The 57092-nt window shown below is 57.0% G+C and carries 60 protein-coding genes, 1 tRNA gene and 4 pseudogenes (1 of these 65 running past the window's edge); 62 read left to right on the top strand and 3 right to left on the bottom strand.

The features are described 5' to 3' along the window. From ACO6BQ_RS01740 to ACO6BQ_RS01555, 38 genes and pseudogenes are all read left to right on the top strand, one after another. Positions 1-58: the 3' portion of a hypothetical protein gene (locus ACO6BQ_RS01740; protein WP_489119121.1), read on the top strand. It extends 743 nt beyond the left edge of the window; only the last 58 of its 801 coding nucleotides appear in the window; its start codon lies off the left edge, out of view; it ends in the stop codon at positions 56-58. Between the two features lie 35 nt (positions 59-93). After that, positions 94-170, top strand: a tRNA-Pro gene (locus ACO6BQ_RS01735). Between the two features lie 64 nt (positions 171-234). Then, entirely contained in the window at positions 235-867 is a 633-nt protein-coding gene (locus ACO6BQ_RS01730) for an NfeD family protein (protein WP_489119117.1), read from the top strand. Between the two features lie 33 nt (positions 868-900). Then, entirely contained in the window at positions 901-1899 is a 999-nt protein-coding gene (floA, locus tag ACO6BQ_RS01725) for a flotillin-like protein FloA (RefSeq protein ID WP_006692823.1), read from the top strand. Between the two features lie 10 nt (positions 1900-1909). Next, positions 1910-2368 carry a hypothetical protein gene (locus ACO6BQ_RS01720; RefSeq protein ID WP_489119113.1) on the top strand — a complete coding sequence of 153 codons (459 nt, stop codon included), beginning with the start codon at positions 1910-1912 and terminating at the stop codon, positions 2366-2368. A gap of 335 nt (positions 2369-2703) precedes the next feature. Further along, positions 2704-4221: a ribonuclease Y gene (gene rny, locus ACO6BQ_RS01715; RefSeq protein WP_489119110.1), complete on the top strand. Its 1518-nt coding sequence runs from the start codon at positions 2704-2706 to the stop codon at positions 4219-4221. Positions 4222-4340: 119 nt separating this feature from the next. Then, the gene (locus tag ACO6BQ_RS01710) at positions 4341-6116 is read left to right on the top strand and encodes a sensor domain-containing diguanylate cyclase (protein WP_489119107.1); all 1776 of its coding nucleotides are present in this window, start codon (positions 4341-4343) and stop codon (positions 6114-6116) included. A 20-nt stretch (positions 6117-6136) separates the two neighbouring features. Beyond that, on the top strand, positions 6137-6691 hold the full coding sequence (locus ACO6BQ_RS01705; protein WP_489119104.1) for a hypothetical protein: 555 nt from the start codon (positions 6137-6139) through the stop codon (positions 6689-6691). 20 nt (positions 6692-6711) lie between these two features. Continuing rightward, the gene (locus ACO6BQ_RS01700; RefSeq protein ID WP_489119101.1) at positions 6712-7494 is read left to right on the top strand and encodes a TIGR00282 family metallophosphoesterase; all 783 of its coding nucleotides are present in this window, start codon (positions 6712-6714) and stop codon (positions 7492-7494) included. Positions 7495-7508: 14 nt separating this feature from the next. After that, positions 7509-8342, top strand: a complete 834-nt coding sequence (locus ACO6BQ_RS01695) for a PHP domain-containing protein (RefSeq protein WP_489119098.1) — start codon at positions 7509-7511, stop codon at positions 8340-8342. A 21-nt stretch (positions 8343-8363) separates the two neighbouring features. Beyond that, positions 8364-9215 (top strand): Asp23/Gls24 family envelope stress response protein, encoded by an 852-nt coding sequence (locus tag ACO6BQ_RS01690; protein WP_489119095.1) that lies wholly within the window; start codon positions 8364-8366, stop codon positions 9213-9215. Between the two features lie 199 nt (positions 9216-9414). Then, the gene (gene flgB, locus ACO6BQ_RS01685; protein ID WP_489119092.1) at positions 9415-9837 is read left to right on the top strand and encodes a flagellar basal body rod protein FlgB; all 423 of its coding nucleotides are present in this window, start codon (positions 9415-9417) and stop codon (positions 9835-9837) included. An 18-nt stretch (positions 9838-9855) separates the two neighbouring features. Next, a complete protein-coding gene (gene flgC / locus ACO6BQ_RS01680) occupies positions 9856-10311 on the top strand; it encodes a flagellar basal body rod protein FlgC (RefSeq protein ID WP_489119090.1) in 456 nt (151 codons plus the stop codon). Positions 10312-10345: 34 nt separating this feature from the next. Next, positions 10346-10648 carry a flagellar hook-basal body complex protein FliE gene (gene fliE / locus ACO6BQ_RS01675; protein ID WP_489119088.1) on the top strand — a complete coding sequence of 101 codons (303 nt, stop codon included), beginning with the start codon at positions 10346-10348 and terminating at the stop codon, positions 10646-10648. Between the two features lie 72 nt (positions 10649-10720). Next, entirely contained in the window at positions 10721-12301 is a 1581-nt protein-coding gene (gene fliF, locus ACO6BQ_RS01670) for a flagellar basal-body MS-ring/collar protein FliF (RefSeq protein WP_489119086.1), read from the top strand. Positions 12302-12303: 2 nt separating this feature from the next. Next, positions 12304-13323, top strand: coding sequence for a flagellar motor switch protein FliG (fliG, locus tag ACO6BQ_RS01665; protein ID WP_489119081.1), 1020 nt, complete (start codon positions 12304-12306; stop codon positions 13321-13323). Then, complete coding sequence (locus tag ACO6BQ_RS01660; RefSeq protein ID WP_489119078.1) at positions 13316-14107, top strand: FliH/SctL family protein; 792 nt, start codon at positions 13316-13318, stop codon at positions 14105-14107. The genes fliG and ACO6BQ_RS01660 overlap by 8 nt, the downstream gene beginning before the upstream one ends. After that, positions 14104-15495: a flagellar protein export ATPase FliI gene (gene fliI / locus ACO6BQ_RS01655; RefSeq protein ID WP_489119076.1), complete on the top strand. Its 1392-nt coding sequence runs from the start codon at positions 14104-14106 to the stop codon at positions 15493-15495. The genes ACO6BQ_RS01660 and fliI overlap by 4 nt, the downstream gene beginning before the upstream one ends. After that, positions 15492-15959, top strand: a complete 468-nt coding sequence (fliJ, locus tag ACO6BQ_RS01650; RefSeq protein ID WP_489119074.1) for a flagellar export protein FliJ — start codon at positions 15492-15494, stop codon at positions 15957-15959. The genes fliI and fliJ overlap by 4 nt, the downstream gene beginning before the upstream one ends. Beyond that, positions 15956-16555, top strand: a complete 600-nt coding sequence (locus tag ACO6BQ_RS01645) for a lytic transglycosylase domain-containing protein (RefSeq protein WP_489119068.1) — start codon at positions 15956-15958, stop codon at positions 16553-16555. The genes fliJ and ACO6BQ_RS01645 overlap by 4 nt, the downstream gene beginning before the upstream one ends. Before the next feature lie 50 nt (positions 16556-16605). Next, a complete protein-coding gene (locus ACO6BQ_RS01640) occupies positions 16606-17202 on the top strand; it encodes a MotE family protein (protein WP_489119065.1) in 597 nt (198 codons plus the stop codon). 88 nt (positions 17203-17290) lie between these two features. Then, on the top strand, positions 17291-18442 hold the full coding sequence (locus ACO6BQ_RS01635) for an N-acetylmuramoyl-L-alanine amidase (protein ID WP_489119062.1): 1152 nt from the start codon (positions 17291-17293) through the stop codon (positions 18440-18442). Between the two features lie 20 nt (positions 18443-18462). Continuing rightward, a complete protein-coding gene (locus ACO6BQ_RS01630; protein WP_489119058.1) occupies positions 18463-19833 on the top strand; it encodes an MATE family efflux transporter in 1371 nt (456 codons plus the stop codon). Positions 19834-20028: 195 nt separating this feature from the next. Then, on the top strand, positions 20029-21315 hold the full coding sequence (locus tag ACO6BQ_RS01625) for an NAD(P)/FAD-dependent oxidoreductase (RefSeq protein ID WP_489119055.1): 1287 nt from the start codon (positions 20029-20031) through the stop codon (positions 21313-21315). A 152-nt stretch (positions 21316-21467) separates the two neighbouring features. Next, positions 21468-21668: a 50S ribosomal protein L31 gene (gene rpmE, locus ACO6BQ_RS01620; RefSeq protein ID WP_009657055.1), complete on the top strand. Its 201-nt coding sequence runs from the start codon at positions 21468-21470 to the stop codon at positions 21666-21668. A 304-nt stretch (positions 21669-21972) separates the two neighbouring features. Beyond that, the gene (locus ACO6BQ_RS01615) at positions 21973-22887 is read left to right on the top strand and encodes a DUF1385 domain-containing protein (RefSeq protein ID WP_489119052.1); all 915 of its coding nucleotides are present in this window, start codon (positions 21973-21975) and stop codon (positions 22885-22887) included. Continuing rightward, positions 22881-23945, top strand: coding sequence for a peptide chain release factor 1 (gene prfA, locus ACO6BQ_RS01610; protein ID WP_489119048.1), 1065 nt, complete (start codon positions 22881-22883; stop codon positions 23943-23945). The genes ACO6BQ_RS01615 and prfA overlap by 7 nt, the downstream gene beginning before the upstream one ends. Next, positions 23945-24823, top strand: coding sequence for a peptide chain release factor N(5)-glutamine methyltransferase (gene prmC, locus ACO6BQ_RS01605; RefSeq protein WP_489119044.1), 879 nt, complete (start codon positions 23945-23947; stop codon positions 24821-24823). The genes prfA and prmC overlap by 1 nt, the downstream gene beginning before the upstream one ends. A 10-nt stretch (positions 24824-24833) precedes the next feature. Continuing rightward, a complete protein-coding gene (locus tag ACO6BQ_RS01600) occupies positions 24834-25886 on the top strand; it encodes an L-threonylcarbamoyladenylate synthase (protein WP_489119040.1) in 1053 nt (350 codons plus the stop codon). Between the two features lie 682 nt (positions 25887-26568). Then, positions 26569-27225 carry a ComF family protein gene (locus tag ACO6BQ_RS01595; protein WP_489119036.1) on the top strand — a complete coding sequence of 219 codons (657 nt, stop codon included), beginning with the start codon at positions 26569-26571 and terminating at the stop codon, positions 27223-27225. 162 nt (positions 27226-27387) lie between these two features. Beyond that, entirely contained in the window at positions 27388-29070 is a 1683-nt protein-coding gene (gene ilvB, locus ACO6BQ_RS01590; RefSeq protein WP_489119119.1) for a biosynthetic-type acetolactate synthase large subunit, read from the top strand. A gap of 1 nt (position 29071) precedes the next feature. Next, the gene (gene ilvN / locus ACO6BQ_RS01585) at positions 29072-29572 is read left to right on the top strand and encodes an acetolactate synthase small subunit (RefSeq protein ID WP_069181017.1); all 501 of its coding nucleotides are present in this window, start codon (positions 29072-29074) and stop codon (positions 29570-29572) included. Between the two features lie 28 nt (positions 29573-29600). Then, positions 29601-30521, top strand: a pseudogene (locus tag ACO6BQ_RS01580) (sugar ABC transporter substrate-binding protein). Positions 30522-30534: 13 nt separating this feature from the next. Further along, positions 30535-32238: pseudogene (locus ACO6BQ_RS01575) on the top strand (methyl-accepting chemotaxis protein). A gap of 187 nt (positions 32239-32425) precedes the next feature. Further along, on the top strand, positions 32426-32707 hold the full coding sequence (gene groES, locus ACO6BQ_RS01570; RefSeq protein ID WP_489119030.1) for a co-chaperone GroES: 282 nt from the start codon (positions 32426-32428) through the stop codon (positions 32705-32707). Positions 32708-32730: 23 nt separating this feature from the next. Continuing rightward, positions 32731-34359 (top strand): chaperonin GroEL, encoded by a 1629-nt coding sequence (gene groL / locus ACO6BQ_RS01565; protein WP_489119028.1) that lies wholly within the window; start codon positions 32731-32733, stop codon positions 34357-34359. Positions 34360-34474: 115 nt separating this feature from the next. Next, the gene (locus tag ACO6BQ_RS01560; RefSeq protein WP_489119026.1) at positions 34475-34948 is read left to right on the top strand and encodes a cupin domain-containing protein; all 474 of its coding nucleotides are present in this window, start codon (positions 34475-34477) and stop codon (positions 34946-34948) included. Between the two features lie 171 nt (positions 34949-35119). Beyond that, entirely contained in the window at positions 35120-36442 is a 1323-nt protein-coding gene (locus ACO6BQ_RS01555; RefSeq protein ID WP_489119023.1) for an NAD(P)H-dependent oxidoreductase, read from the top strand. Between the two features lie 39 nt (positions 36443-36481). Here the strand turns inward: ACO6BQ_RS01555 and ACO6BQ_RS01550 are convergent. Next, positions 36482-36606, bottom strand: a pseudogene (locus ACO6BQ_RS01550) (secretion protein HlyD). 247 nt (positions 36607-36853) lie between these two features. Here ACO6BQ_RS01550 and ACO6BQ_RS01545 point away from each other — a divergent pair. Genes ACO6BQ_RS01545 through ACO6BQ_RS01520 form a run of 6 tightly spaced genes read left to right on the top strand, consistent with a single transcriptional unit; the run spans position 36854 to position 41084 of the window. Next, the gene (locus ACO6BQ_RS01545) at positions 36854-37792 is read left to right on the top strand and encodes a sugar-binding transcriptional regulator (protein ID WP_489119021.1); all 939 of its coding nucleotides are present in this window, start codon (positions 36854-36856) and stop codon (positions 37790-37792) included. Between the two features lie 14 nt (positions 37793-37806). After that, a complete protein-coding gene (locus ACO6BQ_RS01540; RefSeq protein WP_489119018.1) occupies positions 37807-38199 on the top strand; it encodes a transcriptional regulator GutM in 393 nt (130 codons plus the stop codon). A gap of 41 nt (positions 38200-38240) precedes the next feature. After that, a complete protein-coding gene (srlA, locus tag ACO6BQ_RS01535) occupies positions 38241-38795 on the top strand; it encodes a PTS glucitol/sorbitol transporter subunit IIC (protein WP_489119016.1) in 555 nt (184 codons plus the stop codon). 24 nt (positions 38796-38819) lie between these two features. Beyond that, entirely contained in the window at positions 38820-39818 is a 999-nt protein-coding gene (srlE, locus tag ACO6BQ_RS01530) for a PTS glucitol/sorbitol transporter subunit IIB (RefSeq protein ID WP_489119013.1), read from the top strand. 39 nt (positions 39819-39857) lie between these two features. Continuing rightward, complete coding sequence (locus ACO6BQ_RS01525; protein ID WP_006692785.1) at positions 39858-40667, top strand: SDR family oxidoreductase; 810 nt, start codon at positions 39858-39860, stop codon at positions 40665-40667. A gap of 45 nt (positions 40668-40712) precedes the next feature. After that, a complete protein-coding gene (locus ACO6BQ_RS01520) occupies positions 40713-41084 on the top strand; it encodes a PTS glucitol/sorbitol transporter subunit IIA (protein WP_489119007.1) in 372 nt (123 codons plus the stop codon). A gap of 119 nt (positions 41085-41203) precedes the next feature. Here the strand turns inward: ACO6BQ_RS01520 and ACO6BQ_RS01515 are convergent, their stop codons facing one another. Continuing rightward, on the bottom strand, positions 41204-41725 hold the full coding sequence (locus ACO6BQ_RS01515; RefSeq protein WP_489119004.1) for a YjbQ family protein: 522 nt from the start codon (positions 41723-41725) through the stop codon (positions 41204-41206). A gap of 18 nt (positions 41726-41743) precedes the next feature. Beyond that, on the bottom strand, positions 41744-42451 hold the full coding sequence (locus ACO6BQ_RS01510; protein WP_489118999.1) for a triose-phosphate isomerase: 708 nt from the start codon (positions 42449-42451) through the stop codon (positions 41744-41746). A gap of 148 nt (positions 42452-42599) precedes the next feature. On the opposite strand from ACO6BQ_RS01510, the gene ACO6BQ_RS01505 reads away from it, so the two are divergent. The 18 genes and pseudogenes from ACO6BQ_RS01505 (at position 42600) to ACO6BQ_RS01420 (ending at position 57002) form a co-directional block, all read left to right on the top strand. After that, on the top strand, positions 42600-43325 hold the full coding sequence (locus ACO6BQ_RS01505; RefSeq protein ID WP_489118995.1) for a GntR family transcriptional regulator: 726 nt from the start codon (positions 42600-42602) through the stop codon (positions 43323-43325). Between the two features lie 92 nt (positions 43326-43417). Beyond that, positions 43418-44254 (top strand): class II fructose-bisphosphate aldolase, encoded by an 837-nt coding sequence (locus ACO6BQ_RS01500; protein ID WP_489118991.1) that lies wholly within the window; start codon positions 43418-43420, stop codon positions 44252-44254. 197 nt (positions 44255-44451) lie between these two features. Beyond that, the gene (locus ACO6BQ_RS01495; RefSeq protein ID WP_489118988.1) at positions 44452-44853 is read left to right on the top strand and encodes a transcriptional regulator GutM; all 402 of its coding nucleotides are present in this window, start codon (positions 44452-44454) and stop codon (positions 44851-44853) included. Between the two features lie 67 nt (positions 44854-44920). Then, the gene (gene srlE, locus ACO6BQ_RS01490) at positions 44921-45916 is read left to right on the top strand and encodes a PTS glucitol/sorbitol transporter subunit IIB (protein WP_489118984.1); all 996 of its coding nucleotides are present in this window, start codon (positions 44921-44923) and stop codon (positions 45914-45916) included. Positions 45917-45935: 19 nt separating this feature from the next. Then, positions 45936-46463: a PTS glucitol/sorbitol transporter subunit IIC gene (gene srlA, locus ACO6BQ_RS01485; protein WP_489118981.1), complete on the top strand. Its 528-nt coding sequence runs from the start codon at positions 45936-45938 to the stop codon at positions 46461-46463. Positions 46464-46524: 61 nt separating this feature from the next. Further along, the gene (locus ACO6BQ_RS01480) at positions 46525-46896 is read left to right on the top strand and encodes a PTS glucitol/sorbitol transporter subunit IIA (RefSeq protein WP_489118978.1); all 372 of its coding nucleotides are present in this window, start codon (positions 46525-46527) and stop codon (positions 46894-46896) included. A gap of 125 nt (positions 46897-47021) precedes the next feature. After that, complete coding sequence (locus tag ACO6BQ_RS01475) at positions 47022-47981, top strand: sugar-binding transcriptional regulator (RefSeq protein WP_489118977.1); 960 nt, start codon at positions 47022-47024, stop codon at positions 47979-47981. Between the two features lie 89 nt (positions 47982-48070). Continuing rightward, a complete protein-coding gene (locus ACO6BQ_RS01470; RefSeq protein WP_489118973.1) occupies positions 48071-49105 on the top strand; it encodes an IS30 family transposase in 1035 nt (344 codons plus the stop codon). 160 nt (positions 49106-49265) lie between these two features. Beyond that, positions 49266-49637: a PTS glucitol/sorbitol transporter subunit IIA gene (locus ACO6BQ_RS01465; protein WP_489118970.1), complete on the top strand. Its 372-nt coding sequence runs from the start codon at positions 49266-49268 to the stop codon at positions 49635-49637. Positions 49638-49953: 316 nt separating this feature from the next. After that, positions 49954-51540 (top strand): ArnT family glycosyltransferase, encoded by a 1587-nt coding sequence (locus tag ACO6BQ_RS01460; protein WP_489118966.1) that lies wholly within the window; start codon positions 49954-49956, stop codon positions 51538-51540. Further along, complete coding sequence (locus ACO6BQ_RS01455; protein ID WP_489118964.1) at positions 51537-52505, top strand: glycosyltransferase family 2 protein; 969 nt, start codon at positions 51537-51539, stop codon at positions 52503-52505. The genes ACO6BQ_RS01460 and ACO6BQ_RS01455 overlap by 4 nt, the downstream gene beginning before the upstream one ends. A gap of 180 nt (positions 52506-52685) precedes the next feature. Continuing rightward, positions 52686-53066: a desulfoferrodoxin family protein gene (locus tag ACO6BQ_RS01450; RefSeq protein WP_489118962.1), complete on the top strand. Its 381-nt coding sequence runs from the start codon at positions 52686-52688 to the stop codon at positions 53064-53066. Between the two features lie 15 nt (positions 53067-53081). Then, a pseudogene (locus ACO6BQ_RS01445) lies at positions 53082-53232 on the top strand (secretion protein HlyD). Between the two features lie 151 nt (positions 53233-53383). Continuing rightward, a complete protein-coding gene (gene prmA, locus ACO6BQ_RS01440) occupies positions 53384-54334 on the top strand; it encodes a 50S ribosomal protein L11 methyltransferase (RefSeq protein ID WP_489118960.1) in 951 nt (316 codons plus the stop codon). After that, positions 54334-55080, top strand: a complete 747-nt coding sequence (locus ACO6BQ_RS01435) for a 16S rRNA (uracil(1498)-N(3))-methyltransferase (protein ID WP_489118958.1) — start codon at positions 54334-54336, stop codon at positions 55078-55080. The genes prmA and ACO6BQ_RS01435 overlap by 1 nt, the downstream gene beginning before the upstream one ends. Before the next feature lie 20 nt (positions 55081-55100). Next, positions 55101-55643 carry a TlpA family protein disulfide reductase gene (locus ACO6BQ_RS01430; RefSeq protein ID WP_489118956.1) on the top strand — a complete coding sequence of 181 codons (543 nt, stop codon included), beginning with the start codon at positions 55101-55103 and terminating at the stop codon, positions 55641-55643. Between the two features lie 27 nt (positions 55644-55670). Further along, positions 55671-56354, top strand: a complete 684-nt coding sequence (locus tag ACO6BQ_RS01425; protein ID WP_489118954.1) for a cytochrome c biogenesis CcdA family protein — start codon at positions 55671-55673, stop codon at positions 56352-56354. Positions 56355-56495: 141 nt separating this feature from the next. Beyond that, positions 56496-57002 carry an ECF transporter S component gene (locus ACO6BQ_RS01420; protein ID WP_489118950.1) on the top strand — a complete coding sequence of 169 codons (507 nt, stop codon included), beginning with the start codon at positions 56496-56498 and terminating at the stop codon, positions 57000-57002. The last annotated feature ends 90 nt before the right edge of the window (positions 57003-57092 follow it).

Genomic DNA, 57092 nt, shown 5'->3' with positions numbered 1-57092 from the left:
GACAGGAGTCGAAATCGGCGCACTCCGCCTCATGAAGCAGATGACGCAAAGGGATTGACAAAACGAGAAAAGGTAGGTATAATACCATTTGTTCGGGACGTAGCTCAGCTTGGTAGAGCGCTTCCTTGGGGTGGAAGAGGTCGTGAGTTCGAATCTCGTCGTTCCGACCATTTTCAGCATAGGAACCTCCGCGTGAGAGCGTGGAGGTTTTTTCGCGTAAGGAGGAGGGATCTTGTGAATCTGGTCGTAGATAATTCTGTTCTGCAAGTCCTCTTGCTTGCCGTCATGTTTCTCTCCATCATGGTGGAGATCAAGACGGGCGGGCTCGGTGTAGGGGTTCTGCTTGGCATCGTCGCGGCGGCGGTCTTCTGGGGCAGCCAGTACACGCGCGGATTGGTGGAACTCTATCACATTGCAGTCTTTCTTGTGGGCGTCCTCATGATTATCGTAGAGATCCTGATGCCGACGGTGGGCTTGCTTGCGGGGCTTGGCGTCGCGGCGATGCTCTACAGCATTGTGCTTGCACTCGGCGGAGACATCGGTGCTCTGGCGGCACTCGGCATCGCACTGGTGATTGCGGTTGTCCTCTTTTTGCTGATTGTCTCGCGTCTGCCGTCAAGTAGGCTCTGGAACAAGATTGTTCTGCAAAAGTCCTCGCGTACAGAGGAGGGCTATGTGAGTGCGGCGGAGCAGTCGGAGCTTGTAGGGAAGACGGGCGAGGTGCTCACGGAACTGCGTCCCTCGGGGACGGCACGCATCGACGGTCGTCCCGTGGATGTGATCTCTGAGGGTGCGTTTATTCAAAAAGGGAAAAGCATTGTTGTCCTGTCCGTGAACGGCAGCCGCGTGGTCGTACGCGAGGCATAGTGCCGTCTGGCGGAATTTGTTAAGGAGGTTCGTATGGGAACACTGTTTGGGGGAGCATTCCTCATTGTCATCGTCATTCTTGCCGTGTCGATTTTCCTGCACTTTGTGCCGCTCGGGCTCTGGGTGTCCGCGATCTCGGCAAATGTCTCGGTGAGCATTATGTCACTCATCGGTATGCGTCTGCGCCGCGTACCGCCAAGCCGCATCGTACTGCCGCTGATTAAGGCAAATAAGGCGGGGCTTGACGTAAGCGTCAACCAGCTCGAGGCACATTACCTCGCGGGCGGCAATGTGGACAAGGTGGTCGATGCGCTGATCGCATCCCATCGCGCACAGATCGCCCTGCCGTTCGAGCGTGCAGCAGCGATTGACCTCGCGGGGCGCGATGTGCTCGATGCCGTGCAGATGAGCGTCAATCCGAAGGTCATTGAGACACCGATTGTCTCCGCTGTCGCGGCAAACGGTATTGAGCTCAAGATCAAGGCACGCGTCACTGTGCGTGCGAACATCGACCGCCTCGTCGGTGGTGCGGGTGAGCCGACGATTATCGCCCGTGTCGGTGAGGGCATTGTCACGACGGTCGGTTCCTCGCAGAGCCACACGGACGTGCTTGCAAACCCCGATGACATCTCGAAGACGGTGCTCGGCAAGGGGCTTGATGCGGGCACAGCGTTTGAGATCCTTTCCATCGACATTGCGGACGTGGATGTTGGGCGCAACATCGGCGCGGAGCTCCAGACCGATCAGGCGGAGGCGGACAAGCGCATTGCACAGGCAAAGGCGGAGGAACGCCGTGCCATGGCGGTTGCGCGCGAGCAGGAGATGAAGGCGTACACGCAGGAGATGGAGGCAAAGGTTGTCGAGGCACAGTCCGAAGTACCGCACGCAATGGCACAGGCTCTGCGCGAGGGCAAGCTCGGCGTGATGGATTACTACCAGCTGAACAATATCCAGTCCGACACCGATATGCGTCACGCCATCAGCGCATCGGGGAAGGCGGACGAAAAGCATCCGACACCGCCCGTAAAGTGAGGGATGCGGTATGGAATACCTCATTGTCATCGCCGTCGCGGTAGCGATTGCCGTCTTTGATGACCGCGTGCGCGGCAAGAAAAAGGTGCCGCCGCCGACCGTGCCGCAGGACATTCCGCGTCCGAGGAAACGGGCGGAGCAGAATACGACGTTCGAGATTCCGCCGATGCGCGGGATTCCCTCCGACGTGCAGGTTACGGTTGACGCGGAGGTGCTGCGTGCACAGGAGCTGCGCAGCAAATGGGAAGAGGCGCGCAGAGAGGCACAGCGTGCCAAGCGTGCCCGTGAACGTGTGGAACGGCTTGCGGCAGAGGAGGCTCAGGCCGCTGCTGCGGTTGTTCCGCAAACTGCTGTGCGAACGCCGTCTGTCCTATTGCCGCAGCTGACGGCGGATACGATGGCACAGGCAATCGTGCTCGCCGAGGTACTTGGCAAGCCGCGTGCACTGCGCAGATTTCCACAGAGGTAAAAGAATCGGGATACACCGCATTGTGTGGTGCATCCCGATTTTTCAATTGAGGAATTGCTGATAAAATAGAGGGAACACTGATAAATTCAGCACTACCATCCTGACGTATCTTTTTTGTTTGCACTTTGGCGGAAAAGATGTGCTAAGATGACGCTGCTGAATTTATCAGTCCGTCCAGTATCTTCGATTTCCAAAGCATAGGGAGCCGAGGAGCGAGCAGATCACACAGAATTCTTGACACTATAGAGAAAAAACATTAAAATGGATAGGAGTATTCTATAGGCAATTTTGAACAACACAATGAGGAGGTGGCCGTTATTATTACTGAATTACTCATGGTAATTTTTGCTGTCGCTGTTGGTGCTGCTGCGGGCTATGTTGCACGGAGACGCACGGCGGAGGCTCAGATAGGATCAGCCGAGGACGAAGCAAAGCGCATTGTCGAAGAGGCCGGCAAGCGGGCGGAGACGAAGCAGAAGGAAGCCCTGCTTGAGGCAAAGGAGGAAATCCAGCGTCAGCGGCAGGAGTTCGAGCGTGACTCGAAGGAGCGGCGCAGTGAGATTCAGCGTCTCGAGCGTCGCACGATTCAGAAGGAGGAAAACCTCGACCGCAAGCTTGAGTCCATCGAGAAGAAAGAGGAAGGTCTTGCGCGCAAGGAGGCACGCATCGACAAGACGCAGGCGGAGGTAACAGCTCTCTACGAGAGCCAGAAGCAGGAGCTCGAGCGCATCTCGGGACTCTCGGTCGAGGAGGCACGCACGATTCTCATGGCAGAGGCGGAGGAGGAGCTCAAGCACGAGAAGGCACGCAAGATCAAGGAGTACATCCAGCAGACGAAGGACGAGGCGGACAAGGCAGCGCGCGAGATCCTGAGCGTTGCAATCCAGCGCTGCGCCGCCGATCATGTGGCAGAGACAACGGTCTCGGTCGTGGCACTGCCGAACGACGAGATGAAGGGGCGCATCATCGGGCGCGAGGGTCGAAATATCCGCACGCTCGAGACGCTGACCGGCATTGATCTCATCATCGACGATACCCCCGAGGCGGTCATTCTCTCGGGATTTGACCCCGTGCGGCGTGAGATTGCACGCATTGCACTCGAAAAGCTGATTCAGGACGGACGCATCCATCCCGCTCGCATTGAGGAGATGATCGAGAAGGCGCGCCGTGAGGTTGATCAGCGGATTAAAGAAGCGGGCGAACAGGCGACGTTCGAGACGGGCGTGCATGGCATCCATCCGGAGCTCGTGCGCCTCCTGGGACGTATGCGCTATCGTACGAGCTATGGGCAGAACGTGCTCGCGCATTCCATTGAGGTCGCGCACCTCGCGGGACTCATGGCGGCAGAGCTCGACTGCGATGTCATGCTTGCCAAGCGCGGCGGACTTCTCCATGATATCGGCAAGGCAGTCAGCCATGAGGTTGAGGGTCCCCATGTCACCGTGGGTGCCGATCTTGCGCGCAAGTATCGCGAGTCCAAGGAGGTCATCAACATCATTGCCTGCCACCATGGCGATGAGGAGGCGACGACGATTGAGGCGGTGCTTGTCGCGGCGGCCGATGCCGTTTCGGCGGCACGCCCCGGTGCGCGGCGCGAGAGTCTGGAGTCCTACATCAAGCGCCTCAAGGCACTCGAGGAGATTGCCGAGTCATTTGATGGGGTGGAGCGCTGCTTTGCGATCCAGGCGGGACGCGAGATCCGCGTCATGGTCAAGCCGGACAAGGTGGATGATGCGGGTGCCGCAGTGCTCGTCCATGACATTGTGAAAAAGATCGAGGGGGATCTCGAATATCCGGGTCAGATCAAGGCAACGGTGATCCGAGAGACGCGTGTCGTCGACTACGCCAAGTAGACGTGAAGTTCAAAGTGTATGCGAGATAGGGGGCACATGCCCCCTATTTCTGGGAAATATGGAGAGTGCGTCATGCCGGGGGGCAGACGCGTTTGGACGTGTTTCGATGGGGGGACTCTATGCAGCAACTGACGTATATTGTTTCCGGTACTGCAGCCGCACAGCGCAAAGCGGAACAGGCGAAGGAAACATTGGAGCGGATTCCCCATGTGGAATCCCTGCTTATCACGATTACCGCACCCTGCGAGATGCCGCTCGCAAAGGCTTTGCAGATGAAGGAAGCCGTTCGTGCGCTGTTTCCGGAGGCAAGGATTCTGGCGCACACCTGCGCACTCAAGATGGCGGATCTCCAACTGGATACGGAAGGGATCATGCTGACCTTTACGGCATTCGAGGCATCGCAGGTGGATTTTGCCGTTGTGGAAGGGAATACGGCAGATGCGGCAACAACGGCAACGTTTGTCGATTTTGTTGCAGCATGTCCTCAAACGAAGAGCATCGAGTTTTTTGTCGTCGGGCTCATGGATCAAATTGACGCCCTGTTCGATGGGATCTCTGTCATTGATGAGCGCATCGAGGTATTCGGTGCATTCGTGGATGCAGGGGCGATCAACGCACACGGCTATATCGTTGCGGACGATGTTGTGATGGAGCTTGGCATGGTCGCTGTCGTCTTCCACGGAGAGACGTTGGAGGTGCATGTCGTACGCAATTTTGGCTGGAACGTCCTCGGGCGCGAGATTGTGGCGACCAAGGTGGAGGGGTGCACGATCATGGAGCTGGACGGCGATACGCCGCTCAAGATCTATGATCGTTATTTCGGCATCAGGGGCGACGGTGACTTCAGCGCGGATGCCGCACTCTTTCCACTCTGCTTTGAGGAGGAGGACGGGTCGATCTCGGCACGCGTCCCGCTCAAGATTGAAGAGGGGACGGGAGCACTGACTTTTGGCATTCCCATGCAGAAAGGGACGAAGTTCCGCCTTGCCTATGGCGATCCGTATGGAATCCTCTCGAAGGCGGCGGAGAATACGCGCTCGATGTCCGCGTTCTCGCCGCAGGCGATCCTCGGCACGGCGTGCGTTGGACACTATTTGCTGCTCGGCGAAGATGTGGTGACGGAGATGACGCCCTGTGCGGGGGTTCCCTCGTCGACCTCGTTTTTGTTCGGTGAGGTTCGGCGTGTGGGCAGACGTATTGCTACGGCGAATCTGAATGTCCTGCTCGTCGGCATGAAGGAAGATCCGGGCTATACGAAGAACATCCCACTGCAGACCAAGCGAGTGGCACATCTCTCCTATAACCGCAAGATGCTCGCGTTCATGTCGCATTTCATCCGCGTTTCGGAGGAGGAACTGCATACGGCAAATCAACGTCTCTCGCAGTTGGCGAGTCGCGATGCCCTGACGAACCTGCTGAATCGCCGTGAGATGGAGCGGCTTCTGAAGGATGCTGTTGAACAGGCGCAGGAGCATAAGACGCCGCTCTCTGTCATTCTCATGGACATCGACCACTTCAAGGGCGTCAACGATACCTATGGGCATGATACGGGGGACAAGGTACTCCTCAAGGTGGCGGACGCGATCTCCCGTACCATTCGCGGATCGGATGCGGGGTGCCGTTGGGGCGGCGATGAGTTCTTTATCATTCTCGAAGGTGCGCCCCTCGCTGTTGCGGGCAGGGTCGGCGAGCGTATCCGCCGCTGTGTGGAGGCGGCAGAGATGCCGTTTGAACGTGCGGTCACGGTCAGCGTCGGCGTTGCGACGTTCGATGTGGAGCGCGACAATGAGCTTCAGCTGTTCAAGAATGCGGATGAAGCACTCTATCAGGCGAAAAAGGCGGGACGGAACAAGGTCTACGCGCTCGGGCTTGGATGTATTAACAGTGTTGAATAGAATGTGTGGGAGGCGGTGCTATGTTTGACTTTTTGCGAAGGATTGCGGGACGTCGCCCTTCCCGCTCCCAAAACGAGCAGGCGCGCCCCGGCGTTCAGCTGCTCGCCTCCGTACTCGTCTGTTTCCCCGAGATTGAATCGGTTTCCTACGATCCTCATGAGAGTCTTTTGACGATGGATTTCGTCGTGCGTGCACAGCTTTCCCCGGAGGAAATCGAAAAAATTGCCGCACTTCTTGGGGAGAGCATTGAGACATTCCATGTGATCGAGGGCAGTGTGGCGAGCACAATGGACTTTTGCTATGAACAGCATGACGCGCTTACCATACTGCACCTTGCACGGCGGATGGACGAGCTCTCGGAACGGGAGCTGAACCTCATTGTGCAGCTCCTGACGGAGCGGTTCGGCGAGGATCTCCTCATCGACGCACATGGGGGGGAGGCGTTGGATGTGGAGTTCCGTATGCTTCAGCACGAGACCCTTGAGCGCATGCTCATCGCTGTGCGGGAGATTCCTCTGCGCGACCGTCTGGTCGGCATCCGTGAACGCGATCAGGTCATTGTCTACAACCGATGAGGAAAATGGGAGGAAGCACTGTGCGCATTATGTTGGTCGGTGACGTTGTCGGACGTGCGGGACGGCATGCCTTTCGTGCGATTACACCGAAGCTGCGGCGCGACCGTGCAATCGATGTGGTCGTTGTCAACGGAGAGAACTCCGCCGGCGGCAAGGGATTCACGCGCAAGGCTCTGGATGAACTCTATGCGGGTGGTGCGGACATTGTAACCTCGGGCAATCATGTCTGGGACAAGAAAGATGTCTTTGCCTTCGTCGACGAGGAGCCGTTTCTCGTGCGTCCCGCAAACTACCCCGAAGGGACTCCGGGGAAGGGGTACTGCATCTTCCCATTCAAGGCGGCGAATATCGCCGTGTTGAATCTGTCGGGACGCTCCTTCATGCCCGCCCTCGACTGCCCGTTTCAAAAGGCAGATGATATCCTCGCGGAGATCGACGGAATGGTGGATGTCGTCGTGCTCGACTTCCACGCTGAGACCACCTCGGAGAAGCTCGCGATGGGATACTATCTGGACGGGCGAGCGGACATTGTCGTCGGAACGCACACGCATGTGCAGACGGCGGATGAGCGCATTCTGCCGGGTGGCACGGCATATATCACGGATCTTGGCATGGTCGGCTCACAGGACTCTATTTTGGGCGTGCGCAAGGATATTGTAATTCAAAAATTCCGCACGGGGATGCCCGTACGTTTTGAGATGGCGGAGGGGGCGGCGGAGTATGCCGCCGTGATCGTGGAGGTCGACCCTTCGGGATACTGTCCGACGCAGATCGAACGCGTTTTGATCCGCGAGAATGCATAATCAAGGAGAATGCTATGCCAAGCGACTTGCATATCCACACGACATTTTCCGATGGGAAGGATACCCCGGAGGAGATCGTGGAGGCGGCAAAGGCGGCGGGTCTGCGCTATATTGCAATTACGGATCACGACACGGTCGAGGGGGTTACGGAGCTCTATGAGAGCGGACACTACGCGGGTGGGAGTCTCAAGATTATCCCGGGGGTCGGGTTCAGTACGGTCGACGGCGCGTATGACGTTCATATACTGGGCTATAACGTTGATATCTACGATGCGGGGCTTCAGGAAAAACTGGAGGAGATCAGCGAGGCACGATGGACACGTTTTACCGAAATCGTGGAACGTCTGCGAGAGCTGGGGTACGAGATCGGTGAGACGGATGTTCTGACGGACGAGGGGATGTGCAAGGCCGTTGGACGCTCCCATGTGGCGCGTGTCCTCGTCAAAAAAGGGTATTTTGACTCCATCCGCACGTGCTTTGACCAGCTTCTGAAACGCGGGTGTCCCGCCTATGTACCACATTTTCGACTTGCATCTGAGGAACTGATTCACATCATCAAGGAGGCAGGCGGCATTCCCGTCCTCGGCAATCCGAAGCTCATCGGCGATGATACGACGATGGCACGGATCATTGCACAGGGGATTGAGGGCATCGAGGTCTTCTATCCTTCCTATGATCGTACGGACACGCAGCACTATTTGGATGTGGCGCAGAAATACAGGCTTCTCGCCTCCGGCGGTTCGGATTACCGCGGATTCGCGGGGCGGGAGCCGGATGCTGTCGGACAGTTTACCATCGAGGACATCTACGCGGAGAATTTCTATCGTCCGCCGCGTCATATCAGCTGAGATGAAAAGAGGAGAGACACAATGGACGTTATTGCCCTTGTCGGCCCCAGCGGTACCGGCAAAAGCCACCGCGCCCTATGGGTCGCCCAGCAAAACGGTGCGGATGCCATCATTGACGACGGTATCCTTATCAAGGATGGCAAGGTGATTGGCGGCACCTCTGCAAAAAAGGAAAAGAACCGCATTATGGCGGTACGCCGTGCGATCTTTGTGCTGCCGGGACACGCCTCCGATGTGCGCCGTGCCATTGCACAGTCGCAGCCCCGAAGAATTCTCATTCTCGGCACTTCGGAGAATATGGTCCAGAAAATCGCAAAGACTCTGCACATCGGCTCAGTGAGCAAGATCATCCGCATTGAGGACATCGCCTCAAAGAAGGATATGGAGCTCGCACAGTACCATCGACTCAAGCGCGGCGAGCACATCATTCCCGTTCCGACGATCGAACTCAAGCCGCATTTTTCGGGCTATCTGATCGATCCCATCAAGAGCTTCTTTAAGACCTCCTCTTCCAAACGTCGTCGTCTTGGGGAACGTTCCATTGTACGCCCTGTGTTCAGCTACTACGGAAAACTTGTCATCGATGATTCGGTCATCAAGAGCATTGTGCATATTGCGGCGGAAAAGATTGATGAGGTGCACCGTGTTGCATCGACCCATGTGAAGCATCTAGTGAGCGGTGACGATGACCTTGGTATTACCGTATCCATTGAGGTTGTCTTTGCTTACGGACATACGATTGCGGAGACGATGGCGCGTCTCCGACACACACTGCAGGAGGAGATCGAGCGCATGACTGGGATGGTCGTCCACGAAATCAATATTTTTGTCAAGAGCCTCCATGTGGACAAGACACAGCCTGCACGGGCATAACAGCAGATACGATGTGACCGATGCGGTCGAAAACCATTCTTCCCTTTTTAGGGAAAAAGTGTTAGAATGAAAAGGATTTTTTTTAGGGATGTAGAACTAAATATATATCTATTTTATGTGTCTTTTTTTCTGTGCACATTAGGGAGAAACTGATAGCATTAGCGTTTTCTAAAAATACGGGAAAAGGAATGTGACTTTCATGCTTGAGCAGCTGGTGAACACCTCGACTCTTGATATCGGCAGCCGCGCACTGGCGGCGGCATCCTTGCGGCACGAGGTGCTCAGCAATAACATCGCCAACGTGAACACCCCGAACTTCAAGCGGAGTCATGTCCGCTTTGAGGACTTGCTGAAACAGGAACTGGGACTGGAAAACGATCCTCTGATGAAAGTTGTGCGGACGCATGACCGACATTTTCCCGTTGCCTTTCGGGGGAAGGCACGGCCTGTCATTGAGCAGGAGCAGCATACGAATATGCGTCTGGATGGGAATAACGTCGACATCGACGTGGAAATGGCAGAGGTTGCGAAGAACCAGCTGTACTACAGCGCACTGGCAACGACGCTTGGAGGGCATATCAGCAAGCTGAAGAGCGTCATTTCGAGCAGTCAGGGCAGCTGATCAACAGGAGGGCATGATATGGGAATGTTTCTGGGAATTGATGCAGCGGCGTCCGGACTTACGGCGGAACGTCTGCGCATGGATGTGATCTCCAACAACATTGCAAACGCCAACACAACGCGTGCACAGGGCGGAGGTGCCTATCATCGCCGCTATGTCGTTTTCCAGCCGCGCGAAAAGGGGAATGGCATCGGCTTTGAGTCTTTTCTTGCGCGTGCCTCGGAGCGTATGCGTCCGGGCGACGGTGTGCGGGCGGTATCCATTCAGGAGGATCGCACGCAGGGGACGCTCGTCTATGAGCCGGGGCATCCGGATGCGAATGCAGAGGGCTATGTCGAGCGGCCGAATGTCAATATTGTCTCCGAGATGGTGGACATGATCTCCGCGTCGCGCGGGTACGAAGCGAATACGACAACGATCAATGCGGCAAAGTCGATGGTGTCGGCTGCACTCCGAATCGGCAGTGGAAATTGATGTGCGTGCACATTTTTAAGGGAGATCAATGTATATGGAAGTACAAGCACTGCAAATGACCCCCGTGACGATGCGCGCAACCAGCCATCTGGGCGAGACGGTCGAAAAAGAGCCGCCGAAAAACTTCGGTGCCTACTTACAGGATGCACTCTCGGAGGTCAACCGCCTCCAGCTCGCATCGGATCAGCAGAACAAGCTGCTCGCAGCGGGCGAAGTCCAGGATGTCTCTCAAGTCATCGTGGCAGGGCAGAAGGCGGAGATTGCTCTGCAGCTGACTCTGCAGCTGCGCAATCGTGCCATTGCTGCCTATCAGGAAATCATGAGGATGCAGGTGTAATTACAGCCTGCCGTTTTCGTGCGCTGCTCCGACGGCGGCGCATAACCGTGATGACTTGAAGGGAAAGAGATTATGGGAGAGTGGAAAGAGCGCGGTCTTGCCATGTGGGAACGCTTTGACAAGCGACAGCGCTACATCATGCTCGGTTCAGCACTCGCGATTCTCGTCCTCATCTTTGGTCTGAGCTTTTGGTACGGCAGCAAGCCGGATATGGTGCCGCTGTTCACCGATATGGAGACCAAGGATGCCGGCGAGGTTGCCAATCAGCTGCGCGAATCGAACATTACTTACGAAGTACAGGAAAACAAGTCGGGGACGACGATCCTTGTCCCGACGACACATGTCCATGAGGCGCGTCTGAACCTTGCGACGCAGGGGCTGCCGCATGGAAACAAGGGCTTTGAGATCTTTGACGACAGCAAGCTCGGTGTCACCGAGTTCCAGAATCGTGTCAACTATCTGCAGGCTCTGCAGGGAGAACTGACGCGCACGATCGAGCAGCTGGAGGCGGTCGAGAAGGCTCGCGTCCACATTGTGCTACCCGAGGACAGTCTCTATAAGAAAGAGGAGAAGCCGGCGACGGCTTCCATTATGCTGCGCCTGAAACCTCATGCGGAGCTGACGAAGAAAGAGATCAAGGGAATTGTCAACCTTGCAGCGCACAGCGTCAAGGGGCTGACACCGGAGAACATCACGATCGTCGACGATACGGGGAAGATCCTGAACGATCCCGACGATCAGGACGAAAAATCCATTGGTGTCAAGACACTCACGCAGCTTGACATGACGCGCAAGGTGCAGGACAACATCGAGAAGAAGGTGCAGTCCCTCCTCGACCAGACACTGGGCGAGGGGCGTGCCTTTGCACGCGTGAGCGTGGAACTCGACTTCGATGACCGTCTGACCGACCGCCAGACCTTTACGCCTGTGGTGGACGATGCGGGCATCATCCGCAGTCAGCAGGATATCTCCGAGAGCTATGTCGGCAGTTCGACGAATCCGGGAGGACCTGCAGGTGTGCAGAGCAACGTCCCCGGCTATGTCGAGCAGGAGGCAAATGCCAACGCCGAGTACGAGAAAAAGGAATCTACAAAGAACTACGAGATCAACGAGGAGCGGCAGCACGTCATCGCATCCCCGGGCTCGATCCGCCGCCTGACGGTCGCGGTTCTCGTCAACGATGACGTAACCCAGCCACAGCAGGAGAGCATCCTGCGCACGGTCAGCAGCGCGGCGGGCATCAATCCGCAGCGCGGCGACACGATTTCCGTCGAGCCGCTGCCCTTCAGCACAGAGGCGGCAGAGCGTCGTGCTGCAGAGGAACAGGCGGAGAAGGATCGTCAGGATCGCATCTTCTACACGCAGGTCGGACTTGCCCTGCTTGTCATTGCGCTCATCGTGGGCGGCATCCTCATGTATCGCCGCAAGAAGCGTCTTGAGCGTGAGGCAGCAGAGGAGGCACAGCGCATCGAGGAAGAGCGTATTGCAGAGCAGCGTGCTGCGGCAATTGCAGCAGGCGAGGTCGAGGAAGAAGATCTCTCTGAGGAGGAGCAGCAGCAGATGAACCAGAAACTTGCGCTGCTTGCTCTCATTGACAACAAGCCCGAAGAGGTGGCTCTCCTCGTCAAGACGTGGCTTTCGGAGGAGGAGTAAGTATGCCGGATATGTATGGCAGCGGTGATCTCACCAATCAGCAGAAGGCTGCAGTCCTCTTCATCGCCATTGGTCCCGAGTACTCTGCAAAGCTGTTTCAGCATATGGACGACGATGAGATCGAGCATCTGACACTCGAGATCGCGAACCAGAAGCAGGTGTCCTCCTCTCTCAAGGCGGAGGTCATCGCGGAGTTCTACTCCATGTGTATGGCACAGGACTACATTTCCTCGGGCGGTCTGCAATATGCGCAGAACGTCCTCGAGAAGGCACTCGGTCCCGACAAGGCACTCGAGATCATCAACCGTCTCACGACGAGCTTGCAGGTGCGTCCCTTCGACTTTCTGCGGAAAACCGATCCTGCGCAGCTGCTCAACTTCATTCAGAACGAGCATCCGCAGACCATTGCGCTCATCATGGCGTATCTCGAGCCGGATCAGGCGGCGATCGTCCTCGGCTCGCTTCCGCCGGAGTCGCAGGTCGAAGTCACGAAGCGCGTTGCGATGATGGATCGCACATCGCCGGACTTCATCCGCGAGGTCGAGCGCGTGTTGGAGAGAAAGCTGTCCTCGATGGTCACACAGGACTTTACCACAGCGGGCGGCATCAAGGCGATCGTCGAGGTACTCAACCGCGTCGACCGCACGACGGAGAAGGCGATTGTCGAGACCCTCGAGGTCGACAATCCCGAACTCGCCGAAGAGATCAAGAAGCTCATGTTCGTGTTCGAGGATATTGTCCAGATCGACGACCGTTCCCTGCAGCTCGTTCTGCGTCAGGTGGAGACCAAGGATCTCTCCCTCGCGCTCAAGGCAACGCCGCAGGAGGTCGCAGAAAAGGTGTTCAAGAATATGTCGACGCGCGCTGCCGATATGCTGCGCGAGGAGATCGAATTCATGGGGCCGGTCAAGATTCGCGACGTGGAAGAGGCGCAGCAGAAGGTTGTCGCTGTCATCCGCGTGCTCGAGGACAAGGGCGAGATTGTGATTTCGCGTGGCAAGGGAGACGAAATGATTGTCTAGAGTTATCAAGGCAGCCGTCTGGGAAGAGAATCCACATCTCATTGACGTACCGCCACCTCCGCCGCCGCCCCGCGAGGACGGCGAGGAGGAAGGGCTGAGCGAAGAAGCCGTTCAGAACTTGCTCGCACGCATTGCAGAACGCGAGCAGGCGATGGATGAGCGCGTCAAGGAGGCGGAGATCCAGGTTGCCGTCCTTCGCGGTCAGGCCGAGGAGGATCGCGACCGCCTTCTCACTGAGGCGCAGACACAGATCGAGCAGCAGCGCGAAGAAGCTCGCAAGCAAGGGTATGAGGAAGGCTTTGCCGAAGGGCGCACAGCGGGCGAAGCTGCCGTGCGCGAGGAGATGGCAGAGCTCATCCGCCAGACGAACGCACAGGCGGAGAAGACCCTGCGCGACGCGCATGATGCCATACGCGACTATGTCGTTCGTGCAGAGCAGGACATCGTATCCATCGCCATGACGGCGGTCGAGCGCGTGCTGCCGCAGCACTTCATTGACGTGCCGCAGATGGTGTTGCCTGTTGTACGTGATGCCATCCTGCGCGTGAAGGATCAGAAAGAGATTGTCGTCCATGTTCCGCCTGCGAGCTATGACTTTGTGCTCATGGCGCGGGACGAGCTGCGCTCTGTCCTGACGGCGGGGGATACGAACCTAACAATCACCTCGGACGAGGGGCTGAAGCCCGGGGACTGTCTCGTGGAGACCCCGAATGGCAGTGTGGACGCGCGTCTGCAGACGCAGATCGAACAGCTCAAGAAGGCTGTGCGGGAAGTTATGCTATGAATATGAGTGAAACGGGGGGGAATCCCCCATTTTCCATAGATATCCAAAAATTTCGGGATGCGCTGCACAGCTCCTCTCCGATGAAGCTGACGGGCAAGGTGACGCAGATCATCGGTCTCGTCATCGAGTCGCAGGGACCGACCGTCACGGTTGGCGAGCTCTGCTATGTGAGCTCTCATTTTGCAGGGATGCCGCCGATCCCGGCGGAGGTCGTCGGATTCCGTGAGGGCAGCGTGCTCCTCATGCCCGTCGGCGAGATGCAGGGCATCGGCCCCGGCTGTGAGGTCATCGCAACGGGGCGGCGGCTGCGCGTCAAGGTGGGACCCGAACTGCTCGGGCGCGTTCTCGACGGGCTTGGCAATCCGATCGACGGCAAAGGTCCGATTCTCGCAAAGGAAGAATACCCGCTGCAAGCACCGCCGCCGCCACCGCTCACGCGCCCACGCATTCACGACAATCTCTATGTCGGCGTGCGTGCGATCGATGGCCTCATCACGCTTGGCGACGGGCAGCGCATCGGTATTATGGCAGGCTCCGGTGTCGGTAAATCCACGCTTCTCTCGATGGTTGCGCGCAACACCGAGGCGGATATCAGCGTCATCACGCTCGTTGGGGAGCGCGGCCGTGAGGTGCGCGACTTTATCGAGCGCGACCTCGGCGAGGAGGGGCTGAAACGCTCCGTTGTCGTTGTCGCGACCTCCGACCAGCCTGCACTTGTGCGCATTAAGGGGGCAATGACAGGGACGGCGATTGCCGAGTATTTTCGCGATCAGGGGCATAAGGTCGTCCTGATGATGGACTCGGTCACGCGCTTTGCGATGGCGCAGCGCGAGGTTGGACTTACCATCGGCGAGCCGCCTACGACGCGCGGCTATACGCCCTCCGTCTTTGCCATGCTGCCGCGTCTCCTTGAGCGTGCGGGTACGAGCGAGAAGGGCTCGATCACGGGCATCTACACGGTTCTCGTGGACGGCGATGATATGAATGAGCCGATTGCGGACGCTGTGCGCTCCATTCTCGATGGTCATATTGTACTCTCGCGACGGATTGCGGCACAGAACCACTTCCCCGCGATTGACGTGCTCGGAAGCGTCAGCCGTGTCATGTACGAGGTCGTGGACAAGAGCCACCTTGAGGCGGCGCAGGAAATGCGTCAGCTCATGGCGGTCTATGCCGAGGCGGAGGATCTCATCCACATCGGAGCGTATGTCAAGGGCTCAAGTCCGAAGATCGACGCTGCAATTCAGAAGATTGACGGCATCAATACCTTTCTTTGTCAGGACATCTACGAAGTGACCTCCTATGAGGAGACGGAGCAGCGGCTGCTTACGGCTGTGGGTAAGGCTGCCCCGCCGCCTGAAACGCCGGTCGCCGAGGCAGCATCATGAAAAAATTTCGATTTCAGCTTGAGACGCTGCTCAAGGTGACACGCATGAAGAAGGAGGAGGCGGAGGTCGCCTTTGCCGAAGCCGTACGTCGTCTTGAGGAAGCGCGTGCCTACCAGCGTCAGCTGCTCGAGGAGATGCACAGAGGGCAGCTGGACTACGAAAATTTATCGAAGGAAGGTACGCGGATCAAAATCGGCACGCTCATGAGCTTCAATCGCTTCTTTGGGTGGAAGCGTCAGCAGATCGAGGATCAGCAGCAGGTGATTCTCGCGGCGAATGCCGAACGTCAGAGACGTCTCAAGGTGCTCATGGAACAGATGAGTGCCCTGAAAAGCATCGAAAAACTAAGGGAAAAACGCCTTGCGGAGTACAAGGCGGAGGTCTTGCAGGAGGAGCAGAAGATGCTCGATGAGATCGGCCTGCAGCTGACCATGCGAAATAGGGAATTGGAGGAAGCGGTATGATGGATCTTTCGGGCGTCAAACAAATACAGGCGCGCATCGCGGAGATCGAGTGGCAGTTTAATCTGTCGAATCAGCAGCTCCCGGGGATGGACTTCGCTGCAAAGCTGCGGCAGGAAATCGACAAGAACAGCGCATCTGCCGCGACGAAGGCGCAAGCAGCGCAGCGCGTACAGAAAACTGCCGCTGCAGAGAAGACGGTAGCAGCAGAGCGGGCGAACTATGCAAATCCGCAGCTCACGCATATGATCCACGAGGCAGCGGCGAAGTACGCAGTCGACCCGAAGCTCGTCTCCGCAGTTGCAGAGGTTGAGTCCGGCGGTGACCAGAATGCCGTTTCGTCCGCCGGGGCGATTGGTGTCATGCAGCTCATGCCGGATACGGCGGCGGAGCTCGGTGTGAATCCGTACGATATGAAGAGCAATGTGGAGGGGGGCGCGAAGTACCTGCGTGAGATGCTCGACACATTCGACGGTGACGTAAAGAAGGCGGTTGCTGCCTACAATGCGGGACCGAATGCAGTCAAGGCATACGGCGGCGTTCCGCCCTACGCGCAGACGCAGAACTATGTGACAAGGGTGTTGGACATCTACCGCTAAACGTGTGATGCAAGGATTTACAGGGGACGAGAAAGAGGGCAGGGAATCCCATGCGGAAGAAATCGAAGATCCTATTCATACTGATCTTACTCCTCGTATTGGTGGCGGGAGGCTTTGCGCTCGGCGTCTATCTGCGGCTTTTTGACACGCAGGCGCTCAATGAGGAGTACGGCCTGCACGAGCTTCCCGTCATCGGCGAATACTTTGTACCGCCGGCAGGAGCGGAGGAGCATTCGGAAACATCGACGACTCACACGGGGACAGCACCTGCTGCCGCAGCCGCACCGAAGAAATCCTCGGAGAGTGTGAAGATCACGAAAGAGGAGATCGAAAAGCAGCAGAAGGAGCGCGAGGCGGCGGAAAAGAAGCGTGTCACGAAGCTCGCACGGCTTTACAACGATATGAAGCCGGCAGATGCGGCGAAGGTCATGGAGACGCTCGACATCGACCTCTGCATTGCCATCCTTCAGCGGATGGATGAGAGCAATGCGGCAAAGGTAATCACTGCATTCGAGCCGAGCCGCGCCGCTGAGATCACACAGATCATCTATGAAGGGACACCGCGCAAGGCCGCAAAAGCACGCGCCGCGCGAAGTGCTGCAGCACCGGGGATGGAGCAGGACGAGGCATCTGCGCAGCAGCGATAGGAAAACATCGGATGGAGAGAACCTGCGGAGTGGCTGAAAAGCATACTTCGCAGGTTTTTATCCGTTTATTGTTTGGGGGGATGGGCTCTTGCACCGCATTTTTTTACTGTTTATTGTCATCCTCGTCGGTCTGATTGGATTTGGTTCTGCAGTCACGGCAGAAGCCGCGTTCAGCGATCGTGCAAAGGACATGACGAAGGTCTCCGGCGTTCGCATTGGAAAAACCGACGGGAATGTCCGCATCGTCATCGACGCCGAACGCTCTGTTTCCTACAAGCAGAGCGTACTGTCCAACCCGACGCGCGTCGTGCTCGACGTGCAGAATGCATGGGTCGCGCCTGAGGCAAAGAAGGATATTGCTGTCGACTCTCCGCTCGTTTCGCGTGTGCGCGTGGCGCAGTTTGATGCCACGACGGTTCGCGTTGTAGTCGAGACCTCAGTCAAAAAGGGCGGTTGGAAAATATTTGCCCTCGACGGGGAAAAGCCCCGCATTGTCATGGACTTTGGTGCAGCACCTGCGGGCGGAAAACAGGCGACGCCCGCACAGGAAGCGAAGAAGCCTGCGCCGCCTGTGCAGACGGATGAGACAGAGGAGGATGAGGAGGACGTGCAGTCCTCGCACGATTCGGATCAGCTGGATCGTGATCTCTCGGCGATTACGGGCATGAAGGGGCGTAGGATCGCCATTGACCCGGGACACGGAGGCAGCGATTCGGGAGCGATCGGTCCGACGGGCATCATGGAGAAGTCCATAACCATGCGTGTGAGCCGTGAGCTCAAGCGTCTCCTCGAGGCGGAGGGCGCGACTGTCATCCTTACGCGTACAGGGGATACCGAGGTCTCCGAGAAGGGCGCGAGCGCGACCTCGGTTGAGGAGCTTCAAGCACGTTGCGATGTCGCCAATAAGGAAAACGCGGACATCTTCCTCTCCATCCATGCGGACGCATTTACGAACCGCGAGGTGAAGGGGACGACAGCCTACTACTACACGAAGGGAACGAAGCAGTCCAAACGTCTCGCCGACAACGTGCGCACGGCACTGATCGATGCCATCGGAACCGTTGACCGAGGGACGCAGTCGTGTAATTTCTATGTGGTGAAACATACGGACATGCCCGCAATTCTTGTGGAGATCTCCTTTATCTCGAATCCGGATGAGGAGAAGATGATGAACAGCGAGACGGGCATCAAGAAGATTGCACAGGGCATTGCCGACGGCATTGCCGATTACTTTGGCTGATATATGCTAGGAGGGAGACGGTGCTCAAGGAAGTTCATGGCTATCCGGCGCGTACGCGTCAATTTTTCATCGTGCTCCTCCCCATCCTCATTACACAGGTTTCGCTGATTGCGCCGGGATTTTTCAATACGGTTATGGCGGGACATATCAGCAAGGAGGATCTCGCAGGCATTGCCGTAGGAGCGAGCATTTTCTTTCCCGTATTCGGGGCTTTTATGGGGCTCGTTTCAGGACTGACGCCCGTGATTGCGCAGCACTACGGTGCACGCCGCACACTTGAGATTCGGCGCGTCGTTCAGCAGAGCTTCTACTGGGCGACGATTCTTTCGGTGCTTTTGCTCATTGTCGGTGTGCTGACCGTGCCATATCTTGTACGGGCACTCGCACTTGAGCCTGTGGTCGAAGATATCACGATGGAGTATCTGTCCTATATTGCCCTTGGGCTCATCCCCGTTGCGTCTGCGATCGTTCTCAGAAACTTTATTGATGCGCACGGGCGGACACGGCTCACCATGTATATCACGATGACGACCATTCCGATCAACATTGTGCTCAACTACATCTTCATGTACGGTGCGTGCGGTGTTCCTGCCTTTGGCGGTCCCGGCGCAGGGCTTGGAGCGGCACTGAGCTACGGCATCTTTTTTATCCTCAATGTCATTGCCGTTCTGCGGATTCCGCAGTTCGCGCGTTACCATGTACTTGCCCGTCTGCCGAGGCCCATCCCCGGCGACTGGTGGCCACTGCTCGCCATCTGCATCCCCATCGGGCTTACGGTGTTCTGCGAGCAGAGCATTTTCGGTGCCGTCGGGCTACTCATGGCGGCGTACGGGACAACCGTGCTCGCTGCGCATCAGGCGGCGATGAACTTCACCACCATCGTCTATATGCTCCCGCTCTCGGTCTCCATGGCGATCACGATCCTCGTTGGCTACGAGGTCGGCGGCGGGCGTGAGAACGGTGCACGCGCCTACATTCGCCTGAGCCGCGTGCTGACCCTCGTCTTTGTCGGTGTGATTGCACTCGTGCTTGCGGCGATGCGCGACTCCGTTGCCGCGCTCTATACGACCAATCCCGAGGTGCAGGAACTCCTTCGTGTCTTCCTGCTCTACGCGCTCGTCATGCAGTTCTGTGACTGCGTGAACGCACCGCTGCAGGGGGCTCTGCGCGGCTACAAGGATGTCACCGTCACGTTCTGGCTCGCCGTGCTCTCGTTCTGGGGCATCGGTCTGCCCGTCGGCTATGCACTCGCGGCGTGGACAGAGTTCGGCCCCTACGGCTACTGGGTGGGTCTAAATGGCGGCATCGTCGTCGGAGCCGTGCTGCTCATGATCCGCCTACGCATCATCGAGCAGCGGATGCGGCGTGCAAAGATGGCGGCGCATACGTAATAGTTTTTCACTATAACCCTTATGATAGTCGTATTGTTTTTCGTGATATGAGGGGAAATATCCTATTGAAATTCCTGTAAAACGTGGTATTATGTACCTCGTGAGGGGAAAGCCACTCATATCATGTTTCTCGAAAGGGGAAAACGACCCAACTATGTGATTTTTTTCACTATTGAAAATAAGGAGTGGGGTATTATGGCAGATCAAAAACATATTGTCATTGTCGGTGCCGGATTCGGCGGCGTTCGTCTTGCCAAGGAGCTTGCCAAGGAGAATGTGCGTGTCACGCTTGTAGACCGTCACAACTATCATCTGTTTCAGCCGCTGCTCTATCAGGTGAGTACGGCGGTCCTGTCCGCTTCGGAGATTGCCTATCCCACACGGCAGTTCTTCAAGAACAATCAAAATGTAAATTTCTATATGTCCAAGGTCACGGGGGTCGATCAGGATCGCCGCGTCGTCATCACGAAGCACGGCGAGATTTCGTATGATTATCTCGTGCTTGCGGCGGGTGCGACCACGAACTTCTTCGGCAACAAGAGTGTGGAGCGAAACTCGTACGCGATGAAGACGCTGCAGGAAGCGATTGCCCTGCGCGGGCACATCATCCATGAGTTTGAGCGTGCCGCGCGCAAGAGTACACCTGAGGAGCGTGAGGCACGTCGCCGCCACCTGAACTTCGTCATCGTCGGCGGCGGCGCAACGGGCATTGAGATGGCGGGCGCACTGATGGAGCTGATTGACATCTTCAAAAAGGAGTTCCACACAATCGACTTCAGCGAGGTCAACGTCACCCTCCTTGAGGCGATGGGCTCCGTGCTGCCAATGGTTCCGCCCGATCTGCAGCAGCATACGATCGACGTGCTGCGCAAGAAGGGCGTGGATGTGCGCCTCAATACGGCGGTTACCGAGTACGACGGCAATGATCTCACCCTGAACAACGGAGAGGTCATTCCAACGAAAACGGTCATCTGGGCGGCAGGTGTGCGTGCGCAGGACTTCATCAAGGACTGTGGCGGCGAGGTTGACCGCGCAGGGCGTATCATCGTGGAGGAAAATCTGCTCGTCAAGGGCAGCGACCGCGTCTTTGCCATTGGCGACTGTGCGAATTTCCAGCACGGCGGTCTTGAGCGGCCGCTACCGACGGTTGCACCTGTGGCGACGCAGGAGGCAATGCAGGTCAAGAAAAACATCATGTCACTGATCGCGGGCAAGACACCGGATCAGCTGGAGAAATTTGTCTATGAGGATCTCGGCGCGATGGCGACGATCGGCAAGGGCGAGGCGGTCATGAACGGACCGATGCCCGTGCTCGGCTTTATGCTGAAGGCAAAGGGCTTTTTCGCGTGGTTCGCGTGGATGCTTGTCCATCTCGTCCGCCTTGCGGGAAGATATGCGGACTTCACGGTTTCCGTCAAGTGGATTTGGAATTTCTTTTTCGGCACGCGTCTCGCGCGCATCATCCACAGCAAATTGGAGTAAGACTTGCACACATCCATATTTTATGCTATACTTGCGCGGTAATGAACGCAGGGCGTTTGTTTCCATGACTCGTTCTCAGCGCAGACACGCTGAGTTCAACCAAGCGTGCACAAGTGGGCTTGTATCCGGCAAAAGAAACGAGGTGTATTGAAATGAAAGAGGGCATTCATCCCGAGTTCTTCGAGGCGACGGTGACGTGCGGCTGCGGCAATACGTTCACGACGGGCTCGACGAAGCAGGATCTGCGTATCGACGTGTGCTCGAAGTGCCATCCGTTCTTCACGGGACGTCAGCGCGACGTTCAGGCGGGCGGACGCATCGAGAAGTTCCAGAAGCGTTACGCACGGAAATAGCAGCGTGGGTGAGGTGTACGGCACCTTGCCTCTTCGCCGCACGACAACAGGAAGAGGCTATTGTACGAGAGATTGTGCAATGGTCTCTTTTTGCTACTTATTACGGTGTAAGCCCCACGCGAACGCCTCGTTATGCAAGTGATCGCGTGCTCGTTCGCCTAAATACCGGCGCACTTCTTAAACGCGCTTCGCTTGAACGAAAGAAGTACGCCGGGGGCGAGTCGCACGCTTTCCTCACTTGCTCCACTAGGGTTCGCTTTGTGGCATTACACCATGCATATAAAACGAACAGTAAAGGAAAACTATGCCAAAAAAAATAACTGACCTTGCGGTCGGCGGACAGGCGGTCATCGAGGGTGTCATGATGCGCGATGCGAATAAGACTGCGACCGCCGTGCGCCTCCCAAATGGGGAGATTGCCGTGGAGACACACCCTGTCACGTCGATTCGCGAGCGTTATCCCGTGCTGAATCTGCCGCTGATTCGCGGCTCTGTCATCATGGTGGAATCCCTTGTCATCGGGATGCGTGCTCTCTCGTTCTCTGCACAGGCGGCGGGCGAGGAGGACGAGCAGATGACGAAGAAGGAGATTGCGATGACGATCCTCTTTGCACTCGTGCTTGCGAGTGTCCTCTTTATCGTCATCCCGACGGGGGCGGCGCATCTCGCGGCGGCGTATACGGATGACCCCGTCGTGTTCAATCTGATCGAGGGCGGCATTCGCCTGCTCGTATTCCTCCTCTACATCTGGGGCATCTCGTTTATGGGGGGGATTCGCCGTGTGTTCCAGTACCACGGAGCGGAGCACAAGACCATCCACTGCTACGAGGCGGGCGAGGCACTGACGGTGGAGAACGTGCAGAAGTTTCCGCGTCTGCATCCGCGCTGCGGGACGAACTTTCTGCTGATTGTCATGGTCGTCGCCATTGTCTTTCACGTCTTTTTCGGCTGGCCGGATCTCTGGCTGCGGATTCTGAGCCGTCTCGCCGTCCTGCCCGTGGTCGCGGGTGTCTCCTACGAGATCATCCGCTTTGCGGGGCGCAGCGAGAACCACATTGTGCGTATCATGATTACGCCTGGGCTCTGGCTGCAATATCTGACGACGCGTCCGCCCGCCGATGAGATGGTGGAGGTCGCCATTGAAAGTCTCAAGGCGGTACTCCCGCCCGAGGATATCCCCGCAGGAAGCGGGAACTATCGAAAGGAAGTAACGTGTTAAGCAAACTGAATGCCGTTGCGGACAAATACCGCGAACTGGAGGCACTCCTCAGCGATCCCGACGTGATGGCGGATATGGACAAGTGGCAGCGGTATACGCGTGAACACGCGGCACTCACGCCGATCATTGAAGCGTATACCGCCTATCAACGGGCACTTGCGACCATCGACGAGGACAAGGAGATGCTCGCCGAGGCGGATGCCGAGATGAAGGAGATGCTCGCAGAGGAGATCGCAGAGGCGGAGGAAGAGCGCGACGCCCTCGCAGAGCAGCTGCCGATTCTCCTCCTGCCGCGTGACCCGAACGATGACAAGAACGTCATTGTCGAGATTCGCGGCGGTGTCGGAGGAGAGGAGGCAGCTCTCTTTGCGGCGAGCCTTTTCCGTATGTATGCGCGCTACGCCGAGCGGCAGGGCTGGCGGACGGAGATCCTGAGCAGCAACCAGACGGAGATTGGCGGCTTTAAGGAGATCTCCTTTCTCGTCAATGGTATGGGGGCGTACAGTCGTCTGAAATACGAGAGCGGCACGCATCGCGTGCAGCGCATCCCCGTCACGGAGTCGGGCGGCCGCATCCATACATCGGCGGTTACGGTCGCTGTCCTGCCCGAAGCGGAGGAGGTCGAGGTCACGGTCGATGCAAACGATCTGCGCATCGACACCTACTGTGCCTCAGGCGCGGGCGGGCAGTATGTCAACCGTACGGAGACGGCGATCCGCATCACACACATCCCGACGGGCATCGTTGTGCAGTGCCAGGATGAGAAGTCACAGCTCAAGAACCGTGAGAAGGCGATGAAGGTGCTTCGCGCACGCCTCTATGACCGTGCGCAGCAAGAGCAGGCGGATGCCGTCGCCGCCGACCGCCGCAGTCAGGTCGGCTCGGGCGACCGCAGCGAGCGCATCCGTACGTACAATTTCCCGCAGGGGCGCGTGACCGATCACCGCATTGGGCTGACCCTCTACAAGATTGATGCCGTGCTCGACGGCGAACTGGACGAGATTCTCGCGGGGCTTATCACGGCGGATCAGGCAGAGCGGCTGAAACAGGTGAACTGATGACGGATGCGGTTTGGACGATTCAGCGGCTTCTCGCGTGGACGACGGATTTCTTTCGGGAGCGCGGGATCGAGAGTCCGCGTCTCGATGCGGAGGTTCTGCTCAGTGCGCTCCTCGGCAGGGATCGGATGTATCTCTATGTGCATTTCGATGAACCGCTCGAGCCGGAGGAGCTTGCGCGGTTTCGCGGCTATGTGAAAGAGCGGGCGGCGCATGTGCCGCTTGCCTATGTGCTCGGGCGACGCGAGTTCATGGGACTGGACTTTCGTGTGACGCGCGATACGCTCATTCCGCGCCCCGACACGGAGATCCTCGTGCAGTGTGCCGTGGATTTTCTGCGTGCGCGAATGGAAGCGGGAGGGGCAGCGTGCAGCATTGCCGATATCGGGACGGGTACGGGCGCGATTGCGCTCTCGACGCTCCACTATACCGAGGGAACGCACGCCGATGCGGTGGACATCTCGCCTGCCGCCGCTGCAGTTGCACGTGAAAATGCAGAGATGCTGGGGCTGGCGGCGCGCGTTGCGGTTCATGTCGGTGATCTACTTGCGCCGCTTACAGGGCGCAGATACGATATGATCCTCTCGAATCCGCCGTACATTCCCACGGCGGATATTGCGATGCTGATGCCCGAGGTGCGCAGCTACGAGCCGCATCTCGCGCTCGACGGCAGCACGGATGGGCTGAATATCTACCGCCGTCTGATGGCAGATGCGCCTGCTCTCTTGAAAGAGGGCGGTGCAATCGCCGTCGAGGTTGGGATTGATGAGGCGGCTGCCGTTGCGGCACTTGCGATGGCGCATCCGCGCATTGTGCGGACGGAGATTTTGAAGGATCTCGCGGGGATTGAGCGCGTTGTGGTGGGGTATACGGAGTAGGGAGGATACAATGGATACGGAGATACTTCGTCCGACATCGCGCACAGATTTTGAGCGTGCCGCAGAGACGATCCGCAGCGGCGCGCTCGTTGCATTTCCGACGGAGACGGTCTATGGGCTCGGCGCGAACGGACTGGATGCGGCGGCGTGTGCCGGTATCTATACGGCGAAGGGCCGTCCCTCCGACAATCCGCTCATCCTCCACATCGCCGACCTCGCTATGGCGCATGAGATCGCATCCGATGTTCCGCCGACCGCCGCGCATCTCCTTACGGCATTTGCCCCCGGCCCTCTCACTGTCATTCTGCCGAAAGCCGCACACATCCCCGATATCGTGACGGGGGGACTCTCGACCGTCGGCGTGCGCTGTCCCGATCACGATGTCGCGCGTCGTCTGATCCGTGCGGCAGGTTTGCCGATTGCTGCGCCGTCGGCAAACACCTCGGGACGACCGAGCCCTACTTCGGCGGCGATGGTCTATGATGATATGGAGGGACGCATCCCTCTCATTCTCGACGGCGGCAGCTGCCGCCTAGGGGTGGAGTCCACCATTGTCGATTGCACGGAGAAGGACACTGTCACGATTTTGCGCCCCGGTGCTGTCACACGCGAGATGATTGCGGCGGAACTGCCGCACATCGAGGTGTGCATGGATGCGGCACTCACAGCAGAGGATGCAGCACCGCGCGCACCCGGCATGAAGTACACACACTATGCGCCGCGCATGCCGCTCACCGTCTATGTGGGGACGGGGACAGATGTCACTGCGGCATTGAGAGAGGAGCTCCTGCGCCGTACGGCGGCAGGAGAACGGCCTGCACTCATCGCAAGCAACGAGACGATTGCGGCACTCTCCGACATCATCCATGCAGACGACACCTATCACTGCGGGGCGCGTGGCAATCACAGCGCATTTGCATCCTGTCTCTACGACGCGCTCCGCCATTTTGACAATATGCCCGTGACCTCCCTCCTCGCTGAGGGGACAGCGGCGGTCGGGCTGGGGTCTGCGATTATGAACCGTCTGCACAAGGCGACCGGCGGGGATATCCGTTTTGTGTGAGACAAGGGAAGCACTGATAAATTCAGCACCGCCGTCTTAGCACATCTTTTTCGCCCTGTCTGTGTCGACAAATCCTCCACATAGCTTTGGCTATGCGTCCGGTTTGTCTCCTTGACAGGACAAAAAATCTGTACCAATCCGACAGACTTCATTTTATCAGCGATTCCCAAGCTTGCGTGTTCCACGTAATCAAAAAACCGACAGCCGCTCTGTTTCGAGCAAGCTGCCGGTTAGGTCGCTATTCGCATAAAAACGAAATACGTCCTTATTCAGTTGTCTGGTGTCGCACGAACACCCTCTGTGTCCGTGTGAGCGTGTATTGTACGTTCAGCTGAAACCGTTTGGAGATCTCAAATATCATCCAATTTGCGCACTAGGTTTTCGAAAAACGAATCGTACAGAGAAGATTGTCACGCACCCGCCCGTGCGGGGCTGACCACGCCGCAGACATTCCTTGCCGATGCAATGCCACAGGAGAGCTGCACGACCTGTTGGCAGTTCTTGTTCTTCTTCAAAGATGCATTCCCATCAGGGGATATGGCAACAGCGTTCAAAGAATTGATTCAATAGACATTCTCCTTTCTTTCATCTTCACGTTTCTAGGAGATATATCTCTTTTCTGCATTTATCATATCATAAATCGGACGATTTTGCAATAGCTTTTCCATGAAAGAAAGGGGAAATGGCATTGTTTTCCTTCTTGATGGATTTCCTGTTCCCGCCACGCTGTCCGAGCTGCTCCGCCTATGTCGAGCGCAGGGGCTCATTCTGCGCGGCATGTGCGCGGCGGCTGATCGGGCTGCACGCCCTCGCGTGCACGGGGGAGTCACAGAAATATCTTGACGGGATCTGGGCGTTTGCCCATTACCGCGCAGGTGTGCGCGATCTCCTGCGCACGCTGAAATATCGGAAACAGAAATCCGTACTTCCTGCGCTGCATACGATTCTGACGATGGGCGAGGCGGCTCTTGCATCGCTCCCGCGCCCTCTCGTCGCCGTGCCCGTTCCACTCGCGCCGCAGCGTGCGCGGGAACGCGGGTTCAATCAGGCGGAGGAGATCTTTGCACCGTGGCTTGCAGCACATGGCATCGCACTCCGCCCCCTGCTCGTCCGCACGCGTGAGACGGCACCGCTCTACGAGCACACGCGCACGGAGCGGCAGCGGGAACTCAGAGGGGCGTTTGCCCCTGCAGCGGATGCAGATGCTGCGGGCAGAGATATTCTGCTCGTAGATGATATCATGACATCGGGTGCAACGCTGACGGAATGTGCGCGTACATTGAAACGTGCGGGGGCACGCCGCGTCTATGCCTTTGTTCTGGCGAGTGAGCATCTGTGATGTATGTCATAGGAAGCGCAGCAATTTGCTTGTAAAAAATACGGAAAAGTCCTATAATGAAAGAGTGTTATTATGGGGAGATTCCATCGAAAGTACCGATATGAGCCCCTTATAGGGTCGGATGATCGGTACTTTTGTTGTTTAGGAGGGGTTCTATTGCAGATGAATGGTGCACGCGCTCTCTTGGAGAGCCTCAAGGCGGAGGGCGTCGAGGTCGTGTTTGGCTATCCGGGCGGTGCTGTCCTCACGCTTTATGATGAAGTATATAAGATGAATTTTCCGCACGTCCTCACGCGTCACGAACAGGGGGCGGCGCACGCGGCGGACGGTTATGCCCGTGCCTCGGGCAAGGTCGGTGTGGCGTTTGCCACCTCGGGGCCCGGCGCGACGAACCTCGTGACGGGCATTGCGACGGCGCATATGGACTCCGTGCCGATGGTCTGTATCACGGGGCAGGTGGCGAATCCGTACATTGGCAAGGATTCCTTTCAGGAGGCGGACATCGTCGGTATCACCACGCCGATTACGAAGCACAACTACCTTGTCAAGGACGTGAACGACATTCCGCGCGTCGTAAAGGAGGCGTTCTATATCGCGCGTACGGGTCGCCCCGGTGTCGTCGTCATTGACGTGGCAAAGGATGTTTTTGATACGCCGATCGACTACGAGTACCCCGCAGCAGTCGAGCTCCACGGCTACACCGATGACATCCCGTTCGACATGGCGGCAGTCCACGCAGCTGCGGAGGCTCTGTCTGCCGCACGTCGGCCACTGCTCTTCGTGGGCGGCGGTGTCGTGCTCTCGGATACGTCGACATATGTGTGTGAGCTCCTTACGCTGACGGGAATGCCGTCCGTTGCAACCCTCATGGGCATTGGCGGCGTTCCTGCAGAGACGGAGGGCTATACGGGGATGGCGGGGATGCACGGTGCCTATGCTTCGAACATGGCGATTCAGGAGTGTGATCTCCTGCTCGCGCTCGGCACGCGTTTCAGCGACCGCGTGACGGGAAACACGGCGGCATTTGCGCCGAAGGCGCGGATTGTCCACTTTGATGTTGACCCCGCAGAATTCAACAAAAATGTGCGTACGGACATCCCCATCATCGGCGATCTCCGCGAGACGCTGCCCGCGTTCGTGGATGCCGTACGTGCGGTGCAGGACGATCTCCCCGTGCGCTTCCGTCCGTGGCGCGGCGAGGTGCTCTCGATGGAGCGCGCCCATCCGCTTGGTTGGAAGGCATCGGAGGACATTCGCCCCGAGGAGCTCATCAGTCGTGTGCGTGAGCTCGTCCCTGCGGATGCGATCTGCGTTACGGATGTGGGGCAGCATCAGATGTGGGCGGCACAGTTCTTCGGCTGCGATGCGCCACGCCACTTCCTCACCTCGGGGGGGCTCGGTACGATGGGCTACGGCCTGCCCGCCGCGATCGGCGCGAAGATTGCGAACCCCGACAAGGAAGTTGTCCTCATCACGGGCGATGGCAGCATCATGATGAACTGCCAGGAACTTGCGACGATGGCGGACAACGACATCGATGTGAAGATTGTCATTGTGCACAACTCCATCCTCGGTATGGTCGGGCAGTGGCAGCGGCTCTTCTACAGTCATCACTACTCCGCCTCGGAGCTCAAGGGCAAGACCGATTTTGTAAAGCTCGCCGAGGCAATGGGGGTCGCGGGCTGCCGTATCGAAACGCGGGAAGCGTTCGCGGAGGTGCTGCCGCAGGTTCTCCGCGCCAAGGGGGCGCGTCTCATCGATGTCATTGTGCCGCAGGAGGCGGATGTCGTACCGATGGTGCCGGGTGGCAAGCGGCTCGATCAGATGGTGCTCGGAGGGAGATAAGATGGATAAGTATTTGCTCGCCGTGCTCGTCGATAACAAGCCCGGCGTCCTCACGCATATCGCGGGGCTCATCAGCCGCCGCGCGTTCAACATCGAGAGCATCTCCGCCGGGTACACGGAGGAGCCGGATGTCACACGCATCAACATTGTCGTCTCGGTCGCCTCGGAGAACGAGCTGCGGCAGGTAGTGACGCAGCTGTCGAAGCTGATCGACGTGGTGAAGATCGTCAACCTCACGCAGTTCGAGTCGATCACGCGTGAGCTCGTGCTCATCAAGGTGCACGCGACCAAGGAGAACCGTGCGGAGATTATCGACGTGGTGAACATCTTCCGCGCACGCATCGTGGATGTCGGTGTGGAGAATGTCGTCATCGAGTTGACGGGCGACGCGAAGAAGATTGATGCCCTCTCGGAACTGCTCTCGGACTACGGCATCATCGAGATCGCACGGACAGGGGCGATTGCGCTTTCGCGCGGCCCTGTGCCCGTCAAGCAGATGTAGTTTTTCGGTAGAGAAGGAGCGTTTTGACATGAATCTTAGGAAATGGGGGCTTCTGCTCCTGCCGGCCGCGTGCCTTGGGCTTGCCGGCTGTGGGCTGCCGGGGGCGAGTTCGGATCGGATCATCTACGCGAACTTTGATGACAGTGACGGATTCTGTGCGCAGATCAAGGATGCCTTTGCGAACAAGGCGAAGGCGGACGGCATCGAGATCGAATTTCTCGACGCGAAGAACGACGGAAATATGCAGATCGACCAGCTGAACGAGGCAATCGGCAGCGGCGCGGGGGCGATTGTCCTGCTTGCAGCGGACGGTTCCAGCATCGTCAAGACCATCGAAAAGGCGAACGATGCGGGCATTCCGATCATCACAGTCAACCGCAGCGTTGCGGGCGGCAAGGTGCTGCGTGCCTACTCCGACGACGTGGAGGCGGGGCGCATGTAGGGCGAGTACATGGCATCGCATCTGCCGCCGAACGCGAAGATCGTGTATTTGCAGGGCGATGGGACGCAGAGCAGTGCCGTCGGTCGCTGGGAGGGGTTCAAGGCAGCGTGCCTAGACAAGCGCCCCGACATCCGGCTGCTCTCGTTCGTGGATGCCGGATGGAGCAAGGCCGAGGCCTTGAAGACCATGATGCTCTGGATGAATATGTTCCCCGAGATCAACGGCGTCGTTGCAGGAAACGATGAGATGGCACTCGGTGCGATTGCCGCGCTCAAGGGGGCAAACCGCCTCAGTGGATGCCTTGTCTCTGCGGTCGATGCCACTCCTGCGGGGCTCGCAGCAGTCGAGGCGGGAGAGATGGCGCAGACCATCAAGCAGGATGCAAAGGCGCAGGGCGAGGGTGCACTCACACTCGCAGAGGGCTTCCTCAAGGGGAATCCGCCCTCCGGTGACCTCGCCATTCCGTTTACATCCATAACAGCGGACAATCTCGCACAGGCGAAGTGAGGAGGGGAGTGCCATGAATTTACCATTCATCTCTGCGGAGGCAATGAAGGACTATGCCGTGCGCCGTATTCCTCCTGGCAGCCATCCTCGTTGTCGCCGTCGTCGGTATCTACTCGAACTATCAGGCACAGCAGTCGCTTGACGATATGTATCACCATAATCTCATGTCGACGCAGTATCTGAACGATGCAAATACGCGCCTGCGAAAAATCAACGTCAATGTGCCGTACATCCTACAGGAGAACATCACTGTGGACAACCGCAAGATTCTCGTGGATGATGTGCTCGGCAATCTGAACGCTCTCCGTCACGATATGGAGGAATTGAAGAAGATCGACACGAGCGAGCGGGCACAGGCGACGATTGCCGAACTGGAAAAGAATCTGAGCGTCGCGGCGGACAAGGTCGGAGCGGTCAACAATATGGGGACGACACCCGAGGATCGTGTCGCGATCTTTGACAATCTCGCTTCGCTCACCGTCATCTCAAGCAATATGGCGGTGCTCACGCCCGACAACGTATTCCAGGGGAAGCAGCTCTTTGCGGCGAACAATGTACGCTATGAGCGTACGGTCTACAGCTTTGCCATCATCATCGTCATTGCAGTAGGGTTTGGCATGCTCGTGTCGCGGCGCATTGCAGATAATATCTCCGATCCGCTCGCTGCCTCCATCGGACATCTGAGTGCTGTCGCGTCCGGAGACCTTTCGCGTGAGATTCCGCGCGAACTCTCTGACCGTGCGGATGAAATCGGTACGGTCGTCAAGGCACTCGGAAAGATGCAGGGCTTTATGAAGCAGGTGCACGAGGAGGCGGAGCAGATCGATGCGATGGTTGCCGAGCTTGAGGAGATGCTGCACGGGCTCAACAATGACACGCAGGACATGTCTGCCGTGACCGAGGAGATGTCAGCAGGCATGGAGGAGACGGCAGCCTCCACATCCAGCGTCCAGCACCTCAGCGGTGACCTGAATGACGGGATCAAGGGGGCAGCGGACGCAGCACACGAGAGCGAGGAGTATACGCGCGAGGTTGCACAGCGTGCCGCCGATCTCCAGACGACGATGGAGCAGTCACGTCTCAATACGCGGCAAATCTACGGCTCGACGAAGTCAGCGGTCGCAGAGGCCATCGAATCCGCGAAGGTGGTCGATCAGATCGGACAGCTCACGCTTGAGATCTCTGAGATTGCCGAGCAGACGAACCTCCTCGCTCTGAACGCAAGCATCGAGGCGGCGCGTGCAGGCGAACAGGGACGCGGCTTTGCCGTGGTCGCGGGTGAGGTCGGAAAGCTCGCCGAGCAGTCACGCGGAACGGCAGAGAAGATCAAGGGGCTACGGGGCAGGTTACGGGATCGGTGCAGGCACTCTCCGACGGTACGCATAGGCTGCTCACCTTCATCGATGAAAACATTCGCGACGACTATGACCTGATGGACAAGACGGCGGTGCAGTACAAAGCGGATGCGGAGTTCTTCCGCAAAACCGCAGAGGCGACAACGTCGCGGTCACAGGAACTGCTGGGCTCCGTCAGTGAGATGAATGCGGCGATGGAGGGCATCCGCAACGCGACCCACGAGGGCGCGGAGGGCAACACGCGCATTGCGGAGAAGGTTGTCTCCATGGCGGCAGAGTACGAGAACATCCTCGCGAAGATCCAGACCTTCAAGGAAGGTACGGCACGACTCAAAAACCTCGTGGCGGCGTTCAAAGAGTAACGCTGCTCGGCATCCTCCAAACAACAAAGAGTCATTACTGGCTCTTTGTTGTTTTTTTGACTTTTTTACAAAATACCTATTGACTTTTTGACTTAAAACGATTAGTATAGACATCGTAAGTTAGCACTCAGTAAATGAGAGTGCTAACACAATGAAAAGATTTGTATGAAACTAGGAGGCAGATACCATGATTAAGCCACTGGGCGAACGTGTTGTCATTGAAGTCGCGGAGAGCGATGTCACGACGGCGAGCGGCATTGTGCTCCCCGACACGGCGAAGGAAAAGCCGCAGAAGGGCAAGGTCGTTGCCGTTGGCACAGGAAAGCTGCTCGAGAACGGCGAGCGCGCTGCGATGGAGGTCAAGGTCGGCGACGGCGTTGTCTTCTCGAAGTACTCGGGCTCTGAGATCAAGGTGGATGACAAGGACTACCTCATCGTTCGTGAGAGCGATATTCTGGCAATCCTGTAATAGATAACGTGGAGGCAATATAAATGGCAAAGCAGATTCTGTTTGACGAAGAGGCTCGCCGCGCACTCGGACGCGGTGTGGATGCACTGGCAAATGCGGTCAAGGTCACGCTCGGCCCAAAGGGACGCAACGTCGTTCTGGACAAGAAGTACGGCGCACCGACGATCACGAATGACGGTGTGACGATTGCACGCGACATCGAGCTCGAGGATCCGTTCGAGAACATGGGCGCACAGCTCGTGAAGGAAGTTGCGACGAAGACGAACGACATCGCGGGCGACGGCACGACGACGGCAACGCTTCTCGCACAGGCGATGATTCAGGAGGGCATGCGCAACGTTGTTGCGGGCGCAAACCCGATGATCGTCAAGAAGGGCATCGAGACGGCTGTCAAGACGCTTGTCGAGGAGATCAAGAGCAAGGCGCAGAAGGTCGAGACGAAGGCGAAGATCGCACAGGTTGCGGCAATCTCCTCCGGCGATACCGAGGTCGGCGATCTCATCGCAGAGGCGATGGAGAAGGTCGGCAAGGACGGCGTCATCACGGTCGAGGAGTCCAAGTCGATGGACACGAACCTCTCGGTCGTCGAGGGTATGCAGTTCGACCGCGGCTACATCTCCCCGTACATGGTGACGGACACGGAGAAGATGGAAGCCGTCATGGACGACCCCTATGTGCTCATCACCGACCGCAAGATCTCGTCCGTCGCGGACATCCTGCCCGTGCTTGAGCAGGTCGTGAAGCAGGGCAAGCAGATCGTCATCATCGCCGAGGATCTCGACGGTGAGGCACTCGCAACCATCGTGGTCAACAAGCTGCGCGGCACGTTCAAGGCTCTCGCGGTCAAGGCGCCGGGCTTCGGCGACCGCCGCAAGGCAATGCTCGAGGACATCGCCATCCTCACGGGCGGCACGGTCATCAGCGAGGAGATCGGCCGCAAGCTCGACAGTGTGACGCTCGAAGATCTCGGCCGTGCGCGTCAGGTGCGTTCCTCCAAGGAGGAGACGACGATCGTGGACGGTGCGGGCGACAAGGCGCAGATTGCAGCGCGTGTCGACCAGCTCAAGAAGCAGATTGCAGACACGACGTCCGACTTCGACCGTGAGAAGCTGCAGGAGCGTCTTGCAAAGCTCTCCGGCGGTGTGGCGGTTGTCGAGATCGGCGCAGCGACGGAAGTCGAGATGAAGGACAAGAAGTACCGCGTCGAGGATGCGCTCAACGCAACGCGTGCAGCAGTCGAAGAGGGCATTGTTGCCGGCGGCGGCACGACGTTCATCGACATTCTCCCGGCACTGGACAAGATTCAGGCGGAGGGCGATGTCAAGGTCGGCGTCGAGATCGTCAAGCGCGCCGTTGAGGCTCCTGTCCGCCAGATCGCAGAGAATGCGGGTCTTGAGGGCTCTGTCGTGGTCGACAGCGTCAAGAAGGCGGGCGACGGCATCGGTTTCAACGCACTCGAGAACACCTATGTCGACATGATCGGCGCGGGCATCGTGGATCCTGCAAAGGTCACGCGTTCCGCTCTGCAGAATGCGGCATCGATCGCGGCAATGGTGCTCACCACCGAGACGCTTGTCACCGACAAGCCGGAGCCGGAGGCTCCGATGCCGGGCGGCGCACCGGGCATGGGCGGTATGGGCGGCATGATGTAAGGCGTCAGCCCATCAAATCTTATTTGTAAAAGTGGACTCCCTTGTGATACCTCATGAGGGAGTTTATACTTTTCGCTTTCCGCATAGTTCTTTTCTATTTAGGGGTGGGATTGAGATGAAGATGAAGATGAAGAAAATCGCAGCGGCAATGGCTCTTGGTTGTCTGATGCTTAGTGCAACGGCTTTTGCAGAGGAAGGTCAGGATCGCACGGTACAGCAGTGCTTCCAGAAGGATGATCTCATTGTCCTCGACAAGCAGGATGTTGCCGGCGGCAAGGGCACGCTTCATGGACTGTTCTCCTTTACCCGTGACATGGCAAAGCCTGAACAGGCCATCAAGGAGATCGGATGGATGCGGCTCGATAAGGGGGCGTCCATTGGTCTGCACAAGCATGGCGTGAACGAGGATGCATACATCATCATCTCGGGAGAGGGGATCTTCACGGATGGCGACGGCAATGAGACGGTCGTGCGTGCGGGAGATATCACGATCGCACGTGCCGGACAGTCTCACGCACTCCGCAACGAGAAGGATGAGCCGCTCATCTTCCTCGATGTGATCGCACAGAACGACGGAATGCCGCAGTAAACCAAATATGAGAGGCATGTTTCTTTACAGATGGAAACATGCCTTTTTTTTGCTATAATGTTTACGTAAATTCAGCTAAGTTGATATTGTATGAATGGAAATGCGGTGCTATACTAGGTTCAGAAACAGAGTTATATTGTTCCACCGACAGGTGGGCGAAAGGAGTTTCGCATGCTGAATATGGACAAGAAACTCGCCAAGCGCGAGGAAGAGGGCAAGATCATCCGTGCGGGCATCGTCGGTGCGGGGCAGATGGGACGCGGCATGGTTACGCAGATGGCACTCATGAAGGGAATCATGCCGGCAATTGTCTCGGATATCAAATTTGAAAATGTCATCAATGCGTTTCACTATGCGGGCATCAGCGATGAGAACATCGCCGTTGCAAAGACGCTCGAAGAAGCCAATCGCTACATGGAGCAGGGAAAATATGTTGCGACGGAGAATTCGGATTTCATCGCGCAGGCCAACCTTGTGGAGGTTGCCATTGACGTGACGGGTGTGCCTGAGGTCGGCGTCAAGATCGCAATCGACGCGATGAACAATAAGAAACACGTTGTCATGATGGATGTTGAGACGGACGTTGTCATCGGCAGCTATCTCAAGAAGCTCGGTGACAAGAACGGTGTTATCTACACAGGCTCTGCGGGCGATGAGCCGGGAGCTGTCATGGAGCTTTACTCCTTTGCGCGTGCAATGGGCATGGAAGTCAAGGTCATGGGCAAGGGCAAGAACAACAAGCTCGATTATGACTGCAACCCCGACACCGTCCTTGAAGAGGCGACACGCCGCAAGATGAGCCCGCGCATGCTCACCTCGTTCAAGGACGGCACGAAGACCATGGTCGAGATGACTGCCATGTCGAACGCGACCGGACTCGTCCCCGACGTCATCGGCGGACATGGCCCTTCTGCTTCGCCGAAGGATCGCTGTGCCGACCTCAACGAAATCTTCAAGCTCAAAAAGGACGGCGGCATCCTCAGCAAGCACGGTGTTGTGGAGTACGTCAACGGCATTGCGCCCGGCGTCTTTGTTACCGTCACCACGCAGAACGAGGAGATTGCGTATCAGATGGGCTATCACAGCATGGGACCCGGCCCTCTCTGGACGCTCTATCGACCGTATCACCTCTGCAACCTCGAGACGCCGCTCACCGTCGCGAAGATCGTCATCGATCAGGAGCCGACCATCATCCCGCTCGACGGCCCCGTCAGCGAGTGCATCACCGTTGCCAAGCGTGATCTGAAGGAGGGTGAGACCATCGACGGCATCGGCGGATACACCACCTACGGTTCCATTGCAACGGCGCAGGAAACCTATGAGAAAGGGTACGTCGTCTATGCGCTCGTCAATAAGAATGCACGCATGAAATGTGACGTGAAGAAAGGAACGCTCCTCACTCTCGATATGGTCGACCTCGACACATCGACGCAGCTCTACCAGGTGCGCAAGGAACAGGACAAGATGTATAACAACGGCTATGCGCTGAAGTAAGTGTGAAAATTGATAAGGGGCACAAAGAAGAAAGAAACTTTAAGGAAGCACTGATAAATTCAGCACTGCCATCTTGACGCATCTTTTTTGCCCGCACTGTGCCCTCGATCCTCCACATAGCCCTCGCTATGCGTCCGGTTTGCCTCCTTGTTCGGACGAAAAATCTACGCCAATCTGACAGACTTCATTTTATCAGCGATTCCTTAACACGAAGGATGTCACATATGAGACGTATATTTCACAAACGTGACAATAAAAATTGAAAATGGCGAAAAAACGCCGTGAAACGTGGTTTTCACGGTGTTTTTTCTTGTCATTTTTTTCCCTTAACGTTATATTCAAGATGTCAGGATGACAAACGCGCGAAACCTTCACAAATGTGAAGATGTATTCTCCGAGGAGGAAAACAATATGCAGGCCGTGGATAAACGGATCCTTATCAAGGCGGCAAATCTCTACTACAGTGACGGTTTGAAGCAGGGGGAAATCGCCGCGCGTCTCGGTGTCGACCGCACGACGGTGAGCAAGTATCTCAAGCGGGCGCTTGCGGCGGGCATTGTCCGCATCACGGTCGAGACGGACAGCAACGAGGAGCTTGAGAGCGCACTTGAGCGTCGCTTCAGTCTTCGTGAGGCATATGTCGTCGCGCACAGCATCGATCTTGAGCAGGTCAAGCGGCGTATGGCACAGGCGGGGCTGAGTCTACTGCGGCGCATTGTGACCGACGGACAGACCATCGGCCTTGCATGGGGGACGAGCATTCGTGAGCTGACGCGCTATGCGGCGGCGGAGCGGCTGCACCCGGTCGACGCGGACTTTGTTCCGCTCGACGGCGGCCCTGAGAGCGTCGACAGCGAACTCCATGTGAATACGCTCTGCTACGAGATGGCAAATGCGTTCGGCGGACGCAGTCACTACATCTACGCACCGGCGATTGCACGCACAGCGGAGATTGCAGCGGCGATTCGTCAGGATGTGAACTTTGAGCAGATCACGAATTTCTGGGAGCAGCTCGACATCGGCATTGTCGGTATCGGCGCACCCGTGAAGTCCTCGAATCTCGTCTGGATGGGCAGCTTCGGCAGAGAGGCGATTGAGAGTCTGCTGCGGGAGCGTGTGGTCGGTGAGATCTGCTCGATGTTCTACGATATCCAAGGAAAACCCGTTACCACGGAGTTCCATGACCGCATCATCGCCGTTGAGCTTGAACGCCTCCGTGCGCTCGACTACAGCATCGGCATGGCAGCATCGCGCGAGAAGGTGCCTGCGATCCTCGGGGCACTGCGCGGACATTTTATCAACGTCCTCATCACGGATGAGGAGACTGCAAAGATTCTTTTGAATGAATGAAAGGAACGATCACGATGCTCTGGCTTGCTCTGATTGCCGTACTCATGTGGGTGCTCCAACTTGTCTTGAGCATCCTGCAGTTCCGTCGCTTTGCGGCACATGTGAAGGAGATGCGCCGCGAGGGGCGTGTCGCCATCGGCAAGGCAAAGGGCCGTTTTGTCGCAGGGGCAATCGTTCTTTTCGTCATCGACCCCGCATGTAACATTGTACGCGGCGAGATCATGAAGGGCGTCACCGTGTTTGCGGACTTTCGTTCCTTTGATGATTTCACGGGCAGAAATCTGCTCGACCTTACGGAGGCGGATGTTGCCACCTATGACCGTCAGACGCGCCGCGCCGTACTCGGTGCGCGCGAGGAGTACATCATCTATCAGGAGCAGGGGGAGACCCTTGCCAGTCACGCATAACTCTGATTTGATTTCGTTTCCACAGGAAAGGAGACACATTCATGGATACCTTGATTCTCTTTGCCGAGGGCTTCATCGGCATGTTCAACAAGGGCGGCGAAACCCTCATCGGCTGGGTTTCGGGCATCATCCCGACCCTCGTCTGCCTGCTCGTCGCGATGAATGCGATTGTGCTCTTCGTCGGCAACGAGCGCGTCGAGAAGTTCGCCCACCTTTGCGCGGGCAACCCCATCTCGCGCTATGTCGTCCTCCCATTCATCGGTGTATTCTTCCTCTGCAACCCGATGGCACTCTCGCTCGGCAAATTCCTGCCTGAGTACTACAAGCCTTCCTACTATGCGGCATCTTCGTCCGCATGCCACACAATGAACGGCATGTTCCCACATGTCAATCCCGGCGAAATGTTCGTATTCCTCGGCGTTGCGAACGGCATCACAACCCTTGGACTGTCGTACACGGATCTCGCACTGCGCTATCTGCTCGTCGGTCTCATCGTCAACTTCCTGCGCGGCTGGCTCACGGACTTTACGACGGCATACGTGCAGCGTCAGCAGGGCGTAAAGCTCAGCAAAGAACCGGCAGTGCTCAAAAGCTAAGGAAATCGGAGAGGAGAACATATCATGAGTGCATACAAGAGCGTCATCGTATCGGCAGGCTCGGGCGGCTTTGGCGGGCCTCTTACCCTCACGCCGGATGAGAAGCGGAACAAGATCGTCAACATCACGGGCGGTGTGATCTCGGATGTTGCCGTGCGTCTTGGAGAGATGACGGGCGCGGAGGTTGTGGACGGCTTCAAGACCAGCGTCCCCGAGGATGAGATTCTCGCAGCGGTCATTGACTGCGGCGGTACGCTGCGCTGCGGCATCTACCCGCAGAAGCGCATCTTCACCATCAACATCAAGCAGACGGGCCCCTCGGGACCGCTCGCGCAGTACATCAAGCCGGACATCTACGTCTCGGCAGTCAAGCCTGCAAATATCGCATTCAGCGACGGCACGGCTGCGCCCGCAGCAGCCCCTGCAGCCGCAGCACCTGCAGAGGAGACTGCGCCGAAGTACGACACCTCGAAGAAGATCACGGAGCAGTCCGGCAGCCTCATGGCAAAGGTCGGACAGATGATGGGCGGCATTGTCGCGACATTCTATCAGGCGGGACGCGAATCCATCAACACGCTCATCACGACGATTCTGCCGTTCATGGCATTTGTTTCCATGCTGATCGGTGTCATTCTCGGCTCGGGCTTCGGCGACTTCGTGGCGCATTTTGTCTCGCCACTCGCGGCATCTCCGATCGGGCTTGTCATCCTGGCACTGATCTGCTCCTTCCCGCTCCTCTCTCCGTTCCTTGGACCAGGGGCGGTCATCGCACAGGTCGTCGGCGTGCTCATCGGCGTTGAGATCGGACTCGGACACATCCCGCCGAACCTCGCGCTCCCCGCAGTCTTCGCCATCAACGTCCAGTGCGCCTGCGACTTCATCCCCGTCGGACTCGGACTCGCTGAGGCGGATGCAAAGACCGTCGAGATCGGTGTGCCTGCTGTGCTCTACTCGCGCTTCATGACGGGACCGCTTGCGGTGATCATCGCGTGGGTCGCAAGTGCCGGACTTTATGAGAACTGAGCTGTTTCGCTGGAAAATCGTGCAGAAGGAGAATAGATTATGAGCTGGTTGCATCTGGAAGGAAAAACGGCAATCGTCACGGGCGGTGCGTCAGGCATCGGCAAGGCGGTCGTGGAGGGCTTTTTGGCGCAGGGCGCGAACGTCGTCGTCTGTGATATGAACCCTGAGCCTCCCGAATTTGACGAAACACGTGGTAAGGTTCTCTACGTTGTCACCGACGTGACGAAGCGTGCGAGCGTCGAGGCAATGGTGGAGAAGGCAAAGAAGAGGTTTGGCAGCATCGACATCCTCGTCAACAATGCCGGCATCAATATTCCGCGCCTTCTCGTCGACCCGAACGACCCGCACGGGAAGTACGAACTGGACGACAGCGTATTCGAGAAAGTGACAGCGGTCAATCTCAAGGGGGTCTACCTCTGTGCGCAGGCAGTCGGGCGCGAGCTCGTCGCACAGGGACACGGCGTACTCATCAACATGAGCTCTGAGAGCGGCATCGAGGGCTCTGAGGGACAGAGCATCTACGCCGCGACAAAGAACGCCGTCAACTCCTTCACACGTTCGTGGGCAAAGGAGTTCGGCAAGTACGGCGTGCGCGTCATCGGCGTTGCACCCGGCATTCTTGAAGCGACGGGGCTGCGTACCCTCGCCTATGAGGAAGCACTCGCCTATACGCGCGGCATCACGGTTGATGATCTGCGCAAGGGCTATGCAAGCACGAAGACTACACCACTCGGACGCAGCGGCAAGCTCGCCGAGGTCGCCGACCTTGTTGTCTACCTCGCCTCCGAGCGTGCCTCCTACATCCACGGCGTCACCTACAACGTCGCGGGCGGCAAGACGCGCGGCTAAGGCTGGACATACAGAGGAATATTCCGTGCAACAGGAGGATGCTGCATGAAATACTATTGCGAAATCACGAGCTGGGGCGATGAAGCGCTCCTCTTCCTCGACAATCCGGACACCAACTTCATCATTATCTTCAATGATAATGCCCCGGCGGAGCTGGCAGCGTTCTCCGTGCTGCATACGCCGGCGAACTACAATGAAGATCCTGCCGTTGGCGATATGATGGTGGTCTGCGACAAGGCATTCACGATTACGGCGATTGGCGATGAGGTGCTCGATACGCTCAAGGAGCTGGGGCACTGTACGCTTTCGTTCAAGGGCGGTGAGACGGCGGAGCGTCCGGGCTGCATCATGCTGCAGGGGGATGCACCGCTGATGAAGGACGATATCAGCGCAGGGATGACCATCGAGATCCACTAAGGAAGTTTCTTCTGGGGCTGTCGTTTTGCGGCAGCCCATTTTATATGAGCTCTGTCTTTCCGTACATTTGCTGCAATACAAAAGCCTCGCAAAACTTGCGAGGCTTACATTATATCTTCTTACTCACCCATGACCACAATCGTGCATTTTCGCGTGCGGGCACGTGTGCGGTCGAAGTCGACAAAGTAGCAGTAGCCCGTTGTCCCAACGGCGAGTTTGCCGCCTGCGACTTCGAAGGTCTCCGAGGAGCCAATGAGAGTTGCCTTCAGGTGAGCGTCGCAGTTCCAAAGAGCCGTGCGGTCACCGCCGGGCAGGTATGCCTCGGCATCCGGCCAGCTCTCGACGGCACGGTAGTGCTCCTCTCCCGGGTACTGGTATTGGTTCCAGCCCGTCTGGTTCGGGATCAGCTTCTCGAGGACGGCGTTCAGATCGTTCTGCAGGAACTCTGTGCCCGTCTCGTCCACATCGTGCACGAACTCCTCGAAGAAGACCCCGCAGGTCGTATGCGGCGAGATGACCGTTGCGATACCTTCGTTGATTTTGCTCTCCTCGATGGCGGCGCGCAGTTCCTCCGTGATGTTGATAAAGGTCGGTGTGCCTCCGTGTGAGGTGAGGGCCAGCTTCTTCTTGAATACAGCCATGTATATATCTCCTTTGCGCTATGCCGCGTTTCCCTGGGCCTCACGCACTTCGGCGGCACGCACGATTGCCGCGGCCATCTCCATGATGCGCTGCGCCGGATCGGGAGCGTTCAGAATTCCGCTCGTCGCACCGCTGCCGTCTGCACCGAGTCGTACGACGCGGTAGACATCATCTGCCGTTGTGATGCCGGAGGCAATCATGATGCCGATGGACGGATCAATGCTGCGGATCTTCGCAACGATTGAGGTCGTGTAGCTGTCATCTGCGGTTTTTCCTGTACCGATGAGATCGGTTGGCTCGCAGAGCAGAATATCGGGGCGGAATGCGGCGATGGCAGTGCCCTCGGCGAGCGAATCTGCGCACGCAATCGTCTCGATGTCCAGTTCGCGTGCGCGGACAATCGTCTTTGCAAGCTCGGCCATTGTCATGGGGTTCTCCGCATGATTGAGGAAGGTTGCACGTGCCCCTGCCTCGTAGAGTGCCTCGGGCAGGAGATGTCCCATGCCGCGGCCGGGGCGCAGGCTCTCCATCGCCTGTGCCGTGACGATAATCGCCTCGGTGTTTTCGCTCACATAGCGAATATCGGCGAAGGGGCAGGTAAAATAGATCTTCAGCCCCGTCTCCTTGGCCGCATGATCGGCAGCGCGCGCGAGTGCAAGCGACTCCTTGCCATAGAGATAGGACTTCGGGTTGACGACGAGGAATGGGGCAAGACTGCTCTTCATGATAAGACCTCCTGTATGCGTTGATTTATTACCACTGGTTAATTAAATATTACCACAGGTAAGAGGTGACTGCAAGAAGGTTTTCTGTTGACAAAAGGATAAGTAATCACATACTATAACAAAAGTAAAAGAGAAGGGAGGCACATCCATGACGAGCAAAAAGCAACAGCGGCTGCACGAGAAGATTCGAGATGCGATGGAGCGACAATTCACGGAGCTCGCGTATTTCTCGCCGATTCCAGGCGAGAGAGAGCTGTGTCAGATGCTCGGTGTGAGCCGTCCGACCGTGCGCAAGGCACTTGAATTGCTCGAGATGGAAAACAAGATCGTGCGCATGCAGGGGCGCGGCTCGTTCTACACGGGAGAGAAGATCCCCGTGGATTACTCCGAGGCGGCACGGCGCGGCTTCGGTCTGGCGCAGATGTTCTCGGCGGAAGGGCGTGTTACGCGCAGCTCCGTACTGCAGCAGCTCGTCGAACCTGCGCGTGGGAATCTCGCAGCGATGCTTGGCCTTGCCGAGGAGACGCTTGTCTTTCATTTGAAACGTCTGCGCTATGTGGATGAGAAGATCTATGCCGTGACGGATGATTACATCCCGCTCGCACTCTGCCCCGACCTCGTGCACATCGACTTCACGCAGAACGGTCTCCTGCGCACGCTTGAGGCGCATGGTGTGCATCCCTATGCTGAGGACAAGACGATCGAGGTGATCTGCGCAACTCCCGAGATTGCCCTCTATCTCGAGGTGGCAGAGGAGGCACCGATTTTCGTCACGCGCATTCTGACGACGGACCGCGAGGGACAGATCATCCAGTATGCGACCTCGAAGGCGGACGCATTTCGCAGCCGCTTTCGCGTACGCTCAACAAAATAATAACCACTGGTAAATAAAATAATTGACAAATGGATTGCTCTGAAATATGATAGGCACAAAATCAATGCGTTTTCAGAAAAGGAGGAATCCTCATGTTGGTCGATGGAAAGTCCGTGCTCAGCGCGGCGAAGGCAGGGCATTACGGTATTGTTGCCCCTGATTTTCTTACGCTGAATGCCGCTCGCGTCTTCGTGCAGACAGCGGACGCACTCAAAACGCCGATTCTCCTCTCCTTTGCACAGGGGCATGCGGGGCTGATCTCTCTCGAGGAGGCAGCGCTTGTAGGAAAGTTCTGGGCGGAGAAGGTTGACACACCGATTGTTCTGCATCTCGATCATGGGCAGGACTTTGATTTCCTGCAGCGCGCGATTTCGCTTGGTTTTACCTCCGTTATGCTGGATGCCTCGATGAAGGACATGGACGAGAATATCCGCCTGACGAAGGAGGTCGTCGCCTATGCGCATACGAAGGGCGTCAGCGTCGAGGCGGAGATCGGCCATGTGGGCGGTGCGTCCGAGGGGATTGAGGGCGCAACTTCGGAGAGTGTCTATACGACTGTGGAGGAGGCGGTGACCTTTGCAGAGGCTACCGGGGTGGACTCGCTCGCTGTTTCCATTGGTACCTCGCACGGCGTTTACGCGAGCAATCGGACGCCGGAGCTGAACTTTGAGCGGCTGCGCGAGCTCGCTGCAGCTGTCCCTGTTCCGCTCGTTCTGCACGGTGGTTCCGGCACGGGGGACGAGAATCTGCGCCGTGCTGTGTACGAGGGGATCACGAAGCTGAATGTCTATACGGATTTCCTTGTCGGGGCAATCGATGAGATCAGGGCGGTGGGGACGAACTCCCTGATCGAGGTGCAGAAGGCATCGGATGAGGGGATGCGCAGGGTGCTTACGCATTACATCAACCTCATCTCGAAAACAGCATAGTTTAATCGCTTACAAAGGGCTGCCGCATTTCGGCAGCTTTTTGATTTGGAGCGCGTCGGCAGGAACAAATGATAATAGCTGACGTGCGCATCAAAATACATTTACAAAAGTTCAAGAAAGTGATTATTGTAAAAAATAGGTATGAATGGTATAATTTATTTTGTCAGGTGAAATGGGGAAATCGAAGGGGGGATATTTTGCAGACAGAAATGCTCGTCGGCGCGGTGTTCCTGCTCTTTGTCATCCAGGTCATTGGGACACATCTGCAGGTGAAGGCATACAAGGGGGCTGTGCGCGAAATGCACAAGCTCGGCAATGTGGGCATCGGTTCGCGCCGCCGAAAGCTCGGGGCTTCGAATATTGTTGTCATCGCGTGCAATTCCGCGGGCGAGATTTTGGATGGGCGAATTATGCAGGGGATGACGATCCTCAGCCGCTTTCGTCCGATGGAGGGCATCGCGGGACGGACGATCTACGATCTGCGCGCGGAATACGCCGCACTTCCCGAGAAGCACCGCATGCACTACAAGGGGCATATACAGGCGCTCGATGCACTGATTACCAGACTGCGTACATCGGAGCAGCAGGAATCGGAGTAGTTGCGGCAGGAGCCTCACATGGAGTTCTGCCTGAATATAAAAAGTTTAACGCATAGGAGGAAAACGCATGTATCACTCTGTGAAGATTGTCGCCGGCAAAGGCGGATGGGGCGGGCCGCTCGTGCTCGTTCCGACGGAGACACGCAGCAAGATCGTCAGCGTTACGGGCGGCGGTGTACATCCGCTTGCGGCAAAGATTGCCGAGATGACGGGCTGCACGGCGGTCGACGGGTTCTCGACGGGGGTGTCGGATGAGGAGATCCTGCTCGCTGTCGTAGACTGCGGCGGTACCGCGCGCTGCGGCGTCTACCCGAAGAAGGGGATTCTGACGGCAAACGTGCTTCCTGTTGGAAAGACAGGGCCGCTCGCACAGTTCATCACGAAGGAACTCTACGTTTCGGCAGTCGATCTCTCCTGCCTCTCTCCGGCGGACGAGAGCGAGACCGCGGCAGCGGCGGCAGCAGCTGCACCTGTCTCTACGCCAAAGACGAAGGCAGAGGCAAAGGCCGAGATTGCGGCAATGCAGGCGGGCCGCGAAAAGAATTTCGTCACGCGTCTCGGCATCGCCATCGGCGGTGTGGTCAACAAGTTCTACGCTGCGGGCCGCGAAACCATCGACATCACGATCAAGAGCATCCTGCCGTTTATGGCGTTCGTCTCCATGATCCTCGGCATCATCTCCGTCTCAGGGCTCGGCAATGTCATCGCGAATACGATCTCTCCGCTTGCGAGCACCTTGCCCGGCATGCTCATCATCTCTCTCATCTGCGCGATCCCCTTCATCTCGCCCGTGCTCGGGCCTGGTGCTGTTATCGCGCAGGTGGTCGGAACGCTACTCGGCGCACAGATCGGCATGGGCAACATTCCGCCGCAGTACGCCCTGCCTGCGCTCTTTGCAATCAATGCACAGGTCGGCGCGGACTTCGTTCCGGTCGGGCTGAGCCTCGGTGAGGCGGACCCCGAGACCATTGAGCTGGGGGTACCTGCCGTTCTCTACTCGCGCGTCATCACGGGCCCCTTGGCGGTGCTGATTGCCTACGCGGCGAGCATAGGCCTTTACTAATCGGGAGGGATATAGTATTATGGAACTGATAGCAACCGTAGCAAACGGCTTTATGGATCTCTTCCGCGCAGGTGCGGCGACTTTTACGTCGTGGGTCACGGGGATCATTCCTCTGCTCGTCATCATGATGACGGCGGTCAACTCACTCATCAAGCTCATCGGAGAGGATCGTGTGAATGGTGTGGCGCAGCGTGCGACACAGAACATCATCACGCGTTATACCGTTCTCCCCGTGCTTGCCGTGCTCTTCCTCGGCAATCCAATGTGCTATACGTTCGGCAGCTTCGTCGATCCGAAGTACAAGCCTGCCTACTACGATGCGGCAGTCAGCTTCGTTCATCCTGTGACGGGACTCTTCCCGCACGCAAATGGGGGAGAGCTCTTCGTCTATATGGGGATTGCGGCGGGGATTACGACACTCGGCCTGCCGCTTGGCGATCTTGCCGTCCGCTATTTCCTTGTAGGCATTGTCGTCATTCTGGTTCGCGGCATTGTCACCGAGAAGATCTATCTCTATATGAAGCACCGTGAGGAAAAGCGGGCATAGGGAATACGGGAGCTTGCTTCATCTCGGAGCGGCGTATATCTGCAAGACAGGAGGATGCAGCATGAAATACTATTGCGAAATCACGAGCTGGGGCGCAGAGGCACTCCTCTTCCTCGACGATCCGAATGCCAACTTTATCATCATCTTCAACAATAACGCACCGGCGGAGCTCGCGGAGTTTTCCGTGCTTCATACACCGGCGAACTACAACGAGGATCCCGCTGTCGGTGATACGATGATCATCTGTGATAAGGCGTTCACGATCACGGCAGTCGGGGATGAGGCACTCCATACGCTCAAGGAACTCGGGCACTGCACTCTCTCGTTCAAGGGCGGCGATACGCCGGAGCGTCCGGGCTGCATCATGCTTCAAGGCGATGTGGCGCTTGTAAAGGACGATTTAAAGATGGGGGCAAGCATCGAAATTCATTAGAGCAAAGCTCATAGGGGGGGCTGCCGCAGCAGCGGCGGCCCCTTTTTTGACAAAGTTATAGAAAATATGTCAATGAGTATCACAAAGGGAAGAATGTGTTCCAAAGTTCATGAGAGGGGTTCACGATGAAGAGAATTGTTGACGATGTACGTCTCATCTTTAAGTGCTGCAGCCTCTACTATCAGGACGGACTGGGGCAGAAGGAGATCTGTGAGGTGCTCGGCATCTCGCGCCCGACCGTCTCGCGTATGCTCACGATCGGCAAGGAGCGCGGCATCGTCCGCATCGAGATCCAGAATCTGGACAATATTGCCTACGGCAAGATGGAGCGCGAGCTCGAAAAAAAATACAACCTGCAGGAGGTCATCATCGTTCCCTCCAGCCCCATCTCGGATGGGCAATATCCCATCAACTCGGAGATCGGCAGTGCGACGCTCGAGTATCTGTCACGCGTCCTGATGGACGGCTATCTCGTCGGCATCACGATGGGCCTTGCGATCCAGAACGTCGTGCGCTCGGATTACTTCATCCGCAGTCCGATCAAGGCGACCTTTGTTCCGCTTGTGGGCGGCGTCGCCGAGAGCCGTCTCGACATCCACTCCAACTACCTCGCGCAGGAGTTCGCCGACCGCTTCGTCGGGGACTGCATCCAGTTCTTCTCGCCGGCGGTATTTTCGCGCCGCGAGGTGCTCGAGGGATTTTTGCAGGAAAAGACGATACGGAATGTGATCCGCCTGTATTCCCGTCTGGATCTCGTCCTCATGGGGATCGGAATCCCCTCGACGGAGCATTCGACCATTCTGCGGACCGGTTATGTCGATCATACGATTTTGGAGGAGTTTGCGGCGCGCGGAGCAGTGGGAGATATTGCACTGCGGTATTTTGACGCGAACGGCGATACGACGCCGTTCCAAGACTTTAACGACCGTGTGGCGGGCATCCCGCTCGATACGCTGCAGAAGATCCCGCGCCGTGTCGGTGTTGCGGGCGGGCGTGCCAAGAAGGATGCCGTACGCGGCGCCATTCGCGGCGGCTTTATCAATGTCCTGATCACGGACATTGACTGTGCGGAGAACCTTGTTTAATACATTTGTAAACGGACACATAAAAAAGTAGAACATACAGAATCGATCTGGTAAAATATCTTTGCCAAAACACCACCAGGAGGTTCTGTATGTCCCATACACATTCTACCACAAAACGCCGCACATTCAAACACCTAAACGCCTATCAGCGCGGGCAGATCGAAGCGATGCTCCGTCTTGGAATCCCTAAGGTGAAAATCGCCAAAGACCTCGGCATCGCACGTTCCACCCTGTACGCTGAAATAAAGCGTGGTACAACAAGGCAGATGCGTTCAGACTGGACGTACTATGACCGGTATTTTGCCGAAACCGGTCAAATCGTTTATGAGCGTCATCGAAAGAACTCCGGAAAGCCTTCCAAGTTCAATGCAGCACGAGACTTCATCCGTTATGTAGAAGACCGCATTCTCAAAGATAAGCACGCACCTGACGCAATCTGCGGGCGCGCCAAACGTACCCATCTATTTGCGGTTCAGGTCTGCACGAAGACCATCTACAACTACATCGCCATGGGGCTGCTCAAGGTCAAAAACATCGACCTACGCCAGAAGGTACGCCGCAAACACAAAGAGAAGAAGACCGACGACAATCATAGATCCTTCGGTGAGCGTATCGACCAACGTGATCCGCTGGTTGACGAGCGTGTTACCTTTGGCAACTGGGAGCTTGACACCATTGTCGGGAAAAAGGGAACAGATCCTGTTCTGCTTGCCGCTGATGAACGTAAGAAGCGAAAGAGGCATCTCATAAAGATTCGGGCGAAGACTGCGGAGGCGGTTGCCGAAGGCATTGCCAAACGCAGAGAGCTCTATGGAGCACAGTTTTCACAGGTGTTTCGTACGATTACCTGTGACAATGGGAGCGAGTTCGCCCGTCTGCAAGAAGTCATTCCCGAGGTGAAGGTGTACTATGCGCATCCTTACGCGCCTTGGGAACGTGGAACGAACGAGAAGCAGAATGCACTCGTTCGGTATTTCATTCCGAAGGGCATGGATATGACGAACTTGAGCGAGGAAGAAGTACAGCGTGTAGAGGATTGGATCAATACGCTGCCACGCAAAATTCTAGGTTATGAGACGCCGCAAGAGTGTTTCGATGCTGCACTAAAAAATCTTCGCTCATAATTTTTGATTCTGTTACCTACTACTGTCCGATTTGATATTGCAATTTAGGTTTTTATTCTTTATGACAACACATGCCTCCTTGGTCTTTACTAAATCATGGGGATATAGTATGATAGTGTCAGTAAAGACAGAGTAATTCCATGAGACTGGAGGATGCAGTATGAAATTCCACTGTAAGATCACGCGTTGGGGCGATGGGGCTCTTGTTTTCCTGGATGATCCAAATACGAATTTTATCATTCTTTTCAACGATGATGCGCCGGAGGAGTTGGTGGAGTTCTCTGTGCTGCATACGGAGACAGAATACAGCGAGGATCCCGCCGTCGGTGATACAGTGATTGTCTGCGACAAGGCATTTACGATCACGGCAATCGGAGATGAGGCACTTCATACGCTGAGGTCGCTCGGGCACTGTACGCTCTCGTTCAAGGGCGGCGATACGGCGGAGCGTCCCGGCTGTATCATGCTGCACGGCGATGCACCGTTTACGAAGGATGATGTGAAGGCCGGTGCGACCATCGAAATTTATTGAGCATCTGTTTTATGGGGACTGCTGCAGCAGCGGCGGTTCCCTTTTTTGTGTCTGTCATCGCCAAACAAATGATAGTGCGCTTGTTCGGTTGTAAAAATTTTTTTATATGATACAATGCAGATGATTTCAAGGAATCGCTGATAAAATGAAGTCTGTCGGATTGGTACAGATTTTTTGTTCGGTCAAGGAGATCAACCGGACGCATAGCAAGGACTATGTGGAGGCTTTGTCGACGAAGTGCGGGCGAAAAAGATGCGTCAAGATGATGTGGCTGAATTTATCAGTGCTTCCTCAACTATGTGAGGTGTATATCTGCGTGAATGACGAAAAAAATCTTGCATGGCCGGTCTATCTCGTCCTGCTCGTTATCATATCCTTTCAGATCCTCTTTGGCATCGGCGGGACGGCACTGCTTGACCCCGATGAACCGGTCTATGCGGAGACGGCAAAGGAGATGATTCGCTTTGGCGACTATCTCTCGCCGCGTATCTACAACGAGTTCTGGTATGATAAGCCGCCGATCTTCTACTGGCTGGTCGTGGCATCGCTGAAGCTGTTCGGTGGATTCAGCGAGATTGCGGCGCGGCTGCCCGCTGCGCTCATGGCGATTGGCTCGATCCTCATGACGGCACTAGCGTCGGCGCGGCTCTTCGGTGCGCGGACAGGCTTCTGGTCGGGGATGGTCATGGGGACGAGCATCATCCTCATGTATATGGGAAAGGCATCCGTGACGGACTCGACGCTGCTTTTTTTCATGACGGCAGCACTCTTTTCCTTCATCCATCGCCAGTACTGGCTGATGTACCTTGCGTGCGGGCTTGCGATGATGACAAAAGGCCCCATCGGTGTGGTTTTCCCGGCAGGGATTGTCTTTTTCTATCTGCTTGCGACACGTCAGCTGGAACAGCTCCTCCGCATGCACGTCCTGCGAGGGCTGCTGCTCGTTGTTGTCGTGGGACTTCCGTGGTATCTCTATATGTACGAGATGCACGGCATGGCGTTCATCTACGAGTTCATCGGCTTCCACAACGTCAGCCGCTTCACCGCGCCGCTCCATCCCGTGCGTGCACATTGGTGGTTCTACCTGCCCGTCGTGATCCTCGGCTTCTTCCCGTGGACGGGACTGCTCGTCCAGTCGGTGAAAAATGCGTTTCGCCACAGCTTTGGCGAGGAGGTGCAGCTGCTCACATTCTTTCAGGCGTGGTGGATCTTCGTCCTCATTTTTTTCTCAATTGCACAGACCAAACAGGTCTCCTATATGCTGCTCCTGACCCCCGCACTCTCTACCATCATCGGGTGGAATCTTGCGCGTATGCTGGATGACTGGCGGCAGACCCATTTCGCATGGGCTGGTGGGAGTGCGCTCATGTTCCTCGTGCTAGGGCTGGGCTGGCTCATGAGCGGGGACAGTCTCGCTCCGCTTGCCGAGGGTGGGCTCTGGCTTGGTGCGATCACGCTTCTCCTCGGTGCGGCAATCGTCTACTGCATCACAGCGTCTCATGATCTCATGCGTGCGGCATGGCTGCACGTTGTCGCGGGTGTCGTTACCATGGTGATCGCATTCGGCTTTATGATGCCCGCGATTGAGGGACATTTCAGCGTGAAGCAGGTTGCTCTCACATATGCCGCAGACTATCATGCGGCGGCAGAGGCAGAGGGGCGTGCTCTCTACATTGACAAGCAGCTGCGCCCGGGTGTGATGCTCTATACGGACATCCCAGGCATCGAGGCGGATACGAACCGCGCCGAGTCCCTTGCTGCACTGCGTGCAGATGAACGTCCAAAGTACATTATCATGCGTGACTTCATGTATCAGAAGATGAAGAAGGAGCTCGGCGCCGAGAATTGGCAGCTTGTCGAGGAAAAGGATGGCCTGTGTATCTTTAAGGATGATGTGGAATGACGGCACCCATACTCTATCTCGTTGTGCCCTGCTACAACGAGCAGGAGGTTCTGGCCGATACGGCGGAGAAGCTGCAGCAAAAGATGACTGCGTTGATTGCGGCGGAAAAGGTGAGTGCAAAGAGCCGCATCGCCTTCGTCAACGATGGCAGCCGTGACCGCACATGGGAGCTGATTGCGGCGTGTGCGCAGCAGAGTACGCTCTTTTCCGGCATCAACCTCGCGCACAACGAGGGGCATCAGAATGCCCTGCTCGCGGGACTGATGACTGTTCTTCCGTATGCGGATGTGACGATCAGCATGGACGCAGATTTGCAGGACGATATCAATGCAATCGATGCGATGCTTGAAAAGCATGCGGCGGGGGCGAATATCGTCTACGGTGTGCGCGAAAACCGTGCGTCGGACACCTTCCTCAAGCGTTTTACGGCGGAGAGTTTCTATCGTGCGATGCGTGCGCTTGGTGCGGACATCGTGTTCAACCATGCGGATTTTCGCCTGATGGATCGCCGTGCGCTTACGGCACTCGCGGAGTATCCCGAGGTCAATCTCTTCCTGCGTGGGATCGTGCCCATGATCGGGCTCACACACGATATCGTCTACTACACGCGGCGACAGCGTCTCGCAGGCGATTCGAAATATCCGTGGCGGCGCATGGCTGCGTTTGCGTGGGAGGGCGTGACCTCGCTCTCGGCGCGTCCGATTCGTCTGATCTCGCAGCTGGGGATGTTCATCTCGTTCATCAGCGGGCTGATGCTCATTTGGTCGATTGTACGCCACTTCATCGGCGAGACGATTGTCGGCTGGACGAGTCTCATCGTCTCGCTCTGGTTCCTCGGCGGGCTGATCTTGCTTTCGATCGGTGTCATCGGTGAGTACGTTGCGAAGATCTACCTCGAGGTCAAACGTCGTCCGCGCTATCTTGTGCAGGATTTTATCGATACGAATGCGGCGGAAAGAAAATAAGTTTTTCAAAAAATTTTTAGGGAAAAGAAGGAGAATTTTATTTTGTGGAGAATTATTATTTGTGAAAGAGAAAATAGATACGGTCTATGGCATCTTTCACACTCCACAATGTTTCTATCGTTTACTTTGCTGTGTATTTACGAATAGGAAGCAGATGCTTCCGCAATAGGAGGGTTCACTATGTCAGTATTTTATCTTGCAGGAAAGACTCATGTGGTCGAGGTCTATGGCGACGAGGCACTGGATCTCGCGTGCTGCGGTACACCGCTGAAGGCGATTGATCCGAACTCGGTCGATGCGGCGAAGGAGAAGCACGTTCCCGTGGCGACCTATGACGCTGCGAAGAACGAGGTGCATGTCACGGTCGGCTCGGTCGCACACCCGATGACGGAGGAGCATCTCATTGCCTACATCATCCTTGTGACGAAGAAGGGCGTTCAGCGCGTCAACCTCACGGCGACGGATGCCCCCGAGGCGACGTTCCGCCTTGCGGACGGCGATGCGCCGGTGAAGGTCATTGAGTTCTGCAACCTGCATGGACTCTGGCAGACGGAGTTCTAAGGAATCGCTGATAAAATGAAGTCTGTCAGATTGGTGCAGATTTTATGTCCTGCCAAGGAGACAAACCGGACGCATAGCAGAGGCTATGTGGAGGATTTGTCGACACAGGCAGGGCGAAAACAGATGCACCAAGATGGCAGTGCTGAATTTATCAGTGCTTCCCTAAACGAATCTGCATAGAGAGAAGGCTGCCGTATGTGTTTGCGGCGGCTTTTTTTCCTCTTTGGCAAAAAAATATCGCATTTCCTATCTTCTTCCTGTATAATGAATCTCACCGATGGAGAAAAATTTGGAAGAAGTTATAGGGGAGCGATGGAATGCGCTGGGCACAGGTGAGCGTTGTCACGACGCACGAGGGCGCGGATCTCATAGGGAATATCCTGATGGAGCTTGGTGCGGCAGGGACGGAGATCGACGATCCGTCGCTCGTGAACGAGTACATCGATGCGGGGCTTTGGGACTATACCGATCTGCCGCGCGCCGAGGACACGGACACGGTCACCGTGTGCGCTTACCTGCCCGAGGACGCGCGTCTGGAGGGCAGTCTCCTGACGCTCGCGGAGCGCGTGGAGAATCTGCGCGGCGTGGACGCACCCATCGGCGCGGGAGCGATCTCGCACACGTTTGTTGCTGATGAGGACTGGGCGGAGACATGGAAAGCCTACATCCATACGGAGAAGATCGGGCGGCGCATTGTTGTGCGCCCAACGTGGGAGGAGTACACGCCGCAGGGGGATGAGATCGTCATCGACCTCGACCCGGGCGCGGCGTTCGGTACAGGGGCGCACGCGACGACGGCGATGTGTCTGCGTTGGCTGGAACATATCGTGTGCCCGCAGATGCGCGTCTATGACGTGGGCTGCGGCTCGGGTATCCTCGCGATTGCTGCATCGAAGCTCGGTGCGGGCGAGGTCATTGCAATGGACTACGATCCCGTCGCGGTCTCCGTTGCGGAGGAAAATGTCCGCGCAAACAATGTTACGAACGTCGCCGTGTTCGAGAGTGACCTGCTCTCCATCTGCGCGGGCACAGACCCGGCGGAGCTCATCACGGCGAACATCATCGCCGATATCATTATCCGCCTCTTTGACCAGCTCGACCGCCATCTCGCGCCGGGCGGGATTCTGCTCGCCTCGGGCATCATCGACGACCGCATTGTGGATGTCGAACGCACAGCGACGGAACATGGCTATACTGTGCTCGATATGACCTGTGAAAAGGAATGGGCGGCGATGATTATTCGCCGCAGCTCGGAGTTGGAGCTCTGATGCGACGCTTGTTTTATGCGGGGGCACTCGCGGAGGAGATCGAGATCACGGGCGGTGATGCCCACCATCTCGCGCGCGTTATGCGCGCGCAGATTGGCGATGAGATCGTTGTTGCAGACGGTGACGGACGGACTGCCCGCATGCGTGTCAGTGGGATTGACCGCGATGCCGTACGCCTTCATTTGGTGGAGTACCTGGCACCCGAAGTGTCTGCATCCGCAGAGGTCATTCTCGTGCAGGCACTTCTCAAGGGCGAGAAGATGGACGTTGTCGTGCAAAAGGCGGTCGAGCTTGGTGCATCCGCACTCTATCCGATCGAGACGGAGCACGTTGTCGTGCGCTACGATGCGAAAAAGGCGGCGGCAAAGTCTGTGCGTTGGCAGAAGATTGCGGACGAGGCGGCAAAGCAGTGTGGGCGCAGTGCACTGATGCATGTTGCGGCGATTGCGCCGCTCTTCGCGCTCTTGCAGGATGCGGATCTTTTTGACGCACCCGATACGGCAGTTGTATTCTGCTATGAGGGGGAGCGCACGCAGTCCATGCGCACGGTGCTGCGCTCCGTCGACGCGCGGCGCATCGTTCTCATCGTCGGTGCAGAGGGCGGATTTTCCCCCGCCGAGGCAGCGGCGATTCAAGCCGCAGGGGCGCAGTCCGTTTCGCTTGGTCGATTGATTCTGCGCGCAGAGACGGCGGCTCTTGCTACTCTTTCCGTGACGCAGTATGAACTAGGTAATTTTGCGTTTTGATGATTCAGAAAGGAAACCCTATGAAGAAAAGATATACAGCACTGTTTGCGGCGGTGTTTGCAGTCAGCATGATTGCGGGCTGCGGTACGAGCAACAGCGCGGATCAGGGGGCGACGGCAAAGGCACAGTCGTCCGCCGAACAGAGCAAGGGCTCAGGGCAGCGCGGTGAGTCTGCCCCGACGTTCACACTCAAGAACCTCTCGGGTGAGGATGTCGCCGTCGAGGCGAAGGGCAAGCCCTACATCATCAACTTCTGGGCGACGTGGTGTCCGCCTTGTCAGGCGGAGATTCCCGACCTCGCGGCGTTCCATGCGGCGCACAAGGATGCGGTGGATTTCTACGCCGTCAATTTGCAGGAGGATGCTGCGCCCGTGCAGAAATTCATGCAGGAGCGCAAGGCGGATCTGCCCGTCGTACTCGACACGAAGGGAACGGCGGCGACGCTTTACGGCGTACGCGCGATCCCGACGACTGTCGTCGTGGATAAGGATGGGAAGGTGGTCTACCGCAAGACAGGCGGCGTGACGAAAGAGGAACTGGAAGATGTTATCGGCAAGCTCTAAAAGCGTGACGCAGGGAGGGCGAACTGTATGGAAATGACCCTGCTCGGCGGGGCATTCCTCGCGGGCTTTCTCTCGTTCATCTCGCCGTGTGTCCTGCCGCTCCTGCCCACGTTCTCGCTGATTCTCGCGAAGAACAGTCAACAGGATGGCGGTGAGGCACGACGGCTGTATGCGAATACGACCGCATTCCTGGCGGGCTTTACGCTCGTCTTTGTTCTGCTCGGTGCATCGGCATCGCTGCTCGGCGCGTGGCTCTTCTCCTATCAGGAGCTTCTGCGGCAGGGTGCGGCTGTGCTGATTATCGTCATGGGGCTTTTCATGACGGGCTGGATACGGATTCCGCTGCTCCTGCGTGAGTACCGCCCGTTTCAGCGGCGCGGCTTTGACGGCATTGGGGGCGCATTCCTTCTCGGCTGCGGCTTCACACTCGGATGGACACCGTGCACTGGCCCGATGCTCGCGACGATTCTTCTCTATGCGGGGGATACGGCGACCGTCGGCGCGGGTGCTCTGCTCCTCCTCGTCTACAGTCTCGGTTTTGCCGTGCCATTCTTCCTGCTCGCCGTCATCTGGCGGCGGCACATCATGAAGCTACGTGCGTTCTATCAGTATCTCCCGCGCATCCAGCAGGCGGCGGGGGTAGTGCTCGTCCTCCTCGGCGTTCTGCTCTGGTCGGACTCGCTCACCTATCTCGTGCGCATTTTGTCGTAAAAAAACGGAAACGACCTCCCTGCATCCTTTCTTGATGCGGGGAGATTGTTTTCGTTTGTGCAGATTGAATTTTGGCACGCTGTGTGCTAGGATATAGAAGAAATTAGGAAAAGTTTGGAAAGGATCGTGGAACATCAGAACATGAAAAAAACATCATTCACCACACAGGAACTTGTCTTTACCGCGCTTATGACGGCACTCGTCTTTGTTGCAACCTATCTGCCGCACATCCCGATCCCGCTCGGCTATGCGCATCTCGGCGACGCGGTGATCTTCCTGCTTGCACTTCTCACGCCGCGCCGCAGTGCGCTCGTTGCCGCGTGCATTGGCTCGGCACTCGCCGATCTTCTCGGCGGCTTTGCCATTTGGATCGTGCCGACTCTTGTCATCAAATTTGTCATGGCGGAGATCGTCTATCGCATCGGCCGCGGGGGGGATGCAATCGCACCCCGTGCAAGTATCATCGCCGCGCTCCTCCTCTCAAGTCTCTGGATGGCGGCGGCATATACCTTTGCGGGGGCGGTGCTTTACGCTAGTATGTCTGCCGCACTTGCCTCCACGCCGGGACTTATCATGGAGGGGCTTGTCAACGGTATCATCGCCTTTTTCCTCCTGCCACTTTTGCGGGGGAGATTCCCGCAGTTTTGACGGGATGAGGAATGCTTTAGCAAACAAGCAGATTCTTTCGATGGCGAATTGTCAAGTCAAGTGCAACACCTTATTGAAAAAGACTTCATA

The sequence above is a fragment of the Centipeda sp. (in: firmicutes) genome, assembly GCF_057271695.1.
The sequence above is the reverse complement of the archived record's forward strand: the minus strand, read 5'-3'. Positions and strand labels throughout refer to the sequence as shown.

Coding starts and splice junctions, on each gene's coding strand:
- ACO6BQ_RS01435 (WP_489118958.1), top strand. CDS start 54,334: ATGCGACGCTTGTTTTATGCGGGGGCACTCGCGGAGGAGATCGAGATC.
- rny (WP_489119110.1), top strand. CDS start 2,704: ATGGTAATTTTTGCTGTCGCTGTTGGTGCTGCTGCGGGCTATGTTGCA.
- srlA (WP_489118981.1), top strand. CDS start 45,936: ATGGAACTGATAGCAACCGTAGCAAACGGCTTTATGGATCTCTTCCGC.
- ACO6BQ_RS01505 (WP_489118995.1), top strand. CDS start 42,600: ATGACGAGCAAAAAGCAACAGCGGCTGCACGAGAAGATTCGAGATGCG.
- ACO6BQ_RS01600 (WP_489119040.1), top strand. CDS start 24,834: ATGGATACGGAGATACTTCGTCCGACATCGCGCACAGATTTTGAGCGT.
- ACO6BQ_RS01695 (WP_489119098.1), top strand. CDS start 7,509: ATGCCAAGCGACTTGCATATCCACACGACATTTTCCGATGGGAAGGAT.
- ACO6BQ_RS01480 (WP_489118978.1), top strand. CDS start 46,525: ATGAAATACTATTGCGAAATCACGAGCTGGGGCGCAGAGGCACTCCTC.
- ACO6BQ_RS01560 (WP_489119026.1), top strand. CDS start 34,475: ATGAAGATGAAGATGAAGAAAATCGCAGCGGCAATGGCTCTTGGTTGT.
- ACO6BQ_RS01545 (WP_489119021.1), top strand. CDS start 36,854: ATGCAGGCCGTGGATAAACGGATCCTTATCAAGGCGGCAAATCTCTAC.
- ACO6BQ_RS01470 (WP_489118973.1), top strand. CDS start 48,071: ATGTCCCATACACATTCTACCACAAAACGCCGCACATTCAAACACCTA.
- ACO6BQ_RS01520 (WP_489119007.1), top strand. CDS start 40,713: ATGAAATACTATTGCGAAATCACGAGCTGGGGCGATGAAGCGCTCCTC.
- ACO6BQ_RS01515 (WP_489119004.1), bottom strand. CDS start 41,725: ATGGCTGTATTCAAGAAGAAGCTGGCCCTCACCTCACACGGAGGCACA.
- ACO6BQ_RS01645 (WP_489119068.1), top strand. CDS start 15,956: ATGATGGATCTTTCGGGCGTCAAACAAATACAGGCGCGCATCGCGGAG.
- groL (WP_489119028.1), top strand. CDS start 32,731: ATGGCAAAGCAGATTCTGTTTGACGAAGAGGCTCGCCGCGCACTCGGA.
- ACO6BQ_RS01720 (WP_489119113.1), top strand. CDS start 1,910: ATGGAATACCTCATTGTCATCGCCGTCGCGGTAGCGATTGCCGTCTTT.
- ACO6BQ_RS01425 (WP_489118954.1), top strand. CDS start 55,671: ATGGAAATGACCCTGCTCGGCGGGGCATTCCTCGCGGGCTTTCTCTCG.
- fliJ (WP_489119074.1), top strand. CDS start 15,492: ATGAAAAAATTTCGATTTCAGCTTGAGACGCTGCTCAAGGTGACACGC.
- srlE (WP_489118984.1), top strand. CDS start 44,921: ATGTATCACTCTGTGAAGATTGTCGCCGGCAAAGGCGGATGGGGCGGG.
- ACO6BQ_RS01475 (WP_489118977.1), top strand. CDS start 47,022: ATGAAGAGAATTGTTGACGATGTACGTCTCATCTTTAAGTGCTGCAGC.
- ACO6BQ_RS01555 (WP_489119023.1), top strand. CDS start 35,120: ATGCTGAATATGGACAAGAAACTCGCCAAGCGCGAGGAAGAGGGCAAG.
- ACO6BQ_RS01615 (WP_489119052.1), top strand. CDS start 21,973: ATGCCAAAAAAAATAACTGACCTTGCGGTCGGCGGACAGGCGGTCATC.
- flgB (WP_489119092.1), top strand. CDS start 9,415: ATGCTTGAGCAGCTGGTGAACACCTCGACTCTTGATATCGGCAGCCGC.
- ACO6BQ_RS01465 (WP_489118970.1), top strand. CDS start 49,266: ATGAAATTCCACTGTAAGATCACGCGTTGGGGCGATGGGGCTCTTGTT.
- srlA (WP_489119016.1), top strand. CDS start 38,241: ATGGATACCTTGATTCTCTTTGCCGAGGGCTTCATCGGCATGTTCAAC.
- srlE (WP_489119013.1), top strand. CDS start 38,820: ATGAGTGCATACAAGAGCGTCATCGTATCGGCAGGCTCGGGCGGCTTT.
- ilvN (WP_069181017.1), top strand. CDS start 29,072: ATGGATAAGTATTTGCTCGCCGTGCTCGTCGATAACAAGCCCGGCGTC.
- ACO6BQ_RS01540 (WP_489119018.1), top strand. CDS start 37,807: ATGCTCTGGCTTGCTCTGATTGCCGTACTCATGTGGGTGCTCCAACTT.
- floA (WP_006692823.1), top strand. CDS start 901: ATGGGAACACTGTTTGGGGGAGCATTCCTCATTGTCATCGTCATTCTT.
- ACO6BQ_RS01450 (WP_489118962.1), top strand. CDS start 52,686: ATGTCAGTATTTTATCTTGCAGGAAAGACTCATGTGGTCGAGGTCTAT.
- fliI (WP_489119076.1), top strand. CDS start 14,104: ATGAATATGAGTGAAACGGGGGGGAATCCCCCATTTTCCATAGATATC.
- fliE (WP_489119088.1), top strand. CDS start 10,346: ATGGAAGTACAAGCACTGCAAATGACCCCCGTGACGATGCGCGCAACC.
- prmC (WP_489119044.1), top strand. CDS start 23,945: ATGACGGATGCGGTTTGGACGATTCAGCGGCTTCTCGCGTGGACGACG.
- ACO6BQ_RS01710 (WP_489119107.1), top strand. CDS start 4,341: ATGCAGCAACTGACGTATATTGTTTCCGGTACTGCAGCCGCACAGCGC.
- ilvB (WP_489119119.1), top strand. CDS start 27,388: ATGAATGGTGCACGCGCTCTCTTGGAGAGCCTCAAGGCGGAGGGCGTC.
- ACO6BQ_RS01690 (WP_489119095.1), top strand. CDS start 8,364: ATGGACGTTATTGCCCTTGTCGGCCCCAGCGGTACCGGCAAAAGCCAC.
- groES (WP_489119030.1), top strand. CDS start 32,426: ATGATTAAGCCACTGGGCGAACGTGTTGTCATTGAAGTCGCGGAGAGC.
- ACO6BQ_RS01640 (WP_489119065.1), top strand. CDS start 16,606: ATGCGGAAGAAATCGAAGATCCTATTCATACTGATCTTACTCCTCGTA.
- ACO6BQ_RS01420 (WP_489118950.1), top strand. CDS start 56,496: ATGAAAAAAACATCATTCACCACACAGGAACTTGTCTTTACCGCGCTT.
- rpmE (WP_009657055.1), top strand. CDS start 21,468: ATGAAAGAGGGCATTCATCCCGAGTTCTTCGAGGCGACGGTGACGTGC.
- ACO6BQ_RS01510 (WP_489118999.1), bottom strand. CDS start 42,451: ATGAAGAGCAGTCTTGCCCCATTCCTCGTCGTCAACCCGAAGTCCTAT.
- ACO6BQ_RS01455 (WP_489118964.1), top strand. CDS start 51,537: ATGACGGCACCCATACTCTATCTCGTTGTGCCCTGCTACAACGAGCAG.
- fliF (WP_489119086.1), top strand. CDS start 10,721: ATGGGAGAGTGGAAAGAGCGCGGTCTTGCCATGTGGGAACGCTTTGAC.
- ACO6BQ_RS01500 (WP_489118991.1), top strand. CDS start 43,418: ATGTTGGTCGATGGAAAGTCCGTGCTCAGCGCGGCGAAGGCAGGGCAT.
- flgC (WP_489119090.1), top strand. CDS start 9,856: ATGGGAATGTTTCTGGGAATTGATGCAGCGGCGTCCGGACTTACGGCG.
- ACO6BQ_RS01525 (WP_006692785.1), top strand. CDS start 39,858: ATGAGCTGGTTGCATCTGGAAGGAAAAACGGCAATCGTCACGGGCGGT.
- fliG (WP_489119081.1), top strand. CDS start 12,304: ATGCCGGATATGTATGGCAGCGGTGATCTCACCAATCAGCAGAAGGCT.
- prmA (WP_489118960.1), top strand. CDS start 53,384: ATGCGCTGGGCACAGGTGAGCGTTGTCACGACGCACGAGGGCGCGGAT.
- ACO6BQ_RS01595 (WP_489119036.1), top strand. CDS start 26,569: ATGGCATTGTTTTCCTTCTTGATGGATTTCCTGTTCCCGCCACGCTGT.
- ACO6BQ_RS01430 (WP_489118956.1), top strand. CDS start 55,101: ATGAAGAAAAGATATACAGCACTGTTTGCGGCGGTGTTTGCAGTCAGC.
- ACO6BQ_RS01705 (WP_489119104.1), top strand. CDS start 6,137: ATGTTTGACTTTTTGCGAAGGATTGCGGGACGTCGCCCTTCCCGCTCC.
- ACO6BQ_RS01625 (WP_489119055.1), top strand. CDS start 20,029: ATGGCAGATCAAAAACATATTGTCATTGTCGGTGCCGGATTCGGCGGC.